Source organism: Streptomyces sp. NPDC097640 (genome assembly GCF_040302705.1).
Taxonomy (GTDB): Bacteria; Actinomycetota; Actinomycetes; order Streptomycetales; family Streptomycetaceae; genus Streptomyces.
The window spans coordinates 1-57,031 of the sequence record NZ_JBEOSB010000011.1 but is presented as its reverse complement, the minus strand read 5'-3'; the positions used below and the strand labels follow the sequence as shown (position 1 = coordinate 57,031).

Here is a 57,031-nt window from a genome sequence, read left to right as displayed (position 1 = left end):
CACGGCCCGCTCCTTCCACGACGAGACGCTCCCGGCGGAACCGGCGAAGACGGCGCACTTCTGCTCGATGTGCGGGCCGAAGTTCTGCTCCATGAAGATCAGCCAGGACATCCGGCGCGAGCACGGCGGCGCGCTGGAGGCAGCCGAGGTGGAGGCCGGGATGGCGGAGAAGTCGAAGGAGTTCGCGGCGGCGGGAAACCGCGTGTATCTGCCTCTCGCGGAATGATCCACCGGTAACGTACGGGAGGGCCCGAAGCCGCAACTTCGATTTGCGACTTCGGGCCCTCTGGCCGTGTCGGGCGGACTACTTCAGGACGTATACCGGGGCGCCGTCCGGGGTCACCCCGGTCTGCCGGACGCAGCCACGCTTCTGCAACATGCGCAGCGCGTCATGCACACGGTGCTCGGTGAGCCCGGTGACGGACGCGATGGCGTCCAGCGGGTACAGGCATTCGCCGTGCTCGATGATCGCGGGCAGGATGTACGCGGCCACGGCCCAGATGTCGGCGGTGACCACGAGATTGCGCTCGCGCCACTCGGCGATCAGCGAGGCCGGGGTCACCCGGGGCGGCGCGGCGGTCTTGTTCACTCGACGCGTCAGCGCCTGCGCTACGGTCGGCCCGGCGGTGAACGACTCCCGCTGGACGGCGGTGGACTCGCGGATCGCCTCGGCGATCTCGCGCTGCGCCGCCACGGACTTCCGCATCATCTCGACGCTTTCGCGGCGCAGTTCCTGGGCCTCGCGCTGCATGGCGAGCATCTGCGCGTCCATGCTCAGGTTGTGCTCCTCGAGCCGGACGATGGCGTCGGCGACCTCCTTCGGCATCGCGTAGGCGGTCGGGGCCTCGGGGTCCGTCGGCTGCACCGCGGCCTTCTCGAGTGAGTACGAGCCATGCCGCTGAACGGCGACCACGACTTCGGTCACCCAGTTCTTGAACGGCTCGGACTCCAGCTTGGTGCAGCCGTTGACCAGTCGGATGAGGCCTTGCAGATTCACCATCTGCATAGACTTCTTGAGCCCGTGACCTGCAATGTTGCGCGAAGCGTCTAGTCCATAGACGCTTCGCGCAAGATCTCCGAGGCTTGCGTGGCAACCTTCGGGGACGTGCCAGATGAGTGCCTGACGGGTGTTCGTGTAGCCCAGGTCTTTGGTCACATCCACCGCCGGGAACCAGTGGGTCCCGTCCGGCATCGTGAGTCGCCGTACACGGGCTCCGGTCGCCGCGTAGACGAAGTCGTTGATGTCGATCGCGTCCTGCGTGCCCGCCGGGTTCGGCGGGGTGTTCTGTGTGCTCATGGGATGCATCACCTCCATGACGGACGTTATGCATCCCGATGCGTGAAACTCCCATGATTAAGGGCGAGTTCGCTCAAAAGGTGGGGAGTGAATCATTCCGCTGGCGCGAGATCGTTGCCCTCTGAAACGGGCCGGCCGACCGCCTAATCCGGCTGGTGTTCCGGGCCGCCGTAGTCGGGGCTGGTGAAGTCGGGGCTGCTGTAGCGCGGGCGGGTTTTGGGGGCGTCGTCGTCCGTGCTGAAGCCGGGGCGGCTGTAGCCGAGGTGGGGGGTGCGGCTGGGGGCGTAGGCGGACGAGGGGGACGACGGGCGCGTCGGGGAGGAGGCGGGGGAAGGGGCCGGGGAGGTGTGGGAGCCGTCGGCCGCCGTCGGGTCCGCGAGCGCGTCGCGCAGGAAGGGCACCACGCCCCGCTCGAGCAGCGCCAGCCCCCACGCTTCTCTGGCGCGGTCCACCTCTTCGCGCTGGGCGCTGCGCGCGCTGCCCCGCATCGCTCTCGGGCCGTTGCGCAGCGCGGTGAGCAGGAGGCCGACGGTGGCGATCAGCAGGCCCGCGGCGGTGAGCACGGCGAACAGCCACCCCGCGGTGACCATGGGCTGGGCTATCGCCGGCGCGGGGTCGAGCAGGCGCAGGAGGTAGCCCGCGAGCAGGAAGATGATCGCCGCGGTGCCGGCCAGGACCGGGGCCAGGACGGAGAGCACGGCGACGAGTCCCGCCCCGGAAGCCGCGTCTCCCACGGTGGCGACGAACCCGCCCGCCGCGCCGTCTCCCTCGCTGTCCGCCGCCGCGAACTCGTCGTCGTCGACCGTGTCGGGCCAGGATTCGGGCGCCGCGGGCTGGCGCAGCTTTTCGCGGGCGTCCACATAGTGCTGGTATTCGTCGGCCGCGCATGCCGCGATGGTGGCCGCGGCGTTCATGGCCATGGTGCGCAGCTGCTCGGTGGTGAGCCGCTGTCCGACGCCGCTGAGGTCCGCGCGACGGTCCGCGGTACGCAGCGCCTCGTCGAGAACCCGCTCGAACTCCGGGCGGTCCTCGATCAGCAGGTGCGGAGCGCTGTTCATGTGCATCCCCCGATGCTCCGTAGGGCCTCGTTGCCGGCTGTCACCGGGCAGTGGGGCGGAAACGGAGGAGAGCCTGCTACGGATAAGCCGATGGTAGAGCCGATCCGGCGTGGGGTGACAGTAGGTTTCCCGAATTCACTCCGCGTCGGTGAAACTGTCTATCTTCCCCGTGCGGCGTGATATGAACCCTCAGTCGCTCAGAGGCAATTGGACAACCAACAGTTTTCCGGCCATGGTGACGCCGCCGTCCATGGCGATCGCGAGGTTGTCGGCGTAGACGTGCGGGCCTTCGACGATCGGTTCGCCGTCGTCCTCGCCGTCCTCGGAGCCGACCTCGCCGAGCAGATACGGGATCGGGCTGTGGCCGTGGACGATGCGCTGCCCGCCGTAGGTGTCGAGCAGTTCGCGGGCGGCCAGCGGGCCGGCGTCCTCGTCGCGGAAGGCGAAGCGCTTGGTGAACTTGCGGAACAGATCCCAGCACTCGTCGGCGTCGCTGCGTTGCAGCGCCTCGGTCACGGCGTCGTTGACTGCCTCGATGGAGTCGCCGTAGTCGAGGTAGGCGGTGGTGTCGGAGTGCACGAGCAGGTGGCCGTCCTGCTCGGTCATCGCGTCGAGCCGGGACATCCACTGGAGGTGGTGGTCCTCGAGCCGCTCCATGTCGGTGCGCTGGCCGCCGTTGAGCAGCCAGGCGGCCTGGAAGGAGGCGGTGCCGGCGCCGGAGTTGACGGGCGTGTCGCCGAAGCGTTTGGCGCCGATGAGCAGCAGCTCGTGATTGCCCATCAGGGCCTTGCAGTAGCCGCCGGCGGCCGCGGCCTCGGCGGACAGCTGCATGACGAGGTCGATGACGCCGATCCCGTCCGGGCCGCGGTCGGTGAAGTCGCCGAGGAACCAGAGCCGGGCGTTGCCCGCGGCCCAGTTGCCCTCGGGGTTGATCAGCCCTTGGGCGAGCAGCGCCTCGCGCAGCTCGTCGAGGTAGCCGTGGACATCGCCCACGACGTAGAGCGGGCCGGGCCCCTCGGACTCGGGCTCCTGGGAGCGCTCGGGGTCGGGGACCGGGGTGAGCTCGACGGTCGGGCGGTCCTGCGGGGGCACCAGGGGGGTGTCCGGGAGCGTGTGCCCGGGGCCCATGACCGGCAGGGAGCGCTCGGTGGGGGTGTACTCCACCGGCGGGACGGGGGGCGCCGGTGGTGAGGGCGGCGTGGGCGGGGTGGGCTCCGCGGGGCGCGCCGTGGGCGCCGCGGGCGGGGCGGGCTGGGCCGGGTCGCGGGGGACCCGGCCGTGCGGGACCGCGCCGTAGGGCATCCCGCCGTACGGGTTCGGGGCGGTGGGGATCGTGCCGCCCGGAAGAGGGCCGGGCACGGCGGACGATCCGTACGCGGACACGGGCGGAACCGCCGCCGTCGTCCGTGCCGAGGCTCCCAGACCGGCCCCCTGAGTCATCGACCCCTCCACCCTCGCGCCGCCGTGCCACCGTGTGGACCATGCCTGGTCGAGGGCGGTCCGCGGTGTCGTCCGCCCATCATAGGAATGACCGTACGGGCTTGTGACGCACCCGGGGGCTGTCAATCGGGGAGCCGTCCCGCTTGGACGGTCTTTTATCCCGGATTGGCCCGGTAGGAGCAGCGGATCGGGCTCCGGTGCGTGTCGCGTCATCCTCAAGTCTTCCTCAGGTTACGGCCGCACCCCGGGCCGTCAGCCTCCGGCACGGCTGCGCGGCGCGCTGACCGTGGTGCGTGGCGGGCGCCGTTGGGAGGACGTCCGCACGATCAGTTCGGTGGGTATCACCCGCTCGACGGGGTGGTCGGCGCAGGGCCCCTCGATGGCGTCGATCAGCAGCTGTACGGCGGCGGTGCCGATCCGGCGGGGCTTGAGGGAGAGGGTGGTGACGGGGGGTTCGGTGGTGCGGTAGATCGCGGACTCGCTACAGCACACCAGCAGCAGATCCTCGGGGACGCGCAGGCCGTGGCGGCGGGCGGCGGCCAGAAGGTCGGTGCCGTTGGGGTCGAACAGGCCGTAGACGGCGTCGGGGCGGTCGGGGCGGGCCAGGAGGCGGTCGGCGGCGACGGCCCCGGCGCATGGGTCGTGGGCCGGGTACTCCTCGTATACCGGCTCCTGTCCGACCCGCTCGCACCAGTGCAGATACGCGGTGGTGGACAGCCGGGTGTAGGTGTCGGTGGTGGTGCCGGTGAGCAGTCCGACGCGGCGGGCGCCGGAGTCGGTGAGGTGGTCGAGCAGGCCGAGGACGGCGGCCTCGTGGTCGTTGTCCACCCAGGCGGTGACGGGGAGGGTGCCGGCCGGGCGGCCGTCGCTGACCACGGGGATGCCCTGGCGCAGCAGCTCGGTGACGACCGGGTCGTGGTCGGAGGGGTCGATGACGACGGTGCCGTCGAGGGCGACGTTGGACCACACGTCGTGGCGGGAGGTGGCGGGGAGGATGACCAGGGCGTAGCCCCGTGCTAACGCGGCGGAGGTGGCGGCGCGCGCCATCTCCGCGAAGTACGCGAATTCGGTGAAGGTGAAAGGTTCATCCCCGTATGTGGTCACGGTCAGGCCGATGAGGCCCGACTTGCCGGTACGGAGCGTGCGGGCCGCGGCGGAGGGGCGGTAGCCCAGCCGGTCGGCGACCTCGCGGACATGGCGGCGGGTGGCGTCCGGGAGCCGGCCCTTGCCGTTGAGCGCGTCGGAGACGGTCGTGATCGAGACCCCGGCTGCGGCGGCCACGTCCCGGATGCCCGCTCGTGTCAGCCGGCGGCCGGTCGACCGGCTCACCTGGTGCTTCCCTGCTGCTGTCATGGCGAGCCGATAGTAGGGCGAGGGTGGCCCCTCCGCGCGGGGGTGCGTTCGGCTTGGCGAAGGCACGTTTCTGCATGAGCGCTTCGCCCAATTCCCTTGGAAATCAAGATAGTTGGGGGTTCTCGCGGGTCAGTAGTCGCCTCTGGCATATCCACGCCTGCCGATTGGTCGTTGTCTCGAAGAGGTCTCAACTCACCTTCATGGGCGATGCGCGCCAGGGCGCTCGCCACCGGCGCACGGCGGAAGCGGAATCGCTCCCCCTCATCTGTGTGCCATCCCCGCGCCGGGCCCCAGCCGCCTCCGCGCCGGCCCCGGCCGCCCCCGCGCCCGGTTCCCGCCGCCCGTGCCCCGGGGCTCGCTCGCCGGTACGCCGGGGCCAGGATGCCTCATAAGGTGAGAGGTATCGACGTGTGCGGGCGGTCGCGCACGGACGGGACGGTCGAGGAGGAGCCGCGGTGACTGAGAAGAGCCCCAAGCTGCGTGGAGCGCTGGACGGCATTCCGACGTACAAGCCCGGCAAGCCGGCCGCGGCGAGCGGCCCCGCCGCCTTCAAGCTGTCCTCGAACGAGAACCCCTATCCGCCGCTCGCCGGGGTGCTGGAGACCGCGATATCGGCCGCCGCCTCCTTCAACCGCTACCCCGACCTGGCCTGCACCGCCCTGACGGCCGAGCTGGCCCGCCGCTTCGACGTACCACCGGAGCACCTGGCCACCGGCACCGGCTCGGTCGGCGTGGCGCAGCAGCTGGTGCAGTCCACGGCCGGGCCGGGCGACGAGGTCATCTACGCCTGGCGGTCCTTCGAGGCCTATCCGATCATCACCCAGATCTCCGGGGCGACGCCGGTACAGGTGCCGCTGACCGGCGGCGAGGTGCACGACCTGGACGCGATGGCGGACGCGATCACCGAGCGCACCCGGCTGATTTTCGTCTGCAACCCGAACAATCCGACGGGCACGGTGGTGGGCCGGGAGGCGCTGACCCGCTTCCTGGACCGGGTGCCCGCCGAGGTGCTGGTGGTGCTGGACGAGGCGTACATCGAGTTCATCCGGGACGAGCGGGTGCCGAACGGCATCGAGCTGTACCGGGAGCGGCCCAATGTGTGCGTGCTGCGCACCTTCTCCAAGGCGTACGGCCTGGCCGGGCTGCGCATCGGCTTCGCGATCGCGCATGAGCCGGTGGCGGCGGCGCTGCGCAAGACGGCGGTGCCCTTCGGGGTCAGCCAGTTGGCGCAGGACGCGGCGGTGGCCTCGCTGCGCAGCGAGGACGCGCTGCGCGAGCGGGTGGAGGCGCTGGTCGCGGAGCGGGCGCGGGTGAGCGGGGCGCTGGCCGGGCAGGGGTGGACGGTGCCCGAGTCGCAGGCGAACTTCGTGTGGCTGCGGCTGGGGGAGCGCACGCTGGACTTCGCGGCGGCATGCGAGGCGGCCGGTGTGGTGGTGCGCCCGTTCCCGGGCGAGGGGGTGCGGGTGACGGTCGGCGAGCGGGAGGCGAACGACATCTTCCTGCGGGTCACCGAAGAGTTCCGCAAGGCGCTGTGACGCGCGGCGGCCCCGCTCGATCCGGCGTCCACGCTCGAACCGGCGTCCACGCTCGAACCGGCGTCCACGCTCGAACCGGCGTCCACGCCGACCGGTCGTAAAGGCAGAAGCATACCGATACGTTGCGCTTACGCCCCTTCCACCCCCCGGTGAGAAGGGGCGTAAATGTGTGTGCGTATGATGTGCTTGTGAATGTGAATACTTTCACAAGCTCCCTTGGGGCGCAGGCGAACCCTGCACGCAAGACCGGGCACAACCGGGCAAGACCGTAAGGAGAGATTCCCGTGGATCTGGCTCTGGCGCCGGAGACGCTGGCGCGATGGCAGTTCGGCATCACCACCGTCTACCACTACCTCTTCGTCCCGCTCACGATCTCTCTCGCGGCCATGACCGCCGGTCTGGAGACGGCCTGGGTCCGCACCGGTAAGGAGAAGTACTTCCACGCGACCAAGTTCTGGGGAAAGCTCTTCCTGATCAACATCGCGATGGGCGTGGTCACCGGCCTCGTCCAGGAGTTCCAGTTCGGCATGAACTGGTCGGACTACTCCCGCTTCGTCGGCGATGTCTTCGGCGCCCCGCTCGCCATGGAGGCGCTGCTCGCCTTCTTCTTCGAGTCCACCTTCATCGGACTGTGGATCTTCGGCTGGGACAAGCTGCCGAAGAAGATCCACTGCGCCTGCATCTGGATCGTGGCGCTGGGCACCATCCTGTCCTCGTACTTCATCCTCGCCGCGAACTCGTGGATGCAGCACCCGGTCGGCTACGCCATCGACAAGGCCACCGGCAAGGCGCGGCTCACCGACATCTGGGCGGTGCTGACCCAGAACACCACCCTGGTCGTGGTCTTCCACACCCTCACCGCCGCCTTCCTCACCGGCGCCGCCTTCATGGTGGGCATCGCCTCCTTCCACCTCTGGCGGGCCAAGCGCCGCCAGGACCGCGGCGAGGAGCTCGGCGAGAAGCAGAAGAAGCAGATCCCGGCGATGCGCGCGTCGCTGCGCGTCGGGCTGGTGGTCGCCGTGATCGCGGGCCTGGGGTCCGCGGTCAGCGGCGACCAGCTCGGCAAGGTGATGTTCGAGCAGCAGCCGATGAAGATGGCCTCGGCCGAGGCGCTCTGGGACACCCAGGCGCCCGCGCCCTTCTCGATCTTCGCCGTCGGCGATGTCGGCAAGGGGCACAACAGCGTCGAGCTGGAGATCCCCGGGATGCTGTCGTTCCTCTCGCACAGCAACTTCACCGACTCCGTCCCCGGCATCAACGACGTGGCCGCGCGGGAGGCCGCCGCCTACGGCGGGCAGCCCGAGGACTACATCCCCAGCATCTTCATGACCTACTGGGGCTTCCGGCTGATGATCGGCTTCGGGATGACCTCGTTCGTCGCCGCGCTCATCGGGCTGTGGACGACCCGGCGCAAGAAGTGGCTCTCCCCCGCGTTCCGCACCGGGGAGGACGAGGTGCCGCGGCTCATGCTCACCAAGAACCGCGAGATGAGCCCCCTGCTGACCAAGTGGTCCTGGCGGATCGGGATCCTGACCATGGGCTTCCCGCTGATCGCCAACTCCTTCGGCTGGATCTTCACCGAGATGGGGCGTCAGCCGTGGGTGGTCTACGGGCTGATGAAGACCGCCGACGCGGTCTCCCCCGGCGTCAGCCGGACCGAGGTCCTCATATCCCTGGGCGTCTTCACGCTGCTGTACGGCGCGCTCGCGGTGGTCGAGGTGAAGCTGCTGACCAAGTACGCCAAGGCCGGGCCGGACACCGACGAGAAGCCGCCGGCCAAGGACCCCCGGCTGCGGCTGCCCTCCGGCGGACCCGGCGGACCGGGCGCCGGGTCGGCCACCGGGGGCGACGCCACCGGCACCGACGACGCCGACAAGCCGCTGACCTTCGCGTACTGAGCCGGAGAGAGCCATGTCACTGCACCTTCACGACGTCTGGTTCGTGCTGATCGCCGTCCTGTGGACCGGCTACTTCTTCCTCGAGGGCTTCGACTTCGGGATCGGCGTGCTGACCAAGCCGCTGGCCCGGGACCGTACGGAGCGCCGGGTGCTGATCAACACCATCGGCCCGGTCTGGGACGGCAACGAGGTCTGGCTGATCACGGCGGCCGGCGCGACCTTCGCGGCCTTCCCCGACTGGTACGCGACGCTCTTCAGCGGCTTCTATCTCCCGCTGCTGGTCATCCTGGTCTGTCTGATCCTGCGCGGTGTCGCCTTCGAGTACCGGCACAAGCGCCCCGAGGAGCGCTGGCAGCGCAACTGGGAGAACGTGATCTTCTGGTGCTCGCTGCTGCCCGCGTTCCTGTGGGGAGCGATCTTCGCCAACATGGTGCGCGGGGTGCCGATCGGACCGGACAAGAACTACGCCGGCGACCTCCTCGACCTGGCCAACCCGTACGCCCTGCTCGGCGGGGTGCTCACCCTGGTGCTGTTCACCTTCCACGGCGCCGTGTTCGCCTCGCTCAAGACGGTGGGGGACATCCGGACCCGGGCGCGGCGGTACGCGGCGGTACTGGGCCCGGTCGCCGCCCTGCTCGCGGTGGCCTTCCTCGGCTGGACGCAGCACGACAGCGGCAACGGGCGGTCGCTGGCCGCGCTGCTGGTCTCGGTGGTCGCGCTGCTCGCGGCGCTGGTGATGAACCGGCGCGGCCGGGAGGGCTGGGCGTTCGCCCTGTCCGGGGTGACCATCGCCGCGGCGGTCGCGATGCTCTTCCTCGCGCTCTTCCCGGACGTCATGCCCTCCACGCTGGACCCGCGGTGGAGCCTGACCGTGGCGGACTCGGCGTCCAGCCCGTACACCCTGAAGATCATGACCTGGGTCGCGGCCGTGATGACCCCGCTGGTGATGGCCTATCAGGCCTGGACGTACTGGGTCTTCCGCAAGCGGATCGGCACCCAGCACATTCCCGAGCCGACCGGTCACTGACCCCACGGGTGGTGTGTTTCACGTGAAACCAGTCGACCCCCGGCTGCTGCGTCACGCCCGGGCGACCCGTCTGTTCCTCGCCGCGTCCGTGGCGTTGGGGCTGGTCGCGGCGGGGCTTGTGGTGGCGCAGGCCATGCTGATCGCCGAGGTGGTGGTCGCCGCCTTCGTCCATGGGACGGCGCCCGGAGACCTGGTGCGCCCGCTGGCGCTGCTGGCGGCCGTCGCCGCCGGCCGCGCCGCGGTCGCCTGGCTGACCGAGCTGGCCGCCCACCGGGCCGGTGCGGCCGTCAAGTCCGAGCTGCGGCTGCGGCTGCTCGCGCATGCGGCCCGGCTGGGACCCGAGCGGATGGGCGCGCGGAAGACTGACGGGCGGGAGGCGAGGGGCACGGGCGAGCTCACCACCCTCGCCACCCGGGGCATCGACGCCCTGGACGACTACTTCGCCCGCTATCTGCCGCAGCTGGGCCTGGCGGTGGTGGTGCCGGTGGTGGTGCTGGCCCGCATCGTCACCGCCGACTGGGTCTCGGCGCTGATCATCGCCGTCACCCTGCCGCTGATCCCGCTCTTCATGATTCTCATCGGCTGGGCCACCCAGTCGCGGATGGACCGTCAGTGGCGGCTGCTGTCCCGGCTGTCCGGGCACTTCCTGGACGTCGTCGCCGGACTTCCGACCCTCAAGGTCTTCGGCCGCGCCAAGGCCCAGGCCGCGTCCATCCGCGCCATCACCGCCGACTACCGGCGGGCGACGCTGCGCACCCTGCGGCTGGCCTTTCTCTCCTCCTTCGCGCTCGAACTCCTCTCCACCGTGTCGGTCGCCCTCGTCGCGGTCGGCATCGGGATGCGGCTGGTCCACGGCGAGCTGGACCTGTACACGGGGCTGGTGGTGCTCGTCCTGGCCCCCGAGGCGTATCTGCCGCTGCGGCAGGTGGGCACGCACTACCACGCGGCGGCGGAAGGACTGGCGGCCGCGGACGAGGTCTTCGCGGTCCTCGAACGCGAGCCCAGGGCGCCGGGTGGCGATCCCGCTCCCGACGCGCGGGGCGCGGCGCTGAGCGTGGAGGGGCTGGTGGTCCGCCACCCGGGCCGCGCCGAACCCTCCCTGGCCGCCACCTCGTTCGAGATCCTCCCGGGGGAGACGGTGGCCGTGGTCGGCCCCAGCGGGGCGGGCAAGAGCACGCTGCTGAACGTCCTGCTGGGGTTCGCCGAGCCGGCCGAGGGCCGGGTGCTGATCGGCGGGCGGGACCTGGCGTCGCTCGACCTCGACGGCTGGCGCGCCCAGGTCGCCTGGGTGCCGCAGCGCCCGTATCTGTTCGCCGGGACGATCGCCGAGAACGTACGGCTGGCCCGCCCGGACGCGGATGACGCCGCGGTGCGGGCCGCGCTGCGGGACGCGGGTGCGCTCGGCTTCGTCGACGCGCTGCCGCTCGGGGCCGACACGCCCCTCGGCGAGATGGGCGCGGGGCTGTCCGCCGGGCAGCGGCAGCGGCTCGCGCTGGCCCGTGCGTTCCTGGCCGACCGGCCGGTGCTGCTGCTGGACGAGCCGACCGCCAATCTGGACGGGGAGACGGAGGCGGCGGTCGTCGAGGCGGTACGGCGGCTGGCCGAGGGCCGTACGGTCCTGCTGGTCGTCCACCGCCCGGCCCTGCTGTCCGTCGCCGACCGCGTGGTGCGGCTGCCCGGCCCCACCGCAGCCCCCCGCGTCCCGGCCCCTCGGGCCGTCCCCATGAACGGCACCAACGGCACACAGGACGCACACGTCGCACACGACGCACGCGACGCGTCGGCGGACCGCGAGGCGGCGGGGCCCGACGCCCCGCAGGCGCCGGAAGCGCACCGGGAGCGCCGCTCCGCGCTCGCGTGGGTGCGGGCATCGGCGCGGGCCTGGCGGGGCCGGTTCGCGCTCGCGCTGCTGCTCGGCACCCTCGCGCTGGGCAGCGCCGTCGGGCTGATGGCCGTCTCCGGATGGCTGATCTCGCGCGCGTCGCAGCAGCCCCCCGTGCTCTATCTGATGGTGGCGGTCACCGCGACCCGGGCGTTCGGGATCGGCCGGGCCGTCTTCCGCTACGCCGAGCGCCTGGTCTCGCACGACGCCGTGCTCCGGGTGCTCGCCGAGCTGCGGGTCGCCGTGTACCGCAGGCTGGAGCGGCTGGCGCCGGTGGGGCTGAAGGACACCCGGCGCGGCGATCTGCTCTCCCGGCTGGTCGCCGATGTGGACGCCCTCCAGGACTACTTCCTGCGCTGGCTGCTGCCCGTCGGCGCCGCGCTGGCCGTGGGGGCGGCCTCGGCCGGCTTCACCTGGTGGCTGCTGCCGGAGGCGGGCGCCGTGCTGGCGGCCGGACTTCTGGTGGCGGGGGTCGTGGCGCCGCTCGTCTCCGGGGCGCTGGCCCGCCACGCGGAGCGCCGGCTGGCCCCGGCCCGCGGCGCGCTGTCGGCACAGGTCGTCGATCTGCTCACGGGCACCGCCGAGTTGACCGTCGCCGGTGCGCTGCCGCGCCGGCTGGACGAGGTGCGCCGCGCCGACGGTGTGCTCACCCGGATCGCCCGGCGGGCGGCCGCCGCCACCGGCGTGGGCGCCGGACTGTCCGCACTGGCCTGCGGGCTGACCGTGGCCGCCTCGGCCTGGGTCGGTGTGCGGGCGGTGGCCGACGGCCGGCTCGACGGGGTGTGGCTGGCCGTGGTGGTGCTCATGCCGCTCGCCGCGTTCGAGGCGGTCGTGGGGCTGCCGCTCGCGGTGCAGCACCGGCAGCGGGTGCGGCGGGCCGCCCTGCGGGTGTACGACGTCGTGGACGGCGCGCCCGAGGGGCCGGGCCCCGCCCCGGCGGCCACGGAGACCCCACAAGGGACGTATCCACTGGTCCTGAGCGGGATATCCGCCCGGTACCCGGGGCGGCGCGAGCGCGCCCTGGACGAGTTCGACCTGGAGCTGCGCCCGGGCCGCCGGGTCGCGGTGGTCGGCCCGTCCGGCTCGGGCAAGACGACCCTCGCCCATGTGCTGCTCCGCTTCCTGGACCCGCGGGCGGGCACGTACACCCTCGCGGGCCGCGACACCGCGGCCATGGACCCCGACGCGGTACGGCGGTTGGTGGGGCTGTGCGCCCAGGACGCGCACATCTTCGACAGCTCGCTGCGCGAGAACCTCCGCCTGGCCCGCACCGGCGCGAGCGACGGCGAGCTGCGCGAGGCGCTGGCCGCGGCCCGGCTGCTGGAGTGGGTGGACGGGCTGCCGGACGGCCTGGACACGCTGGTCGGCGAGTCGGGAGCGCGGCTGTCCGGCGGGCAGCGGCAGCGGCTCGCGCTGGCCCGCGCGCTGCTCGCCGACTTCCCGGTGCTGGTGCTCGACGAGCCCGCCGAGCACCTGGACCTGCCGACGGCCGACGCGCTGACGGCCGATCTGCTGTCGGCCACACGAGGGCGCACGACCGTGCTGATCACCCATCGGCTGGCGGGACTGGAGGCGGTCGACGAGGTGATCGTGCTCGACGGCGGCCGGGCCGTGCAGCGCGGGACGTACGGCCAACTCGCGGCGGCGGAGGGTCCGTTCCGGCGGATGCTGGAGCGGGAGGCCCAGGAGGGCTCCACCCTGGCGCCATCTCCCCTGGCGGGGGCCGCGGCCCTGCCCAGGTGACTTTTCACGGCGGACGGTTTACGCGGCGGCCCCGGCAACCCGGATGAGGCCGCCGCCGGCCGGGAGTTAGCCCGGTCAGGGCAACTCCTCACCTGGGCGGGCCAACTATTGCGGCGTCAGCATGCGCACCCCCAGGGCGGGCAGTGGGATGAGCTTCGCGGGCCACTTGGTCAGCTTTGCCCCTTATCGCCCTATCGCCCTATCGCACTCCGCGACAGTCGTTGGCCCGACGCGGGGAAGGAAGTCGTCACGTGAACAGCCAGAGCGCAACCTCCAAACGATTCCGGACGCGCCATCGGGCCGTGCTGGCCGCCGCCGCGGCGGTGGTGGCCCTGAGCAGCCAGCTGCTGACCGCGGCCCCCGCCGCCATCGCCGACGAGGGCCCTCTGGGCGGCGGTGACCCCGGTTTCGGGCCGCCGGACTACCCCGCCGTGCTGCACGGGGTGCGGGAGTTCAACGCGAGCGGGATCTTCACGCCTCCCCCGGGTGTGACCACGGTGCATGTCCAGGCATGGGGCGGCGGTGGCGGCGGTGGCGGCGGTGGCGGTGGCTCCGCGGCCTCGACCGCCACCGGCACCGGCGGCAACGGCGGTGGCGGTGGCGCCGGCGGCTTCACCTGGTGCGTCATCCCGGTCCAGGCCCTCCAGAGCTACACGGTGACCCTGGGCGACGGCGGTGGCGTCGGTGGCGCCGGGCTCGTCGCCAGCAACGGTGGCCCCGGTGGAGCCGGAGGCACCACCAACGTGACCGACCCCAACAGCACCGTCTTCCTCAACGCCACCGGCGGTGGCGGTGGCGGCGGAGGCCAGGCCGGGCCCATCACCGGCACCGGAGCAGCCGGTGCGGGCGGCGCGGGCTCGTGCATCACGGGAGGTGTCAACCAGACCGGACAGGGTGGGGGGACCGGAGACGGGGGCGGCGACGCGGTCGACGGCATCGTCGAGCCGCCCTCGGGCGACAGCGACGGCGGCGACGGGGGGCCCGGCGGCGGCCCCAATACGACCGGCACCGCGGGCAAGCCCGGCGGTCACGGATACGTCGTCTTCTTCTGGTGATACCGATCCCGGGCTCACGGAACCGCCCTCCGGTCGCCGGGCCGGAGGGCGGTTCCGCGGTATGCCCCGGGCCTCAGTCCTCCCGGCCGTCCCCCAGGATCCGCTCGATGACGGCCGCGACGCCGTCCTCCTCATTGCTCGCGGTGAGGCCGGTGGTCGATGCCAGCACCTCCGGGTGGGCGTTGGCCATCGCGTACGAGGTGCCCGCCCAGGCCAGCATCTCCAGGTCGTTGGGCATGTCGCCGAACGCCACGACCTCCTCGGGGGCGATGCCCCGCTGAGCGCAGCACCGGGCCAGGGTGCTCGCCTTGCTCACCCCCCGCCCGCTGATCTCCAGCAGGGCGGTCGGGCTGGAGCGGGTGAAGTCGCCATGCGCGCCCGCCACCGTGCGGCCCAGCTCCAGGAAGGCGTCGGGCGCCAGAGTGGGGTGGTGGGCGAGCAGCTTGAGGATCGGCATGCCGTCGCACTCCCCGCCGTCGGCGAGCAGCTTCTCGGCGGGGGCGATCACGGCGCTCGGGTCGCGGTTGAAGGGCGGGTACTCCGGCTCGTAGGCGATCCCGCCGGTGCGCTCGACCGCGAAGGAGGTGCCGGGGGCCGCGCCGCGCAGCGCCTCCACGACGGCCACCGCCCGCTCGCCGGGCAGCGGGCGCGCGTCGAGCAGCCGGCCGCCGTCGTGCAGATCGACGACGGCCGCGCCGTTGGCGCAGATGGCCAGGCCGTGGCCGTGCACATGGGCGCTGACCACGTCCATCCAGCGGGCCGGCCGGCCGGTGACGAAGAACACCTCGATACCCGCCCGCTCCGCCGCGGCGAGCGCGGCGACGGTGCGGTCCGAGACGGATTTGTCGTTGCGCAACAGGGTGCCGTCGAGGTCGGTGGCGATCAGCCGGGGCCGGGGGGTGGCGGGAACGGGTCTGGGCGCGGCCGGGGGCTCGGACTGCTCGGTTGCTGGGGTCACGGCAACCATCCTCCCGCATATGCCGGACACGAGTGCCGTCAGGCTCGACGGCATATGCCCTTAGGCTCGACGGTATGCGTTTGAGCACCGTGATCCTGCCCGTGCACCGCTGGTCCGGCGGCGGCCGAGAGTTGTGGCAGCGCGCCGAGGACCTGGGTTTCCACACCGCGTACACCTATGATCACCTGTCGTGGCGGAGCTTCCGCGACGGCCCCTGGTTCGGGGCGATACCGACGCTCACGGCGGCGGCCGCGGCGACGTCCCGGCTGCGCCTCGGCACCCTGGTCACCTCCCCGAACTTCCGCCACCCGGTCACGCTCGCCAAGGAGCTGATCTCCCTGGACGACATCTCCGGCGGCCGGATCACCCTGGGCATCGGGGCGGGCGGCTCCGGCTTTGACGCGACGGCGCTGCTGGGCGGCGCCGAGCAGGCGTGGACGCCGCGTGAGCGGGCGGATCGCTTCGGTGAGTTCGTGGCGCTGCTGGACCGGCTGCTGACCGAGGACGCGGTGACGTACGAGGGCCGGCACTACAGCGCCCGGGAGGTGCGCAACATCCCCGGCTGCGTCCAGCGGCCCCGGCTGCCCTTCGCCGTCGCCGCGACCGGCCCGCGCGGGCTGCGGCTCGCGGCCCGCTACGGGCAGGCGTGGGTGACCACGGGCGACCCGAAGATCTACGAGACGGGCACTCCGGCCGAGTCGGTGGCCGCCATCGGCCGCCAGATCGACCGGCTGGGCGAGGCGTGCGCCGAGGCCGGGCGGGACGCGGCCGAACTGGGCAAGGTCCTGCTCACCGGCTTCACCCCGGACCCGGGGCGGCCGCTGTCCTCCCTCGACGCCTTCGTCGACTTCGCCGGGGAGCACGCGCGGCTGGGCATCGACGAGATCGTGCTGCACTGGCCGATCCCCGACTCGGTCTTCGCCGCGGACCTCGCCGTCTTCGAGAAGATCGCCGCGGAGGGTCTGGCACAGCTCGACGGGTAGCCGACGGGTAGCCGACAGGTAGCCGGGTGTATACGGGATTCACCCGGCAAGGCGCCTTTACTCCGGCAAGACGGGCAGAAGGCGCAGAATCGGGTGTAGAGACTCCGGCCGTGACCGTCGCTGGGGAGGCACCCATGCCACGTACCCGCTATGCCCCCGATCGAGGGCTGACCACCCGCATGGTGACCACGATGTTCTTCATCGGTCTGCTGTATGTGGTCTTCGTCGGCGTGCTGCTGGCCCTGCTGCGCGGGGCCTGGCCGCTGATCGTGCTGCTCGCGGGCGGGCTGTTCGTGGCGCAGTTCTGGTTCAGCGACCGGATCGCGGCGTACTCCATGGGCGCCCGGGAGGTCACCCCCGAGCAGGCGCCCGAGCTGCACGGCGCGGTCGACCGGCTGTGCGCGCTCGCCGACATGCCCAAGCCGAAGGTGGCCATCGCCGACAGCGATGTGCCGAACGCCTTCGCGACCGGCCGCAACCAGCGCAACGCCATGGTGTGCGCGACCACGGGGCTGCTGCGCAGGCTGGAGCCGGAGGAGCTGGAGGGCGTGCTCGCGCACGAGCTGTCCCACGTCGCCCACCGCGATGTGGCGGTCATGACCATCGCCTCGTTCCTGGGCGTGCTGGCCGGCATGATGACCCGCATCGCCCTGTGGGGCGGGCTGACCAGCCGCAGCAGCCGGGACAGCAACACCGCCATCGCGATGCTGATCATCCCGCTGGTGAGCGCCGTGGTCTACACGATCAGCTTCCTGCTCACCCGGCTGCTGTCCCGCTACCGGGAGCTGAGCGCCGACCGCGCCGGAGCGCTGCTGACCGGCCGGCCCTCGGCGCTGGCCGCCGCGCTGACCAAGGTGACCGGGCAGATGGCCCGCATCCCGACGAGCGATCTGCGCCGGGCGGAGCCGTTCAACGCCTTCTTCTTCGCCCCGGCGCTGAGCGGGGAGAGCCTGACCCGGCTGTTCGCCTCGCACCCCACGCTGGAGCAGCGCCTCGACCAGCTGGCCCGCGTCTCCGCGCAGCTCGGCCAGGCGGAGAGGGGCTGAGCGGCCATGGGTTTCTGGGACGCGGTCCTCGGCCGCAGCAAGCCCGCGCGCCCCGACCTCGACCAGCTCTTCGCGCTGCCGTCGGCAGCGGTGACGCTGGAGGCGGGGGCGGGGTTCACCCCCACCGGGCTGGGCTCGGTGTGCTTCGCGAGCGTCGAGGGCGGCGCCTTCGACCGGCTCCAGGCGGACGTGCGGGACCTGCTGGACGCGGACACCGAGCGCGGCGGGGTGCCCGTCGAGTTCAGCCGGGACGAGTACGGCTACACCTGGCTGCTGGCCCGCCAGCCGCGGGACGACCTGGCGGCCCTGGTGAGCGATCTGCACGCGGTCAACACCCTGCTCCAGGAGGCCGGTTTCGGCCCCCAGCTGCTGTGCTCGCTGGTCGGCTTCCGGGACGCGGAGGGTCGGCCGCTCGCGCTGGTTTATCTGTACAAGCGCGGCACGTTCTACCCCTTCGCGCCGCTGCGCGGCCGCGCCGAGAAGCGCGACAACGCGCTCGAGATTCAGGTGCGGGGGCTGCTCGGCGACGACCTGCGGGTCGAAGAGGACCTGGGCCGCTGGTTCCCGGTGTGGGGCGCCCCCGGAATGGCCGGCTGAGCGCGCGCTTGCCTCTACGAGGGTCAGACGTCGCGCGTCTTGGCGAAGGCGACGAACGACGACCAGGCGGCGGCCTCGAATATGAGCGCCGGGCCGTCGGGGGCCTTGGAGTCCCGGACAGGAACCATGCCGGAGGCGGAAGCAACGTCAGGGGCCCACTCAACGCACTGCGCCCCTCCGTTGCCGGAGAACGAGGACTTGATCCACCGAGCACCGGTGAGGTCAGGGCTTGTGCTCATCAGGAAGTGCCTCCAAAGCGGAGCGGATGAAGTCAGCCGACTTCTCAGGGGACAGCGCCGAGGCGCTCAGCAGATCGTAGGCCTGGATGCGGGCCCGGACCTCCTTCTTTTCTTCGACGAGTGTCCCAGTGGTAGTGGCCTCTTCATAGGCGACGGGGGAGTCATCATCGAGCGTCAGCAGGGACAGCGCTCCGCCAGCAAGGGCATGGCCTCCGTGTTCAAAGGGAAGCACCTGGACGAACGAGGCAGCGGTGAGCGCCAAATCAGCTAACCGGGCGAACTGTTCCCTCATCACGGCCCAACTGCCGTACCGACGCAGTAGAACCCCCTCATCCAAGATCGCCGCGTAGTGGGGCTGGGGCTCCTTCGAGAGCAGCTCCTGACGGCTGAGGCGGGCCGTGAGCAGTTTTTCAACCTCATCGTCGGAGGCGTCCGGCAGGTGTACGCGGAACTGAGCCTCGGCGTACGACGGAGTCTGTAGCAAGCCAGGAACGATCTGAGGTGAGTACTCCCTGATCCGGATGGCTCGGGCCTCCAGCTCCATGCGCCGTCGGAACTTGTCCGGATGGATCTCGTGACGAGCAAGCGCGTAAAGCTTGTCGAAGATGCCATCCGTTCCAAACGCCACGTCGAGCATGGGCGGCAGTTCCGGCGGGATCATGGATTCTGCCGTCTCGAACCGCGCCAGCGAACTCTTGCTGAACTTGGTGATCTCGGCCAGGGCCTCAAGGGACATCCCTGCCGCTTCACGTAACCGCCGCATCTCCGAACCGAACAGGTGGCGGGCGGATCGATCTGGCGTCAGCGCGCGTGGCCGAGCTGGCATCGAGCAACCTCATTTCCCGATGGGCCGGTTGGGACATCAATGACTTCAGATCGTACGCGTGAGGCGACAGGCTGTTACCGCGCAAGGTGGTCATTGGCCACGAGCAGGAGCGCCAGATGAGAGAAGGCTTCCTGATGATGGTTTCCCCCGAACAGATCAGCGAATCTGTGTCTGTCCGTAGAGCTTCCCGGCCACAGCACGCACTTTGGTCGCTCGAAGCGCTGCGAGCGGGGTGGAGGTCGGTGAAGTGCCGCACGGCGAGTGCGACCCGGGGGCTGCTGCGGCGAGTCATCGCGACCGGCCGGGGTCGGCATAGCGCGGCGTATCTGGCGGCTTGCCCCGTCCGCACTCCCGTAACGCCTTCGATGCCCGTTGCCGTCGAGGCCTCCGCCCCTTCCGCTGTCTGCTACGAGGACCCGCCGACGCTCGTCCTCCCGCGCATTCCCGCTGCTGAGCGCTTCCCGATTCTCTGGGACTTCGACCCTGTGGGGCCGTACGTCCTCCGGTACGAGCAGGAGCGAGCGTTGGGAGTGGCGAGGTGAGCGCGGGAGTGCCTCCACCAGAGACGCCAGAGGGTTCCGGCCCGCGCCCCACTCTCAAGGAGTTGGAGAAGCGCGCGGAGGCTCTGGGCAAGGCGATCCGCAAGCACTTGGGGCGGGGGAGGCGGCGGTGAGGTCGGTGTGGGGCGTGACCACTGGAACCGGAGTCTGCGCGAAGTGCAAGGAGTACACAGCGTTGCGCGAGAAGGCCAAGCAGGACGGGGATTACGACAAGGCGGCCACGTACGAGACCTTGCGCCGCCGTCACCCGTCCCACGAGATGCCGAGCCGTACGGCCCGTTGGGGGCTGCCCGCATGAGCCGGCCGCCGCGGAACAGGGGCCCGGAGGTGGGCGAGGAAGCGTACGACGCTGCTTCGGGGCGCGTCGGTGTCCTCCAAGCCGTCTGTCACGTTGACGATCTCATCTTCGACCACAGGATGCCGGGGCCCCGCGTCGCGTTCCTGCGCCCGGCCGAAGGTGGACGGGAATGGATGACTGACTCCGGAAACGTCAAGTTCCCGGAGGAGGCGAAGAAGCACCCCGACGTCTATGACGGGCTAAGGCGGGAGTGACGTCGGCATATGGACCGTTGTCTGCGGAGGCCGCGTAAAGCTCCGCTCGCTGAGCATCTGATCTCCGTCCGGCGGGCGGGCGGGCGGCGAGGCGCTGGTGTAGTCAATGTCAGCTGACCATCGCCCCGTCACACCGGAAAGCCCCATCCATCTCTCCGTCGTGGAGATGCGTGTGCCCTCGGACGCGCGGTCTTGCTCCGTGTCCGTCACGCCGCTGTCGGCGAGCGCGCGCAGCGGCAAGTGCGAGAAGGATGGATCGATTTCATACGGCACGAGTGCGTTTAATTCCCGCGACTCTGAGGCGATGACGCGGGCCCGATGCAGGGCGTCACGTGCCGAACTCGGCATGCTCCGGCGCCGTGCACGCGTTGCGATCACCGGGAGAGCAGGAGTCGCCGACCTCGGGGTGTTAGAGGTTGTCAGTCTCCGGAGATCCAGAGATATCCACGCTTTCTGATTGCCTCATGGATCAGTTCCTCCAGGCTATCTACAGTCGGCGCCATCCTGGGTACCGAAGCTGAGATTGTCTCGATTTCGCCGAGAAGTCGACGCATCTGGAGAATATTGAACATGGTGTCCCCGTACTCAGAAATGCAGGACAACAGTCCGCCTTTTGCCGCGAAAGGTAGAAGGCTGGTCAGCCACCTACCTGGTTCTGGCCCTGCATAGGAGCGATCATGTACCTGGTTTTCGACATAAACGGCAAGTCCCATCTGGTATCCCTTGACTCTACCCCGAAGGGCTAGCTAATCGGGCAATAGGTGTGCGATCTAGCCCGCTCGGCATATCTTAACTTACTGGCTTTGGTATCGGGTGCATGGTTATCACGCCACCATATTTGTCTTGCACCACTCGATACCAAGTTGTCGGGAGACCGCCTGCATCTTGTGAAACATTTCCGATATCACGTCCTGCGTCGACATCGCGCTCGTAGAACCCGCTTTCGTTCGGGCCGCGTGCCTTTACGCTACTGGATGCCTCGACCAGCTCATCTAGGTCAATATCCTCCTTGAACACGCTCTTGTCACTCTTCGCAAGATTCCCGCCGGGCATGTGCTTACTGCGAATGTATTTTTCGGATTCGTCGTCAAGCCCAGGGCGCTCAGGGCACGCGTTAAGGCCTAGGGGATCGAGCCAACCGAGAGGGTTGGGTACGTAGGCAGTGGGATTGGGTGCCGGATCCAGGCCCAACGGGTCGGGTGAGGTGTAGCGGGCGGTTTCGGGGTCGTAGTGGCGGAAGTAGTTGTAGTGGAGGCCGGTTTCGGGGTCGGCGTATTGGCCGGGGAAGCGGAGGGGGCAGTCGGCTGTGCCGGGTGGGGTGGGGAGGGGGGTTCCCCAGAGGGTGGTGCGGTGTTGCCAGGCGAGGGTGCCGTCGGGGGTGACCAGTTCGGTGGGGGTGCCGACGAGGTCGGTGATGATGGCGTGGAAGCGGGCGTCGTACCCCTGCTGGAGGATGGATGACGTTCCGTCCATCGGCTCCGGCGGAGTGTGGCGCTCGGTTTGGGATATGGGGCGGTGGGTTCCTGGGGCGTAGTCCCAGGTTGTGGCCACGCCGTCTGACGTGGTTTGTTCGGCCAGGCGGGTGCCGTCCCAGGTGAAGCGGATTCGGTCGGCGGCTGTGCCGTCCTCCGCCAAGCGTTGTTTGGTGATGCGGCGGCCGAGCGGGTCGTACGTGTAGGTCCACTCCTCGCCATTGGGGGTGGTGGCCTTGGTGAGGCGGTCTTCCGCGTTCCAGGTGTAGGTCCAGGTGCGGGTCTGGCCGTTGAGGAGTTTGCGGGTGCGGCGGGCGAGGCGGCCTTGGGCGTCGTGTTCGTAGGTGGTGCGGCCGGCGCGGTGGATGATCGTGCCGGTGAACTCGCGCTCGCCGGAGGCATCGTGGTCGGGGGCGGTGGCGTGGGTGAGGTTGCCCGCGCTGTCGTAGGCGTACGTCTCGGTCCAGCCGTGGGCGTGGACCGCCCTGACGCGGCCGACCTGGTCGAGGTCGAAGCGGCGGGTGCCGGAGGTCAGTTCGCGGATTTCGGTGAGGTGGTCGTCCGGGCGGTAGGCGTATGCCCGGTGCTGGAGCAGCGTGGACGTGTTGCCGTGGGTGAGGGCCTGGGTCGTCAGGCGGTCCAGGCTGTCCCAGGTCTGGGTCAGGCTTACGTCGTCGCCGAAGGTGCGTGACGTCTCGCGGCCTGCCGCGTCGTAGCCGAAGTGCAGGGAGTTGTCCGCCGTGCTGAGGGTTGTGGGGCGGCCCGTCGCGTCGTATGTCCATTCCGAGCGCAGGCCGCTCGGGGTGGTTCGCTCGGTGCGGTTGCCCGCCTGGTCGTATGCGTATGTCGTCGTGCGGTTGTTGATTGTTTCGGTGAGGACTCTGCTCCGTGCGTCATACGTGCGGCGCAGTTCCGTGTCCGGGTTCGTCGCCTGTGCCAGGCGGCTTGCCGCGTCGTACGCGAACGTCGTCTCCGTGCCGTCCGCCGTGCGCGTCGTGATCGTGCGGCCCAACGCGTCGCGCGTGTAAGCCAGAGTTTCGCCTGCGCCGTTCTCCCGGGATATCAGGCGGCCCGCCACGTCGTGCTCGTACCTGAGCGTGCGGCCGTTGAAGTCCGTCTCCGCCGTGACCTGCCCCGCCCCGTTGTAGGTGTAGGTCCACGTCCGGCCCTGGGGGTTCGTGACCGTCGTCAGGCGAAGCTCGGTGTCGTACGCAAAGGCGTAGCTCGCGCCGTCCGGGTCCGTACGCGTCGCGGGGAGGTCGAAGTAGGTGTGGGTGTGGCGGGTGGTGTTGCCGACCGGGTCGGTGTGTTCGGCGAGGTTGCCCTCGGCGTCCCAGGTCCAGGTTTCGCGGGTGCCGTCGGGGCGGGTGCGCCAGGAGGGTTTGCCCTCGATGGTCCAGCCCTGGCGGGTGACGTGGCCCAGGGGGTCGGTGATGCGCGTGATGCGGCCATGGGTGCCCCGGCGGACGGTGGTCGTGTTGCCCAGGGCGTCGGTGACCTCGACCGGCAGGCCTGCCTCGTCGCACATGACGTGGGTGGTGTGGCCGAGCGGGTCGGTGACGGAGGTCAGGTTGCCTGCCTCGTCGTACGTGTAGTGGGTCTCCGCGCCCGTGGGGTCCGCCGTCCGGACCCGGTTGCCCCGGTCGTCGTATGTGTGGAGCCAGGCCGCGCCGTCGGGTTCGCGGACCTCCAGTGGCTGGCCGTGCGCGTTGTAGGTGGCAGTGGCCGTCGTGCCGTCCGGGCGGTCGACCCGTATGAGGTTGTGGTTGTTGTCGTACGCGTAGCGCGTGGTGTGGCCCAGTGGGTCGGTCACCGACAGCGGGAGGCGGTTGTTCTGCGGATCCCACTGGGTCTGGGTGGTGTGGCCCAGCGGATCGGTCTCGGTGACCACCTTGTACGCCTCGTTGTAGACGTAGGTGGACCGGTTGCCCCGTGAGTCGGTGTAGACGGTGGTGCGGGACGCTTCGTCGTAGTGGAAGCGGCCGGTCATCATGTTGTCCGAGCCGATGGTGCGCAGCACGCGGCCCCGGTGGTCGTAGACGTATCCGAAGCTGGTGCCGTTGCGGTCGGTCCAGGACGTGATGCGGTGCTCGTCGTCGTAGGTGAACCGCAGCGGTTCATCGGCGGAGTTGAAGACCTCGGTGAGGTCGCCCGCGCCGTTGTAGCCGTAGGAGACCAGCGTGGTGCCCGTCTCGGCGTCTCCGACGCCGAGTAGGCGCAGGGCGGTGATGCGCAGCAGCTCCGGGTCGGTGTCGACCGCGATGCGGTAGCCGCCGGAGTGCACCACCTCGAGCGGGGTGCCTTCGGCGTCGTAGGCGAAGGTGATGGACCGGCCGTTGCGGTCCTCGATCATCTGGAGCGGAAGTTCGTTGACGTCGGCGCCCAGGGGGGTGAAGTGCAGGGTGCGGGCCTGCTCGGGGATCTCGATCCGCATCGTGCCGCCCGCCGTGCCGTCCCAGCGCAGCGGCCAGCGCGGTCCCCGCACCGGGTACGTGTCCTCCTCAGGATGAGGCACCCCGTAGCGCAGCACCATGCCGTCGGCCGCGACGAACACGATCCCGTCCGCGTCAAGCTCCAGACGCTGGTCCAGGGTGCCGGACCAGGTGCGGCCGAACCAGCCGCCGCAGGTGTGGCCGGAGACGAAGTTGCGCTCAAGAACCAGCGGCAGTGCGCCGGGCAGGGATACATCCGTGGCCGACATGACCATCTCGCCGGTCGCCACGTCGATCGGCTCGCCTGCGCACTTTTTCTCGGGTCCGCACCGGTCGTGGGTGCCCTCACTGTCGGCCCGGTCGTGCGCCTCTCCGTCCCGGCCGAGCGCCTTCTTGCGCAGCGCCAGCCGCTCGGCGGCGTTCTTGCCCGCGTTCAGCTCCTTGCGCAGCGCGCTCGCTCCGCCCGTGGTCAGGGCCAGCAGCAGTGACGGGGTGATCTCGCCAGCCGCGCGGATCGGATCCTTCGACCACATCTCCCAGTTGGTGGCCGCCTTGATGAACTCCTTCGGGTGGTCCACCGCGTACGCCGCGCCGTCCACCATGCCGGCCAGCAGCATCGAGAACCCTGCGCCGTCGCCTTCGAGGAGCGCGGCGGGGATGCTGCCAAGGTCGAGGATGGCGTAGTGGGCCTTCCACAGCCCGTCCTTGAGGCTTTCCCCGGCCTTCTGCCAGTTGCTCGGCTTGTTCGGCGCCTTCTCCGCCGCTTTGTCGATCTTCTTCTTCGACGCCTCGGCGACTAACCGCAGCTCCTCGATCAGCTTGTCCAGCCGGCCGACACAGTCCTCCATCGCCGCGATGCCCGGATCGGTCTCCGCAGGCTTCTCCGGCAGCTGCTCATCGCCCCGCGTCACCGCGTCGTTGTAGGCGACGACCTTCTTGTTGTGCGCCTTGGAGGCAGACCGTGCCGCGTCCGCGTCCTCGATGATCGGCTCACACCGCTTCTGCACCGACCGCAGCTTCGTCGCGTACGCCGCCAGCGCGCTGGCCGCGTGCGTGAACTGGTCGTGGCCCGAGGTCAGTTCCTTCGGAAGCCGGTCGACGGCCCTCCGGAACTCGCCCGCGCCCCTGCCCTGCCAGTCCTCCAGGTCCAGCGGCCGCAGCTTGTCCTTGCCGTCCTGGAAGGCGCCCGCATACGCGCGCAGCTCCAGCACCAGGTCGTCGACATCGCCCGGGTTTCCGGGGATCAGGTCCTTGGGCTTGGCGCCCGCCGGTATCCGTATCTGCGGCGGCCGCACCGCATCCGGGTCAGCCATCAGGACTCATCCGCGTACTCGGTCAGCGCCTTGCGCGTGAGCTTCGCCAACGCCGTGTCCTCCGGCCGCTTCTCCATCTCCGGCGCCCCCACGTGCTCCCAGGACCACTTACCGGCCGCGCCCGACGGGAGCTTGGCCATGTTCGCGTCCGAGGGCCAGAAGTCCTTCACCCGCATCAGATCCGCCAGCATGTACCCGGCCACCGCCTCGTACAGCCGCTCCACCACCGCATCCGCATGGTCCGCGAGCTCACCCATGCCGAAGCCCCACTCCTTGACGAACGCCTTTCCCGACTCCAGGAGTTCGGGCGAGCCGCAGTGCTGGAGATAGGCCGTCAGCTTCTCCTGGCCGTTCTTGACCGCCTTGGCCGCGACCACCGACTCCTCCAGCGGGACGATCTGCGCCTTCACCGCAGCGATCTCAAGCTTGTAGCCGTCGGCGCCTTCGTTGCCGCCGTACTTGCCGTCCGGGCCACCCTCGCTGGGGGCCTGGTTCGCATTCCTGGCGTCAGGATCCGCCATCGTCAGCCCCCTCCTTCTGGTCGTCCGCCTCGCGCAGTGTCTGTGCGTCCAGCAGGAACGGGCGCTTGCCCAGCGGGTCCACCAACGCCCTCACGCCCTCGGGCAGCAGACCCACCAGGTCCTCAGCCGTCGTCGACGCCCACCCGCACGCCCCCGCGAAACGCGCAAGGCCCTCCAACGAGGTGAACACCGGCACGAGCGGGCCCGCCTCCGCCGTCTCCGAGACGAGGAAGCCGGGGTTCTCGGGGCGCTGGAAGTACAGCCGCGCCTGGCGCAGCGCCGCCCACTTCTCCTGCTCCGTCATCTGCGCGGCGGTCTCCTGGCGTACCAGGTCGGCCAGGCTTGTTTTGCCGCCTTGACCAGGCGGTCTGGTGTTCCCTCCCCCAAACATGAGGGCTATCTTCACACAGGTGACCGACACCATGGGTGACTGACACGCCGCTCTTCGCAACCGCCACTCCGACACGGTCCCGAGGGCCGGTCCTGCCGAAAGTGCCGGCCCCCTACGGGACTGTCAGACCCGAGAACTAGGGAAATCCAGCCGTCTGGACTGACGTCCGGTGTGTCCCACACCACTACGGTCGAAGACGTGACTGTGATCGCCACCGAAAGCCTGAGCAAGCGGTTCCCCCGGGTTACCGCGCTTGACCGGCTCTCCGTTGACATCACGCCGGGCGTCACCGGCCTGGTAGGTGCCAACGGGGCCGGTAAGTCCACCCTGATCAAGATCCTGCTGGGGCTGTCCCCCGCCAGTGAGGGCCGCGCCTCCGTCCTCGGCCTCGATGTGGCCAAGGACGGCAGCGCCATCCGCGAGCGGGTGGGCTATATGCCCGAGCACGACTGCCTGCCGCCCGATGTCTCGGCGACCGAGTTCGTCGTCCATATGGCGCGCATGTCGGGGCTGCCGCCCACCGCCGCCCGCGAGCGGACCGCCGACACCCTGCGCCATGTGGGGCTCTACGAGGAGCGGTACCGCCCCATGGGCGGCTACTCCACCGGCATGAAGCAGCGCGTCAAGCTCGCCCAGGCGCTGGTCCACGACCCGCGGCTGGTCCTTCTCGACGAGCCCACCAACGGCCTCGACCCGGCGGGCCGCGACGAGATGCTCGGCCTGATCCGCCGGGTGCACACCGACTTCGGCATCTCGGTCCTGGTCACCTCGCATCTGCTGGGCGAGCTGGAGCGCACCTGCGACCACGTCGTCGTCATCGACGGCGGCCGGCTGCTGCGCTCCAGCTCCACCCGCGAGTTCACCCAGGCCACAGCCTCGCTCGCGGTCGAGGTGACCGACACCGCCGCGCACCCGGACGGCACGGCCGCGCTGCGCGCCGCCCTCGCCGAGGCCGGGCTCACGGTCCGGACCGCGGGCCGTTCCGGCGACGGGGCCGCGTCCGCCTCCGAGCATCTGCTGCTCGTGGACGTCGACGGAGACGAGACCTACGACGCGGTCCGGGACGCCATCGCCCAGCTGGGCCTCGGCCTGATCCGCATGGAGCAGCGCCGCCACCGCATGGCGGAGATCTTCCGCGACGACGACGAGCACGACGACGCACCTGACGGAACGTCCGGCGGAAAGACCACGAACGGAGGTGCCGCCGATGCCGCCTGAGACCAACACCCAGCAGCGGGCCGAAATCCACAACATCGGCTACCGCCACTACGACGGCGCTCGCCTCGGCCGCGCCTACGCCCGCCGCTCGCTGTTCTCCCAGAGCCTGCGCGGCGCCTATGGCCTCGGCCGCTCCGCCAAGTCCAAGGTCGCGCCGATGCTGCTGGCCGCCGTGATGTGCGTGCCCGCCCTGATCCTCGTCGCGGTCACCGTGGTGACCAAGCAGAACAGCCTCCCCGTCGAGTACACGCGCTACGCGGTCATCATGCAGGCCGTCATCGGCCTCTTCACCGCGGCCCAGGCGCCCCAGTCCGTCTCCCGGGACCTGCGCTTCAAGACCATCCCGCTCTACTTCTCCCGCCCCATAGAGGCGGCGGACTATGTGACGGCCAAGTTCGGCGCCATGGCGTCCGCCCTGTTCGCCCTCACCGGCGTTCCCCTGGTGATCCTTTACGTGGGTGCCCTGCTCGCCAAGCTGGACTTCGCCGACCAGACGAAGGCCTTCGCGCAAGGACTGGTCTCCGTGGCTCTGCTCTCCCTCCTCTTTGCCGGCATCAGCCTGGTCGTCGCCGCGCTCACCCCCCGCCGGGGCTTCGGCGTGGCGGGCGTCATCGCCCTGCTGACCATCTCCTACGGCGCGGTGTCCACCCTTCAGGCCATCGCGTGGGACCAGGGCAACACCGGCGCGGTCAGCTGGATCGGGCTGTTCTCGCCGATCACGATCATCGACGGCGTCCAGACGGCCTTCCTCGGCGCCACCTCCGCCTACCCCGGCGGATTCGGGCCCGATGCCAAGGCGGGACTCCTCTTCCTCCTCGTCCTCCTCGGCCTGATCGCCGGCTCCTACGGCCTGCTCCTGCGCCGCTACCGAAAGGTCGGGCTGTGACCACGATCGCCATCGACAATGTCTCCCGCTGGTTCGGGAACGTGGTCGCCGTCAACGACGTGACCATGGCCATCGGCCCCGGTGTCACCGGCCTCCTCGGCCCCAACGGCGCGGGCAAGTCCACCCTCATCAGCATGATGGGCGGCTTTCTGGCGCCCTCCACCGGCTCCGTCACCCTGGACGGGGCCACCATCTGGCGCAATGAGCAGGCGTACCGCCGGATCGGCATCGTGCCCGAGCGCGAGGGGATGTACGACTTCCTCACCGGCCGCGAGTTCGTCATCGCCAACGCCGAGCTGCACGGGCTGCCCGACCCGCGCGCCGCCGCCCGCAAGGCGCTGGAGACCGTCGAGATGGACTTCGCGGGCTCCCGCCGCATCGCCACGTACAGCAAGGGCATGCGCCAGCGGGTGAAGATGGCCTCCGCGCTGGTCCACGAGCCGTCGGTGCTGCTGCTCGACGAGCCGTTCAACGGCATGGACCCGCGCCAGCGGATGCAACTCATGGATCTGCTGCGGCGCATGGGGGACGAGGGCCGCACCGTCCTGTTCTCCTCGCACATCCTGGAGGAGGTCGAGCAGCTCGCCGCGCACATCGAGGTGATCGTCGCGGGCCGGCACGCGGCCTCCGGGGACTTCCGCAAGATCCGCCGCCTGATGACCGACCGTCCGCACCGCTATCTGGTGTGCTCCAGCGACGACCGCGCGCTCGCCGCCGCCCTCATCGCCGACCACTCCACCACCGGCATCGAGGTGGACACGAGCGGCGGACCCGAAGCCGGCCTGCACATCCAGGCGGTCGACTTCGCCCGGTTCACCGAACTGCTGCCCCGCGTCGCCCGCGATCTGGGCATCCGGCTCCTCACGGTCTCGCCTTCCGACGAGTCCCTGGAGAGCGTGTTCTCCTACCTCGTCGCGGCCTGAGCGGCCGGAAAGGAGCCCAGAAGCGATGTCCTCGCTCTACCACCCCACCGTCGCCCGGCTCACCTACCGGGCCCTGCTCGGCCGCCGCCGTGCGCTGATCCTGTTCATCCTGCCCGCGCTGCTGCTGGCCATCTCGGTGGCCGTGCGGGCGCTGGCCGGTGTCGACGACGGCACCGCCGACTCCGTCCTCGGCGGCTTCGCCCTGGCCACGATGGTCCCGCTGATCGGGGTGATCGCCGGTACGGGGGCGATCGGCCCGGAGATCGACGACGGCTCGGTCCTCTATCTGCTGGCCAAGCCCGTCAAGCGGCCCACGATCATCTTCACCAAGTTCGTCGTCGCGACCGGCGTCACGATTCTCTTCTCGGCGGTGCCCACCCTGCTGGCGGGCTTCATCCTCAACGGCAACGGCCAGCAGCTGGCGGTCGCCTACGCCCTCGCCGCGACCGTCGCCTCGGTCGCCTACAGCGCGATGTTCCTGCTGCTGGGCACCGTCACCCGGCACGCGGTGATCGTGGGCCTGGTCTACGCCCTGGTGTGGGAGTCGCTGTTCGGCAGCCTGGTCCCCGGGGCCCGCACGCTCAGTGTCCAGCAGTGGTCGCTCGCGCTGGCCCAGAAGGTCTCCGACAGCGGGCCGGTCACCTCGGTCGTCAGCCTGTCCACCGGCGTGGTGCTGCTGCTCGTCGTGACCGTGGCCGCCATCTGGTTCGCGGGCCGGAAGCTGCGGACCCTGACCCTCGCGGGCGAGGAGTGACCGCGCGCGAGGGGTGACCGCGGGCGAGGGGTGACCCCTTCGACGACAGGCCCTACGGGCGCCAGCGAGCCGGGACGGCGGTGAAGCGGCCGCCGGTCTCGGCGGTGGCCGCCGCGCTCGGCGCGGCCACCGCCGCCGTCCGGTGCCCGGGGGCGGCGTTGGCCCGGTCCAGGGCCGAGGCCACCGTGGCGGACGAGCCGAGCAGCACGGTCGCCGCCACACAGGCCACCGTCCACGGTGCCCGCAGCATCCGCACCCACCCCGACGTACGCCCCACAACCGCCGTGCCGCTCATGCCGTCCTCCGATCCTCGTCGGTGCCGATGAGGCGATCCTGACGGGCGGAGTTGTCGATCAGCCCTACGTCACCTACGAGGCAGCTGTGGACCGGGCCCGGCTCAGGTGCGGGCCGGTTCGGCCTCGGGCGCGGTCTTCTCGGGGGCGCCGGACCCCGCCGCCGCGCCCGGGCCGCCGCGGACGACGGCCAGCACCAGCAGGCCCGCCACCAGCGCGGTGACCCCGGAGATCACACAGATCCGGTCCAGACCCGCCACAAAGGACTCGTGCACCAGCGCCTTCGCCGCCTGCGCCCGCCCCGCCGGGGCGGCGGCGATCACCGCGTCCGCGTGCCCGCCGCTGATCGCCTCGGCCGCCTGCCCGGCGGCGCGCGCCGGGACGGATCCGCTGTCCTCGACGACATCGCGCACCCGCGCCGCGAACACCGTGCCCAGGACCGCGATCCCGAGCGCGTACCCCAGCTGCCGGAAGGTGTTCACCGCGCCGCTGGCCATCCCGGCGCGCTCCGGCGGCGCCGCGCCGAGCGCCGCCGACACCAGGACGGGCATGGCCAGACCGATGCCGAGCCCGCCGAGCATCAGCCCGGGGACAAAGGCCGTCCAGTCCGAGTCGGCCGTCAGCCGCACGGCGGTGACCAGGGCCGCGGCGCCCACCAGCAGCAGCCCGCCGCCGAGCGCGCGCCCCGGGGCGACCCGCCCCAGCAGCCGTCCGCCCGCCGCGCCGACGACCAGCGCCACCCCCGCCATCGGGGTCACCGCCAGGCCGGCCTCCACCGGGCTGAGCCCGAGCACCGACTGGAGCCACATCCCCGCGTAGGTGAGGTACGGGAAGGCCGCCGCCTGGAGCAGCAGGGCCGCGACCATCAGCACCGCGAAGGACGGACGGCGCATCAGTCCCAGATCCAGCAGCGGCTGTCGCTTCCCGCGCTCCACCAGGACGAACACGCCCAGCGCGAGGGCGGAGACCACCAGCGAGGCGACCGTGCCGCCCTCGGACCAGCCCTCCTCGCCGCCCCGTATCAGCCCGTACGTCAGCGCCCCGGCGCACAGCGTGAAGAGGGCGGCGCCCGGCCAGTCGATCCGCGCGCCGGGCGCGCCGCGCGACTCGCCGACCGTACGGATCGTGATCCACACCGCGAGCGCCGTCAGCGGCAGATTGACCAGGAAGATCGCCCGCCAGTCGGCGTACTCGGTGAGCAGCCCGCCCAGCACCGGGCCGACCGCCGCGGCCGCCCCGCTGGTCCCGCCCCATACGCCGAAGGCGATGCCGCGGTCCCGCCCGGTGTAGGTGGCCATCAGCAGCGGGGTGTTGGTGGCGAACATCGCCGCCGCCCCGATGCCCTGCACCCCGCGGGCGGCGATCAGCAGCCCGCTGTCCGGGGCAAGACCGCAGGCCAGCGAGGAGAGCGCGAAGACGGCGAGGCCGAGCAGATACAGCCGCCGCCGGCCGAAGACGTCGGCCGCCGAACCGGCGGCCATCAGCAGGGCGGCGAGCGCCAGCGCGTAGATGTCCATCACCCACTGGAGCGAGGTGAAGGAGGCGTCCAGCCCCTGCGCCACCTGCGGCAGCGCCGTGTTCACGATGGTGACGTCGATCAGCAGCATGAAATTGCCGAGGGTGATGGCCACGAGCGGCCACCATTTGCTCCGCATGACGAACTCCGAGTCCACAGAGAGTGGGGCCCGGCCCGACGCCGTACCCCCCGTGATCCCCAAGTTCCGTCAGCGGACCCCGTGCCTTCCAGCCGGTCCGGCCTCCGCGGCGCCATCCGACAACGGCTAGCCTTCTGCGGTGGATTCCGACACGTACGACGATGTGGACCGCCGGCTCGTCCAGGCCCTTCAGCTCGACGGCCGAGCCCCGTTCAGCCGCATCGCCGATGTGCTCGGCGTCTCCGACCAGACCGTGGCGCGCCGCTACACCCGGATGCGCACGGCGGGGACCGCCCGGGTGGTGGGGCTCACCGACCCTGCCGCGCTGGGCGAAGCCGTCTGGCTGGTGCGGGTGCAGTGCACCCCGGACGCCGCCGTGCCGGTGGCCGAGGCGCTGGCCCGCCGCCCCGACACCTCATGGGTGTGCGTGATATCCGGCGGCACAGAGGTCTCCGCCATCACGCGGGCGGCGTCCCGCGAGGACAGCGACGCGCTGCTGCTGCGCACGCTGCCGCGCACCCCGCGGGTGGTGGGGGTGGCCGCGCAGTGCGTGCTGCATGAGTACTTCGGCGGTGCGCAGGGCCTGGTCAACAAGTCGGGCATGCTGACGCCACGGCAGATCGAGCGGCTGACCTATCCGGTGACCGACAGACCGCAGGGCTACCGCGCCGCGCTGGAGGAGGGCGACCGGAAGCTGCTGGACGTGCTGGCGCGCGACGGGCGTGCGGGGCTGGCCGAGCTGGTGGCCGCCACGGGCTGGTCGCAGTCGACGGTGCGCCGCCGACTGGCGGAGCTGCGCTCCGACGGCACGCTCTATTTCGATGTCGACTACGACCACCGGCTGTTCAGGCAGGGCGCCACGGCCGCGGTGTGGCTGTCCGTGCTGCCGAGCGAGCTCGCCGCCACCGGGCGGGCGGTGGCAGAACACCCGGAGGTGGCCTTCGCCTGCGCGACCACCGGGCCGCACAATCTGCTGGCGGTCGTGGTGTGCCGGGATGTCCGGCATCTGTACGACTATCTGACCACGCGTGTGGCCGCGCTACCGGATGTACGGAGCATGGAGAGCTCCCCGATGATCCGCCGGGTCAAGGGCCCGGGGCCGCTGCTGCTGTCGCCGCGTGGTGGGGCGCGGCGCGCCCCCTGACGTACCGCCGCACCTGCCGCCGTACCGCGGTCAAATCCCCTGGCCAGGGCGGCACTTGGAGGAAGCTCCCAACTCCCGGTGGTTGAACTCTGTTCAAGCAGACGACCCAATAAATCTTGACGATTGTCAGGGACCTGTCGAACCCTTGGCGTGCGCCAACGCACTGCCCTCGTAGTCGTTCCAGTTCCCTTCCCTACGGCCTTTTATGAAGGACCGTCAGAGACATCGGAGGAACCGATGCGTCGTCTTGCCACGAGTCTCGCCGCCACCGCGGTCGCCGCGGCCACCGCCGTGGCCCTCGCCGGGCCCGCCCAAGCCGCCCCCGCGGACAAGCCGCAGGTGCTTTCCAGCTGGACCCAGACGAGCGCGAGCAGCTACAACGCGTGGCTCGCGGCGCGCAACAACCAGGGCGCCTGGTCGGCGTACCAGTTCGACTGGTCGACCGACTATTGCAGCAAGTCCCCCGACAACCCCTTCGGTTTCCCCTTCAAGACCGCCTGCGCCCGCCATGACTTCGGCTATCGCAACTACAAGGCCATAGGTGCCTTCAGCGCGAACAAGGCCCGCCTGGACAGCGCCTTCTACGAGGACCTCAAGCGGGTGTGCAACGGCTACAGCGGGGTGTCGAAGACCGCCTGTAACAGCACCGCCTGGACGTACTACCAGGCGGTCAAGGCCCTGGGCTGAAAAGCCGCTCCAGGACGAGGGCGATGCCCTCCTCCTCGTTGGACGCGGTGATCTCGTCGGCGACGGCCTTGAGCTCCTCGTGGGCATTGGCCATCGCCACGCCGTGGGCCGCCCACCGGAGCATCGCCGTGTCGTTGGGCATGTCTCCAAAGGCGATGGTGTCCTCCGCGGTCATCCCGAGGCGCCGGGCGGCCAGCGAGAGGCCCGTCGCCTTGGTCAGCCCCAGCGGCAACAGCTCCACCAGGCCCTCGCCCGCCACGGTCACCCCGACCAGCCCCCCGGCGGCCGTGCGCGCCGCCTCGGCCAGCGCGTCGTCCCCCAGCCGGGCGTGCTGGATGTAGAGCTTGCTGACGGGGGCGGACCACAGGTCGGCCCGGTCGTCCAGCGACCGGGCCGCCCGCTCCGCGGGGTGCACCCGATAGCCCTCCCCGTACAGCACCTGGCCGTCCAGACCGTCACGGGCCACGGCCAGGAACAGCGGGCCGACCTCCGACTCGATCTTCTCCAGCGCCAGCGCGCCCAGCTGCCGGTCCAGCGTCACGGAGGTCAGCAGCCGGTGCTCGCCCGCGTGGTAGAGCTGCGCGCCCTGCCCGCACACCGCGAGCCCGTGGTAGTCGAGGTCGTCGAGTATGTGCCGGGCCACCGGAACCGTCCGCCCGGTGACCACGATGTGCGCCGCGCCCGCCGCGGTGGCCGCGGCGAGCGCCGCCCGGGTGCGCTCGGAGACCCGGTGGTCGCCGCGCAGCAGGGTGCCGTCGAGGTCGGTGGCGATGAGGCGGTAGGGCAGCGAGGGGCCGTCGCTCATCGGGCGACCGGCTCCAGGACCTCGCGTCCGCCCAGATACGGACGCAGGACCTCGGGCACCCGCACCGATCCATCGGCCTGCTGGTGGTTCTCCAGCAGCGCGACGATGGTGCGCGTGACCGCGCACAGCGTGCCGTTCAGCGTCGCCAGCGGCCGTACCCGCTTGTCCTCGCGCATCCGGATCGACAGCCGGCGCGACTGGAACTCGGTCGTGTTGGAGGTCGAGGTCAGCTCGCGGTACTTGCCCTGGGTCGGGATCCACGCCTCACAGTCGAACTTCCGCGTCGCCGAGGAGCCCAGGTCGCCCGAGGCCAGGTCGATCACCCGGAACGGCAGCTCGAGCGAGGTCAGCCACTGCTTCTCCCACTCCAGCAGCCGCTGGTGCTCGGCCTCCGCCTCCTCCGGCGTCGTGTAGACGAACATCTCGACCTTGTCGAACTGGTGCACCCGGAAGATGCCACGGGTGTCCTTGCCGTACGAGCCGGCCTCACGGCGGAAGCAGGAGGAGAACCCGGCGTAGCGGCGCGGCAGCTGGCCCGCGTCCAGGATCTCGTCCATGTGGTACGCGGCCAGCGGCACCTCGGAGGTGCCGACCAGGAAGAGGTCGTCCTTGTCGAGGTGGTAGACGTCGTCCGCGGCCTGGCCGAGGAAGCCGGTGCCCTCCATGGCCCGGGGCTTGACCAGGGCCGGGGTGAGGACGGGGGTGAAGCCCGCGGCGGTGGCCTGCGCCATCGCGGCGTTCACCAGCGCGAGCTCGAGCAGCGCGCCGACGCCCGTCAGGTAGTAGAAGCGCGAGCCGGAGACCTTGGCGCCGCGCTCGGTGTCGATCGCGCCGAGCAGCTCGCCGAGGGCCAGGTGGTCCTTGGGGGTGATGCCCTCGGCCGCGAAGTCGCGCGGGGTGCCGACCGTCTCCAGGATGGCGAAATCGTCCTCGCCGCCGATCGGCACGTCGGGGTGGACCAGATTGCCGAGCCGGAGCAGCAGCCGCTGGGTCTCCTCCGCGGCCTCGTCCTGCTCGGCGTCGGCGGCCTTCACCGCGGCGGACAGCTCGCCCGCCTTCTTCAGCAGCTCCGCCTTCTCGTCGCCGGAGGCCTTGGGGATGAGCTTGCCGAGCGCCTTCTGCTCGGAGCGCAGCTCGTCGAAGCGGACGCTGGACGACCTGCGCCGCTCGTCGGCGGAGAGCAGCGCGTCGACGACGTCGACGTCCTCTCCACGGGCGCGCTGGGAGGCGCGCACACGGTCGGGGTCCTCACGGAGCAGACGAAGGTCAATCACGTCACCAGGTTACCGGTGTGCCCACATCCGGTGCTCGACCCGATATTCCCTTGCGGTGCGCTTTGTCCATGTTTGAGATGGTATGGATTCTTGAGAATTCGCCCGTCTGTGCATCCGCGTGCCTTGGCGATGAAAGCGCCCATTCCCTGAAATGGAGTGAAGGGGCGGCTATGGGTGATCGGGTTCCCTTGTGCGAACGGGGAGTTGGCCCTCGCGTTGTCCACAGGGTGGGGTGGTGGCGTCCAAAGTTATCCACAGGCTGTGTGTGAGTTCTGTGGATGTCGGGCTGATCATCTGGTACGCGAAGTGCTCGGCGATGGATTCCCCGATCAAACCTCGCTCACACACTCTTTCGGGTGGGATTTGCTCACTCCGGAGAGTTGGTCAAGAGAAATGGGGTGACGTGAGTGATAGGTGTGGCGATAGGTGGGTTGGTGCGAGCTGGGTGATGTGTCGATTACGTCGGGTTGATGTGTCGACTTGTCCCCAGCCCGCGCCCCCTGCCTGTGGATAACTCCGTCAGGCCCGGCCGTCCTGGCAGCGGGCCAGCCACTCGTCCGCCGCCGAGAAGTCCTCGTCCTCGGTCCCGTACCGCAGCGGGGACATGTCCGACGGCTCGAAGCCCGCCCGCGGGTAGGAGCCCAGGAACCGCACATTCGGGCAGATCCGCTTCAGCCCCATCAGGGCCGAGGCGACCCGCCGGTCCGTGATGTGCCCCTCGAGGTCCACCGAGAAGAAGTAGCGGCCGATGCCCTGGCCCGTCGGGCGCGACTCGATGCGCACCAGGTTGACCCCGCGCGCCGCGAACTCCTGGAGCAGCTCCAGCAGCGCACCCGGGTGGTCGTCGCCGAGCCAGATCGCCACGGTCGTCTTGTCCGCGCCCGTCCGGGCGGCGGGCCGCGCCGGGCGGCCGACCAGCACAAAGCGGGTCACCGCGTTCTGCGCGTCATGGATGCCGCTCACCAGGGGCGTGAGCCCGTACGTCGCCGCCGCGAACTCACCGGCGAACGCCGCGTCGTAGCGCCCCTCCTGCACCAGCCGCGCCCCGTCCCCGTTGGAGGCGGCCGACTCCCACACCGCGTCCGGCAGATTGGCCGCCAGCCACTTCCTGACCTGTGGCTGGGACACCGGATGGCCGGTCACCGTCTTCACATCGGAGAGCTGGGTGCCCGGCCGTACCAACAGCGCGAAGGCGATCGGCAGCAGCACCTCGCGGTAGATCATCAGCGGTTCGCCGGTGGCGAGCTCGTCGAGCGTGATGGTCACGCCGCCCTCCACCGAGTTCTCGATGGGGACCAGCGCGGCCGCCGCCGCGCCCGACCGCACGGCGTCCAGCGTCGTCGGCACCGAGACCATGGGGGTCAGCTCGCGCGTGGCGGCCTCGGGCAGCGACCGCAGGGCGGCCTCCGTGAACGTGCCTTCGGGACCGAGGTAGGTATAAACACTGGCCGACATCACGCTGACTCCCTGGAACGGACGAGAACCGCAACGATACCCAGCGTCCGGCCCCTGACGCCGTGGTTCACCCTTCCAAGAGTGCCTGACCGACGTACTCGCCCGGGGCGCAGCCGCCCGGCACCGCGAAAAGCGCGCTCGCCTCGTGCCGCAGAAAGCGCGACAGCCCGTCGCCCCGGTCCAGCTTCCGCTGCACCGGTACGAAGCCCTTCATCGGATCCGCCTGCCAGGCGATGAACAGCAGCCCCGCGTCCGGCGCGCCGTCCGCGCGGAAGCCGTCGTGGTACGAGAACGGGCGGCGCAGCATCGCAGCGCCCTGGTTCGAGACGGGCGCGGCGACCCGTACGTGCGCGTCGCCGGCGATGGCCAGCGACCCGTCCGCGTTCACCTTGTCCAGCTGGACCGGTGTGGTCTCGGTGCCGCCGGACAGCGGGGCCCCGTCCGACTTGCGGCGGCCTATCACCCGCTCCTGCCGCTCCGGGGAGAGGTGGTCCCAGGAGTCGAGGAGCATCCGGATCCGCCGCACCACCGCGTACGAGCCGCCCGCCATCCAGTCCGGCTTCCCCTGCGCGGAGACGAAGATCCGCTGGTCGAAGTCGTCGTCCGTGGGCTTGGGGTTGTTGGTGCCGTCGACCTGCCCCATGAGGTTGCGGGCGGTCATGGGGCGGGAGGTCGCGCCGGGCGTCCGGTTGAAGCCGTTCATCTGCCAGCGCACCCGGGCCGTCTCCCCGGCCTCGCGCTGGAGCGCGCGCAGCGCGTGGAAGGCGACCAGCCCGTCGTTCGCGCCGATCTGGAGCCACAGATCGCCGTTGCTGCGCTTCGGGTCGAGCACGTCTGCGGAGAAGTCGGGGAGCGGGGCCAGCGCCTCCGGCAGCCGGTCGCCCAGCCCCACCTTGCCGAAGAAGGTACGGCCGAAGCCGAAGGTGACGGTGAGCGACGCCGGGCCCGCGTCCAGCGCGATGCCCGTGTCGTTCGCCGGGGCCTTGCCCGCGGTCAGCTCCTCGGCCGTCTTCGACCAGCGGCGCAGCAGCGCGGCGGCCGCCTTGCGGTTCGCGCCGGGCGCCAGGTCGAGGGCGACCACATGGCCGTGCGCCTGGAGGGGGGTGGTGATGCCGGCCTGGCGCTCGCCGTGGAAGGGCACGGTGGTCGAGCCGACGGAGCTGAGCGGGTCGGGGTCGGTGCGTACCGACTCGCCGGCGTACGCCCCGGCCGCGCCGCCCGCGACGAGCCCGGCCGCGCCGACGGCGCCGGCCGTGCCCAGCAGGCGGCGCCGGGAGATCGGGGACGAGGGTTCCGGCTGGGTGCCGGGGGTGTGCTGGGTTTTCGGGGTCGTGCTCATTGGCCGATCTTCAGGGTCCTGGTCTCCGTCACCTGGTCGATGTCGGAGGTCCGTACGGTCAGGGCGAGCCGCCAGGTGCCGCCCATGGGCAGCTGGAAGCTCTTCGCGCTCCAGTGGCCGGTGGCGACGTGCTCCAGCGGCACGGTCAGCGGGCCGATGTTCTCCTTCGGGAGCGTCAGGGTCACCTTCGCCTCCTCCGCGTCCACAGGCCGGTCGGCCAGGTCGAAGGTGAAGACATGGATCAGGTTGTCGCCGGGGAGGGCCGGGTCCAGCATGAAGATCGCCTTGCCGCGGCCGCTCTTGGGCCCCGTGTTGTACGGGATCTCGACGCTGATCGGGTCGACGGCCGGGGTGGTGTCCACGGCCGCGCCGCCGGACTTCGCGCTCGCGACGGCGCTCGCGGCCCGGCCGGGCTGGGTCGTGCTGAGCACCGTGGCGACGGCGAGCAGCACGACGGCCACGACCGTCTCCGCGAGTACGGAGCGGTAGAGCGAGCCGCGTGTGAGGTCGCCGTGGCGCTTGCGGAGGGTGGCGGCTTTGGAGACCGCCGCCTTCTGGCGGGCGAGCTGGGCGGTGCGCACGGGGTCGGCGGCGGCAGCCTCTTCCGTGTCCTTGGCCTCTTCCTCTTCTTTCTCTTCCTCGGCCTCGGCTTCGTCACCGCTCGCCGTCGCCTCCTCGTCCGTGAGGCGGCCCGTCCAGCGGCGCGAGACGGAGGCGATGGCGACGAGCACCGCCACGAGGCCGACCTTGACGAGCAGCCAGCGCCCGTACTCGGTGCCGGTCAGCGCGTCCCAGGAGCCGACCTGCCGCCACGACTGGTAGAGGCCGGTGAGGGTCAGTACGACGACCGAGCCGAAGGCCAGCCGCGAGAAGCGGCGCACGGCCGTCCGCCCGATCGGCTCCCCCGCGCGCAGCGTGGCCACGAGCGCCGCCAGGCCGCCCAGCCACACGCCCACGGCGAGCAGGTGGACCACGTCGACCGGCATCGCGACGGTGGACTGGATGCCGACCGAGGCGTGCTCGGCCATCGCCCAGGTCGCGGCGATGCCCACCGAGACGACGGTGCCGCCGAAGGCGAGCCCGAAGGCCAGGTCCTGGCGCCGCCCCTGGTCCTCGTCCGCCGCGCGGCGCGCGTACGAGCCGAAGAGCACGGCCAGGAAGAGCGCCGCCGCCCCGAGCAGCATCAGCCGCGACAGCAGCGCCGCGCCCGCCTTGGTGGACAGCACATCGCTCAGGCCGCCGAGGTCGAAGACCCCGCCGATGCCCTTGCCGTCGGTGTACGGGCCGCGCAGCAGCAACAGCAGCAGGGTCGCGGAGAAGAGGGCCACCCAGCCGCCGACGGTGAGCTTCTGGACCGGCCGCGAGGAGCGGCACAGCCCGGCGAAGACACAGCCGCCGACCAGCACCGTGAAGCCGCCGTAGGCGACGTACCGCCCGATGTCGTACAGCGTCTCGACCGTCTCGTCGGGGCCCGCCGCCGAGGGCACCTTGGCCTTCGTCTTGGACGGCGCGCCGATGGAGAAGGTGAACGCCCCGGCCACCGGGTGGCTGTCCTCCGAGACCACCTTCCAGGCCACCGTGAACGTGCCGTCGGGCAGCCCGGCGTGCAGCGCGACGCCGGCCGTGGACGACTTGCCGCCCACATGGGCGGGTTTGCCGGTGTCCACCCGATTGCCCTTCGGGTCCAGGACGCGCACGGAGTCGCCGGACAGCAGCACCCCCTCCGAGAAGGTGAGCCGCACCACCGACGGCGCGGCCTTGACCACCGCGCCGTCCGCGGGGTCGGTCTCCGTGAGCGCGGCGTGCGCCGACGCGGAGGACGCGCCGAAGCTGAGCGCGCACAGCAGCGCGGCGAGCAGGGCGCCGAAGACCGACAGCAGTCGCCTGGCGGTCGGCCTGGACGGCCCGGTCAGCCTGGTCGTCCTGATCAGGGAGGGGGGCAGCGAGGGCATCGGGCGTCAGTCCTTGGGGCGGTACGTCGTCGGCTCGACCGGGACCTTGATCTCGATGGGGTCGGAAGAGGCGAAATGCAGGGTGAAACCGACCTTGTCACCGACGTTCGGCTTGCGGGTCAGATTTGTCAGCATCAGATGATCTCCGCCGGTGGCCAGCCGCAGCTCGCCATTGGCCGGGATCTTCAGCGACCGCACCTGCTTCATCCGGGTGCCGGTGGTGGTGTGCATGGTGACTTCGCCGGCGAGCGAAGTGGTGACGGAGGTCAGCTCGTCGGCGCCGCCGCCCTTGTTGGTCACCGTCACATAGCCCGCGGCCATGTCCCGGGTCGGGGGCTGGGGCACGTACGCGCCGCTGACCGACAGCTTCGGCCGGTCGCCGCCGCCACCACCGTCCTTGCCGCCGCAGGCCGCGAGGGCGGCGGACAGGGTGAGGACCAGCGCGGCGGCGGCCGTCCGCCGCGCGCCGGTCGCCGTCCCGGTCACGGGTTCTGCCCCTTGATGATCTTCGGCAGGTCCTTGACGTACTGGTCGGCCGTGGTCTCGGTGGTGTAGAGCCAGTGGTTCTTGTCGTCCTTGGGGGAGAAGGCGATCACCTCGGCGCCGTGGTTGACGGTGATGCTGCCGTCCTTCTCCTTCTTCGGCTTCTCGACGAGGATGCCCAGCGGCCGCGCGGCGGCCTGGATGGTGTCGAAGTCGCCGGTCAGCGCGGTGAAGTCCTGACCGCCCTGGCCGTCCAGCCAGGAGCGCATGCGCTTGGGGGTGTCCCGCTCGGGGTCGGTGGTGACGAAGACGACCTGGAGCTTGTCGCGCTCGGCCTTGGGGAGCTTCTGCTCCGCGAGGCCGATGTTGCTCATGACCAGCGAGCAGACGTCCGGGCAGTAGGTGTAGCCGAAGTAGATCAGGGTGGGCTTGCCCTTGGTCTCCTTCAGCAGGTCGTACTTCTTGCCGTCCGTGTCGGTCAGGACGAGATCGGGCTTGGCCTTGGGCTCGTCGAGGACGATCGCCTGGCCGGGCTTGCTGCCGCCGGAGACATCGGCGGCCTTCTCGGTCTGGTCGCCGTCGCCGCCGGAGCCGCCGCAGGCGGTCAGGGTGAGAGCGGTGGCGGTGACGAGGGCCGCGCCCAGGTATGTGGTGCTGCGCATGGAGTCGTTCTCCAAAAGATGCGGGTGGATCGGTGGTGCGGGGGTGGCGGGCATGCGCGCCCACCACCCCCTCGGGCCCCTCGGTGCGGGGTCGGGATCAGGCGTTGCGACGGCGGCCGGCGAGCACGCCGAAAGCCACGCCGGCGACGCCGACGACGATGCCCACGATGCCCAGCACACGGGCGGTGGTGTCGCTGTTGTCGCCGCCGTCATCGCTCGACGCGGAGGCGGTCTTCTCGGTGGCGCCGTCGGCCTCGGCCTTCGCGTTCTGGGTGCCGCCGCCATGGCCGTCGGAGCCCTCGGCCGGCTTGACGAGCTTGAGGACGGGCGCCGGGTTCTCGGGCTCCGGCGCACCCTCCTTGGGCGCCTCGATCCAGCGCACGACCTCCTTGTCGTCGTACGTCTGGAGGGCCTTGAAGACCAGTTGGTCGGCGTCGTCGGGCAGTGCGCCGACCGACAGCGGGAACTGCTGGAAGGTGCCCGGCTCGATCTTGCCGCCGCTCCAGGTGACCTTGGTGACCGCCTCGGTGACCTTCTCGCCGTGCACCTCGACCGGCTTGGCGAGCTTGGTCTTGGTGAGCTTCACGTCCCAGCCGGGCACCGGCTGCGCCATCACCGAGGCCAGCGGGTGGTCGGCGGGCAGGGTGACCTCGAGCTTGACGGTCGAGGCGTCGTCCTTCTCGTTGGGCACCTTGAAGGCGATCGTGCTGTAGCCGCCCTGCTCGGCCTGGCCCGGCTGCACGCTGACGTGCGCGAAGGCGGGGGTGGCGGCGAACAGCACCAGTGCTCCGGCGGCGATGCCGCAGGCCATCGGAAGACGGCGGAGACGGCGAAGACGCATGGCGTTCATGACAAAACACTCCATGGCAGGAATGAATCGGGATTTGGGGGTGGCGCGCGTGCGGCGACAGCGCGAACGCCCCCGGTCCCGCCGGAGTGCGCCGCGTCGGTCAGGCCGCGAGGTCGAAGCGCGGCGGGCCCCGCCTGATCACACTGTGCTGGAGTACGAGGGTCTCGGCCGCGCACTCGTCCCGTTCGGGTGTGCGCGGCCGGCGCACGGAGGCGCCGAGCGGCTCGTCCTGGCCGGCGCGCAGCGCCCGGATCAGCCGCAGCGCGGCGCGCAGCGCCCGTACGAGCGCGGCTTCCGCGACCCCGCGCGCCCCGTCCGCCGACAGCCGCACCGCCCGCCACACGGCCACCTCGCCGCGGCGCAGCAGCCAGCCGACGGCGAGGGCGGCGAGCAGATGCCCCAGCGCCATCGGCAGCGACGGCAGCAGGGTGTCCAGGTGCATGGCCCCGGGGCCCGGCCGGGACGGCGCGGAGCCCACCGTGGCGGGGTCGATCCCGGCGTGGGTGACGATCCGGTGCGCCGTGGCGGCGTCCAGCCGGACGGGGCCCGAGCCGCACAGCAGCCGGCCGGCCATGGCGGTCACCCCGCCCTCGGAGCCGCCCGTTGCCGGGGTCTGCTGGGTGGTGCGCTGCCCGAGCGCGAAGACGGCGTGGAGCGCGAGCTGGCCCACGCCCAGGACCACGGCGATCCCGGGCAGCGACCGCTCCCGCCCGGCCAGCGGCGCCACCGTCGCGAACAGCACCGCGCAGCCCGCGCCGAGCGTCCACAGCGGCACGGTCGTGCAGGAGCCGAGCATGTGTCCGCCCGCGGACAGCACGACGCAGACCGCGGTGAACACCGCGGCCCGCAGTATCCGCAGATCGGCTCCGGCGCGTCCGTGGGGGGCAGACATGGCCGCGCCATCATCCCACTGGGCCCCGAATTCCCCCACGGCGGGTGGGGCGTACCGCCGCACACCTGGACAGCTCCATGCGCCGCTCCATACACCGCGATATGGAATATGCGCTTCCGCCGAATGAGGGGAGTCACGTCAATCGGACGCTTACGGACCATGGACGCAGGCAATACGTAACGGTATGTCGAGCCGTGGCCGGGAGGCTGGAGTATGAGCATTTGGTGGTCACTCCATCTGCCGCGTGAGGCGGCGAGCGTTCCGCTCGCCCGGCGCCTGCTCCTCGGCACCATGGAGACGGCCGGGGTCGATCCCGAGATCTCCTACGACCTGTCGGTCGCCCTCTCCGAGGCCTGCGCCAACGCGGTCGAGCACGGCGGCGCGGACGGCGCCGACGGGGACTACAGAGTCACGACCTTCATCGACGGCGACACCTGCCGCATCGAGGTCACCGACTCCGGGCCGGGCTTCCACCGCCGCCCCGTCCCCGCCGGTCCGGGGGACTGGGCCAAGGCCCCGCAGCCCCACCCCGCCGCGAGACAGCCGGCCCCCGCCCAGGCAGAGCACGGGCGAGGGCTCTTTTTGATCGAGGCGCTGACCGACCACGTCCGCTACCGCGACCGCCCGGGGCGCGGCGGCGTGGTGGTCAGCTTCGACAAGATCCTCAAGTGGCGCGAGGACTCCCTGACGGGGGTGTGACAGCCCCCTCCAGGTTGGCCGAGAGGTCGGGCGGCAGCCCGCGGCACAGCGCGTCCAGCGCGCCCGCGAAGGCGTGGTCGGGCGGGGTGGCGTAGCCGACGACCAGGCCGTCGCGGGGCGGTCCCGCCGCGTCCGGATGGCGGTAGCCGGCCAGGCCCTCCAGGGCGAGCCCCTGCCAGGCGGCGGCCTGGACGGCGGACCGCTCGGTGCCCTCCGGCAGCTCCAGCACCGCGTGCAGTCCCGCCGCGACGCCGCTGACGCGGATGTGCGGGGCGCGTTCGGCGAGGGCGGCGACCAGCTGGTCCCGGCGGCGCCGGTAGCGCTGGCGCATGGTGCGGATGTGCCGGTCGTATCCGCCCGACTCGATGAAGTCGGCGAGGGTGAGCTGGTCGAGCGCGCTCACCCACGCCTCCCGCTCCCCCTTGGCGGCCAGGACCTCGTCCACGAGGTGGTCGGGCAGCACCATCCAGCCCAGCCGCAGGGCCGGGGTCAGGCTCTTGCTGACCGACCCCACGTAGAGGACATGCCCGGGGTCCAGGCCCTGGACGGCGCCCACGGGCTTGCGGTCGTAGCGGAACTCGCCGTCGTAGTCGTCCTCCAGGACCAGCCCGCCGCGGGCGCGCGCCCAGTCGACGGCGGCCGCCCGCCGCAGGGGGTGCAGGGGCCCGCCGGTGGGGAACTGGTGGGCGGGCGTGAGCAGGACGGTCCGTACGCCCTGGAGCGAGGCCAGCTCCTCGGTGCGGGCGCCGTCCGCGTCCAGCGACAGCGGCACGGTACGGATCCCGGCGGCGGCGAGCAGCGAGCGGTGGAAGCCGAGGCCGTACGCCTCCACGGCCGCCGTGCCGCGCACCGCCGCCGTCCCGGCCAGCAGCCGCAGCGCGTGGGCGTACCCGGAGCAGATGACGATCCGGTCCGCGTCGGTGCGCACGCCCCGGGCGCGGGCCAGATAGCCGGCCAGCGCGCGGCGCAGCTCCGGGCGGCCGTGCGGATCGCCGGGGCCGAAGGCCTCGTTGGGCGCGGCGGTCAGGGCGCGGCGGGCGGAGGCCAGCCAGGCGGAACGGGGGAAGGACGCGGCGTCGGGCTGGCCTTGCAGCAGATTGTGGACGGGCTCGGGAGGACGCGCGGGCGCGCTCCGGGCGCGCCGCACGGGCGCCGAGCCGAAGCCCACGGCCGCGCGGCCCCCGCCCCGCCCCCGGGCGCCGCCCTCTTTTTGAGGCTTGGTCCGCCTGGGCGGGGGCGGTGCGGCCCGGGGCGCGACGCGGGTGCCGGAGCCCTGGCGGGCGGTGAGCCAGCCCTCGGCGACCAGCTCGGCGTAGGCGCCGGCCACGGTGTTGCGCGCCAGGCCGAGGTCGGCGGCGAGGGACCGGTACGGCGGCAGCCGGGTGCCGGGGGCGAGCCGGCCGTCGCGGATGGCCTCGCGCAGCGCCCCCGCCAACGCCGCCCGGCGGCTGCCCGCCTTGGCCGGCTCCAGATGGAGATCACTGCCGAGGGCCGCCGCCGGATTGACCCAGGATTCCGCCACGGCGACCGACGATACCCCGGGTCTCTTCTCCCAAGCTCGGCTCTTCAGGGCCTGAAGAAGGGCCTGAAGAAGCGCCTGAAGAACGGCCTAAAGAAGCGCCGCCATCCACGCCTCGACGTCGTCGGAGGTGCGGGGAAGCGCGGCCGAGAGGTTCCGGTTGCCGTCCTCCGTGACGAGGATGTCGTCCTCGATGCGGACCCCGATGCCCCGGTACTCCTCGGGGACCGTCAGGTCGTCGGCCTGGAAGTACAGGCCGGGCTCGACCGTGAGGCACATGCCGGGCTCCAGGGTGCCCTCCGCGTACGCCTCCCGGCGGGCCACGGCGCAGTCGTGGACGTCCATGCCGAGCATGTGGCCGGTGCCGTGCAGCGTCCAGCGGCGCTGGAGGCCGAGCTCCAGGACGCGCTCGACCGGGCCCTCGATCAGGCCCCACTCGACCAGCCTCGCGGTGAGGACCCGCTGGGCGGCGTCATGGAAGTCGAGGTATTTCGCGCCCGGCTTGACCGCCGCGATGCCCGCCTCCTGCGCCTCGTACACCGCGTCGTAGATCTTGCGCTGAAGCGGCGTGAAGCGGCCGCTGACCGGCATCGTGCGGGTCACGTCGGCGGTGTAGAGGGTGGGGGTCTCCACACCCGCGTCAAGGAGCAGCAGCTCCCCGGAGCGGACGGGGCCGTCGTTGCGCACCCAGTGGAGCGTGGTGGCGTGCGGGCCGGCGGCGCAGATGGAGGCGTAGCCGACGTGGTTGCCCTCGACGCGGGCGCGCAGGAAGAACGTGCCCTCGATGTAGCGCTCGGAGGTGGCCTCGGCCTTGTCGAGGACCTTGACCACGTCCTCGAAGCCGCGCACGGTCGAGTCGACGGCCGCCTGGAGCTGGCCGATCTCGAACTCGTCCTTGACCAGCCGCTGCTCGCTGAGGAACGTGCGCAGCTCCGCGTCGCGCTCGGCGGTGACCTTGTCCGTCAGGGCCGCCTCGAGACCGGCGTCGTGGCCGCGCACGATGCGCACCGGGCCGGTCGCGGCCCGCAGCTCGTCGGCGAGCTTGCGCACGTCCTTGGCGGGCAGGCCCAGCAGCTGCTCGGCCTCGGCGAGGCTGTGGCGGCGGCCGACCCACAGCTCGCCCTGGCCGTCCAGCCAGAACTCGCCGTTCTCCCGGTTGGAGCGGGGCAGCAGATAGATGGTCGCGGTGTGGCCCCCGGGGCCGTCCGGCTCCAGGACCAGGACGCCGTCATGCGTCTGGTCGCCGGTGAGGTACGCGTACTCCGTGGCGGCCCGGAAGTCGTACTCGGTGTCGTTGGAGCGGGTGCGGAGGTTGCCCGCGGGAATGACCAGCCGCTCGCCGGGGAACCGCGCGGAGAGCGCGGCGCGGCGGCGGGCGGTGTGGGGCGCCTGCTCGATGGGCTCCAGGCCGTGCAGCTCGGTGTCGGCCCAGCCCGACTGCATGTTCTCGGCCAGCTCGTCGGAAACGCCTGAGTAAAGGCCGTTCTTCCGCTGCTTGATGGGCTGCTCCGCGGCCTCTGGGGTCTCCAGGGCCTCGGAGGTGGGCTCCTCGGTCACGTCATCCTCCTCGCGTTGGACCGTGTCCATGGTAGGCGCGGGGTATGACGGCCGGGACGTGCCTGATCTACCGTCGATTGCCGGTCAAAGAGGATTTCAGTCTTTTTGTCACTCGATGACCGGTCGGAGTTCTCGGGATTCATCGCCGTTCATCGCCGTTCACGCGCGGTCAGTCGAAGTGGGCGACGAGCAGGACGACGTCCTCCGCGCAGTCGTCGGCGGCGCTCGCGCCCCCGCCCGCCCCGCTTCCGGCTCCGGCCCCGCTTCCGGCTCTGGCTCCGGCTCCAGCTCCGGGGAGGACCGTGCGCAGCACGTGGTCCGCGAAGCCGTCCGGATCGTGCCGTACGGCCCTGGGGGCGCTCGCGGCGGCCGTGTGCAGCCGCGCGAAGGCCCGGTCCATGGGCTCTCCCGTGCGGTGGAGCAGCCCGTCGCTGTAGAAGAGGAGCGTTTCTCCATGGGCGGGTTCGAGCTCCACGCTGGGCGCCTCCCAGCAGGAGAGCATGCCCAGCGGCGCGGACAGGGCGGTCTCCACGAACTCGGTGCGCCGCTCGCCGGTGATCAGCGGCGGGCAGTGGCCGGCCCCGGCCATGACGACCTTGCGCGGCAGGGGCTCGTAGTAGGCGAAGAGGGCGGTCGCGGAGCGGGCGGGCTCGGTCAGCCGCAGCAGCAGTTCGAGGTCGGAGAGCACGGCCACCGGATCCTCGCCCTCCATCACGGCGTACGCGCGCAGGGAGGCCCGCAGCCGCCCCATGGCGGCGATCGCGCTGGGTCCGGAACCGGTCACCCCGCCGACGGAGAGGCCGAGCGCGCCGTCGGGCAGCGGCAGCGCGTCGTACCAGTCTCCGCCCCCGAGGGGAGCCGCGCGGTGGCGCACGGCGAGGCGGACCCCGGGGATCCGGGGCAGCCGCGTGGGCAGCAGCTCCTCCTGAACGGTGGCGACGGTGGCGCGGGCGCGGGTGAGCTCGACCAGCCGGGCGATGTGCGCGGCGGCGTAGCGGCAGTACAGGCCCACCAGGTGGCGCTGGCGCTCGGCGGGCTCGGCCGGTTCGTCGTACAGCCAGGCCGCCGCGCCGAGCCGTCCGGTGGGTCCCCCGGCGCCCGTGGGGCTCTTCGAGGCGGTGCCGGGGCCGGCGAGCGGGTCGAGCGCCACGGCGTAGCTCGCGGAGTAGCCGAGGCGGGCGGCGACTTCGCGGTGGCGCGGGTCGAGTTCGGCCTCGCCCGGGATGTCGGGGTGCGCGACGCCGGGCCGCGGCTCGCCGTCCGGCTCGGGCAGCCCGTCCAGGAGGTGGCCGGCCGACGCGGAACCGCGCGGGAGTGTCTCGATATGGCCGAGGTCGGCGCGCCCGAGGCCGAGGCCGACGGTGGTGACCGGGCCGAGCCCGTCGGCCGGTTCCAGTGCGACCAGCCCGCGCCGGGCGCCCACGAGCGCGGCTCCGGCGCGCAGGAGTTCGTGCAGCGCGTCGTCCAGCGTGCCCGTGAGGGCGAGCCGCTCGGTGAGTTCGTGGAGGGTGGTCAGGTCCGAGACCCACCGGGCGAGATGGTCCTGAAGGGCGGGACCGGAGACGGCGGCGGTGGCGGATTCGGAGGCGGTGGGCGGCGTGACGGGGTCGGAAGTGTGTGTGGGGGCGGGTAGTGAAGGATCGATTCCGGCCACTTTCGGCAGGTGGGGCGAGCTCATGGCCCGCCGCCTTCGCACGCGGCCTCCGGCTTGCTCGATCGCATCGCAAACCCCCTGTCGTGCTGCGCCGCTAAGGTGCCGCTACTGTCTCCACATGTACACGCACCGGAGAGGCGATGTCCAGCATTGTCCCGGTGGTCTTGTTGGTGTCTGTGCGGAATTGAACTTGGCTGAAAAGAGGTAGTTGCGTTGCCGATTTAGGGTCGACTGGCGTCATTCGACAGCGCGTCGTCTCCATCGCGGCGGGTACACATTCGGAGAAGGGCAGGGGCAGTTGGGACCGCCCCGGAACCCCGTGGCCGGTCCAGGCGTCATAGACGGCAACGGCCGGCGCCCATCCCCGAGTGGCGAGGAAGCGCACTAAAGAAGGCGGCAAGCGCCATGTGCGCGCCACCCCTCGCCACGTTCCACGCTCGGCCTGCGGCGTGATGCGCTGCCTTGTACGCGCAGTGACTTGTGATCCACGTGGTGTGACGGGCCGAACAATGCCGGACAGCGCCACGTAGTGCCATGCGAAGTGCCATGTCCATGTAGTGCGACGGAACAGCCCTCGGCGTTAACGGAAAGGAACGAGCGCTCATGCGCGAGATCCTCGGAAGGCGACGCAAGTTCTCGCTGCGGCGCGGTGCGCGGTCGCCGCTGCTCCGTGCGGCGCTCACCTGCGCCACCGAGTGGCAGTGGCCCGTACTCCCCGGCGTGGGCCTGACGCCCGGCGGCGGACGGCCGCGTGCGTGCGGATGCCCGCAGCCGGACTGCGCGGTGCCCGGCGGCCACCCCTTCGACCCGGTCCTCCTCGCGGCGACCACCGACCCGCGCATGGTGCGCTGGTGGTGGGCGAACCGCCCGACCGCGCCCGTCCTGCTCGCCACCGGAGGGCGCGGCCCGTGTGCGGTGAGCCTGCCCGCGGTCGCCGGCATGCGGGCGCTGGCCGCCTGTGAGCGGTCCGGCGTGCGGCTCGGCCCAGTGATCGCCACGTCCACCCGCTGGGCGCTGCTGGTGGCTCCGTACTCCCTCGAAGAACTCGGCGACCTGCTCTACCACCAGGACTGGGTGCCCAGCTCGCTGCGGTTCCACGGCGAGGGCGGCTATCTGGCGCTGCCCCCCTCGCAGCTCGGCTCGGGCGGGGTGCGCTGGGAGCGGGCCCCGCTGCGCCGCGGCGGGCGGCCGTGGCTGCCCGAGGTCTCCACAGTGGTGGACGCGCTGGTCGAGGCGAGCACCAGCGCGCCCGACGGAGGCAGCAGGCTGGCCTACTGACCTCGCGGAGGCGTGTGTGCGGGGCCCCGGCGCGTGACGTGCGCCGCGGGCCCCGACGCGTTGGGGGCGGGTGTCGGCGTGTTGGGTCCGGTGCCCCCGGCTCCGCGGCTGCCCTCAGATCGCGGGAGAGGGCCGTGGGGCGCCGTGCACGCCCGCCCTGGGGTCCCGGTGGCCTGGAGGCCGCCCACGGCGCGGAGACGGCCGTGTGTGCCTTCGTGGCGGTTGCGGTTGCGACGGGGACGGTCTGCGGCGGCCCCGCGCAGGGGACTCAACTTCGTAGACCGCGGGGTGCGTTGGCCGCCCTCGGCGGAACCCTCACCCTCGCCCTGCCCGTACGCCGCCCGGCCCGTACGGGACGCGGGTGCGGGGCGGATGCGGGGCGGACATGGAAGCGCCCGGTCGCTGGCGACGGGGGATGCACCAGCGACCGGGCTTTTAAAACCGTAACAAGAGATCGGCGGTTCGCAAATTCGATCGCGGATTTCCGGACGCGTAATTGCAGGGCGTAGCGGTGAGTTGTGAGCAGTGTCACGCGTACGGTTCCCCGCATTTGAGCCCGGTATGACCGTCAGCTGAGCGTCACCTGACGGTTGGTGAGCCCGCCGCGCGCCCGCCGCTGCTCGGCGGTCAGCGGAGCGTCCGAGGCCAGCGCCTCGGCGAGCCGCTCCGCGAACGCCTCGGCGGGCTTCTCCACGTCCTCCGCGCCCATCTCGCCGGGCAGGTCCCACACCGGGACCGTGAGGCCGTGCGCCCGGAAGGAGCCGACCAGCCGGGTGCCTTCACCGAGGGAGGAGGCGCCCGCGGCGTGCAGCCGCGCCAGGGCGTCGAGCAGCTGCTCCTCCGGGTGGGACATCACCCAGCGCAGGTGGTTCTTCTCCGGCGTCCGGCACCAGTAGGCGGCCTCGACGCCGGCGAGCCGGGCGGTCGGGATGGCGGCGGCGTTGGCCCGTTCGAGGGATGCGGCGACCTCACCGGTGGCGCTCGCGGCGTCCTCGAGCCAGAACTCGAACCCCTCGTGCAGGGTCGGCGAAAAACCGCCCTTCGGATCGAGTAGATCCTGGAGCCGCGGACCCTCGCCGGAGACCCGTTCGGCGGCCACCGGCGTCCCCGGCTCGGCGGTCAGGGCGCGCTGGAGGGTGTCGGCCAGGTCGCGGCTGATGTCGCCGGAGGCCGTGTCGTTCTGGAGGCCGAGCATGACGGCGCCGTTGTCGCGGCGCAGCGCCGGCCAGGCCATGGGCAGCACGGTCGCGAGGGTCACGGACGGGACGTCCTCGGGCAGCCCTTCGGCGAGCTTGAGCTCGATGGTCGCGGCGGGGACGAGCTCGCGCAGCGCGACCCAGTCGCACTCGCCGGGCAGCCCCTCGAAGGGGCGGTGCACCAGCTCGGTGACGGCGTGCGCCGCCTCCCGGCCGTGGCAGGCCTTGTAGCGGCGGCCGGAGCCGCACGGGCAGGGCTCGCGCGCCCCCACCACGGGGATCTCCGCGCTCGTGACCCGCGGTCCGGCCTTCGTCGTCTGGGGGCGGCGCTTCTTGCCCATGGCGTGGCAGTCTCCCGATCGTGCGGCGCGTCGCTTCGTGGTCACGGCCGCGGTGCTTCTCGCAGGGCCGCGGTCGCTCCGCACGGCCCGTACGACTGGTACGGGCGGGAGCCTAGCCCTTTGGCCGAACCCAGTCGGCGAACCCCGTCGGCGAGGCCGGTCGCGCGCCCTAGGCGCGCTCGTCCAGATCGGCGAAGCCGAGGTCGGAACCGAGGCCGCGGTCGAGGTCGGGATCGAGGTTCGGATCGAGGTCGGGATCAAGCTCGGGGTCGGGGTCGAGCCCCGAGAGGAGGGTGACGCGCCTGCGGAGATCCTCATGGGCGGGCAGCGACGCCCATACGGTCACTTCCCCGGTGCCGTCCCGCACCCCCCAGTCCTCGGCGAGCGACGTGATGATGTTGAGCCCGCGACCGCCGCGCGCGGTGATGGAGGGATTGGCCGGAACTGGCCTTGTCGGGCCACCGCCGTCGGTCACTTCGACGGTCAGCCGGGCGTACTCGTCGATATGCCAGGCCACCCGGACGGTCTCATGGCCATGGTCGGAGCGCAGCGGCCGGCCATGCCGCCACGCGTTGCTGAGCAATTCCGAGAGAATCAGCACCGCGTCGTCTGTGACCGAATCCGGTACCCCAGTCCTGCTCAACTCGTCACGCATCCGGTGCCGTGCCGCACCTACGCCCGCAGGACCATGGGGTACGGCCATGGTCGAAGACGTCGGCACCTGCCGTGCCACCACCAACGCCACCCCCGAGACCTCCTTAGCCCCACGCCACGGGATGGATGCCCCGCGGGGCTGGAGCAGAAACAGGCCATGTGGCATCTGGTGACGCACTCGTCACGATCGAATACGTACCGAACGCGCCGGTGCACGCCTTGTAATGCCCATTATGAGCGTCCGAGTTGCGACAGTACCTGTTTGGGGCGGTTCGTAATCACGGCGTCGACCCCCAGGCGGGCGCACAGCTCGACGTCCGCCGGATCGTCCACGGTCCATACGTGCACTCGGTGCCCCGCGCGGTGCAGCCGTGCCACATAGTCGGGGTGATTGCGTACGATCCGGATGCTCGGTCCCGCGATGCGCACTCCGCGCGGCAGCGCGCCGTCCCGGTGGCGCGGCAGCAGGAACTGCATCAGATAGACGGTGGGGACCGCGGGCGCCGCGGCGCGCACCCGGTGCAGCGAGCGCGCCGAGAAGCTCATGACGCGCACGGACGGGGGCTCGCCGGGCGGCGGGGCGTCCAGGCCGTAGCGGCGGAGCAGGGTGAGCAGCCGCTCCTCGATCTGCCCGGCCCACCGGGTCGGGTGCTTGGTCTCGATGGCCAGCTCGACGCGGCGCCCGGCGTCGGCGACGAGTTCCAGGAGCCGTTCGAGGGTGAGGACCGCGGTGCTGTCGCGGCTGTCGCGGTCCGGCGCCTCCTTGTCGCCCGCCTGCCCTTTCCAGGAGCCGAAGTCCAGGGCGGCGAGATCGGCCAGCTCGAGCGCGGAGACGGCGCCCCGGCCGTTGGAGGTGCGGTTGACGCGGCGGTCGTGGACGCAGACCAGGTGCCCGTCCGCGGTCATCCGGACATCGCATTCGAGCGCGTCGGCGCCGTCCTCGATGGCCCGGCGGTATGCCGCCAGGGTGTGCTCGGGGGCGTCCTGGGAGGCGCCGCGGTGGGCCACGACGGCGGGGGTGTGCGGACCGGGGCGGATGTCCCGGTCCGGGCGCTCATAGGTCACCGCGTTATGGTGCCACCGCCTGGCTTCGGGCGTCGCGGGAGGTCCCGTCCGCCGCCGTGCGGATTGGCGGCGGTTCGTTTTGTCCGGGATAAAGGGTGGTAGCCCACGGGGTCTCCGCTCCTTACAGCGGTCTGACGCGCGGTGGGAAAAGCTTACGTCGCACATCCGCAAGCGTGGGCCGTCGAAGAAAACTGTCGTGCACATGAGGAGAGAGCTGTGAGCACCGAGAACGAGGGCGCTGCCATTCCGCCTGAGGCCGGGCCGCGTCCGGCCCCTCCGGCGCCGCACCCCGACCCCGCCGTGCCCCCGGCGCCCGACTTCAAGCCGGCGGTGGGCGCCGCCCCGGCCGCCCCGGACGCGCCCATAGGCCCGCCGGGGGAGCCGGCGGCCGGGGCCAACCTGCCCGCGACGCCGACCGTCGCGCCACCGCCCGCCACGCCTCCGGCCGTCGCCGACGCCTCCGGGGCCGACCGGCCCCTCCCCGACGCGGCCTGGTGGCCCGAAGACGCCGGCAAGGCGCAGGACGGCGCCCCCGGCGGGCCGGGCGCCCCCGGCGCCCCCGGCGCTCCCTGGGGGGACACTCCCGCCCTGCCGTCCGACCCCCCGTCCAGCAAGCGCTCCGGCGGGCTCGTGGCCGCCCTCCTGGCCGCCGTGCTGGTCGCCGGAGGCATCGGCGGCGGCATCGGCTACTGGGCCGCCGACCGGCAGGACAGCGGCGACTCCACCACCATCTCGGCCCTCGGCAACCCGAAGGCGGACAGCCGCGCCCCCGGCTCGGTGTCCGACATCGCGGGCAAGGCCCTGCCGAGCGTGGTCACCATCGAAGCCGAGAGCAGCAACGGCGAGGGCGGCACCGGCACCGGCTTCGTCTACGACAAGCAGGGCCACATCCTCACCAACAACCACGTCGTCGCCTCCGCCGCCGACAACGGCAAGCTCACCGCCACCTTCTCCAACGGCAAGCGGTACACCGCCGAGGTCGTCGGCCGGGCCCAGGGCTACGACGTCGCCGTCATCAAGCTGAAGAACGCCTCCGGCGCCAAGCTCACCCCCCTCCCGCTCGGCGACTCCGACAAGGTCGTCGTCGGCGATGCCACCGTCGCCATCGGCGCGCCCTTCGGCCTCTCCGGCACCGTCACCACCGGCATCGTCAGCGCCAAGAACCGCCCGGTCGCCTCCAGCGACGGCGGCGGGGGCAACGCCTCCTACATGAGCGCACTACAGACCGACGCCTCCATCAACCCCGGCAACTCCGGCGGCCCGCTGCTGAACGCGGACGGCGGCGTCATCGGCATCAACTCCGCCATCCAGTCCGCGGGCAACGGCGGCGGCCTCGGCGGCGAGACCCAGCAGTCCGGCAGCATCGGCCTCGGCTTCGCCATCCCCATCAACCAGGCCAGGAACGTCGCCCAGCAGCTGATAAGGACCGGCGAGCCCGTCTACCCCGTCATCGAGGCCACGGTCAACATGAAGGACACCGGCAACGGCGCCACCATCGCAGGCAACGGCGCCGGCGGCAGCCAGGCGGTCGTCCCCGGCGGCCCGGCCGCCAAGGCGGGCCTGAAGGCCGGCGACGTCATCGTCAAGCTGAACGACACCGTGATCGACAGCGGCCCCACCCTGATCAGCGAGATCTGGACCCACAAGCCGGGCGACAAGGTCACCATCACCTACAAGCGAGACGGCAAACAGTCCACCACCCAGGTCACCCTCGGACAGCGCAAGGGTGACAGCTGACGCGCTAGGCTGATCCCCGCGCCACCCCAGGCGGGCCGGCGCGAGGAGGCTTGCCCGAGCGGCCTAAGGGAACGGTCTTGAAAACCGTCGTGGCAGCGATGTCACCGAGGGTTCAAATCCCTCAGCCTCCGCCCAGGTGAGAGAACGACCAGGTCAGAAGGGGCGCCCCTCGTGGAGAGGGCGCCCCTTCTGCGTTGGCGGTGTCTCGCTCCGGCCGCCCGAATCCCACCGTTGACCAGCGCGTGTGGACCAGCTGTGGACCAGATTCGCGTGGTCGCTGCACTGATATGCCCAGGGCTGAGGCGCAGACACGTGGCCGTCGCGCAGGACCGAAGCCTCCACGCCGTAGCCGCGTGGTCGGGCTAACACCGGGGAAACACGTGCCGCCCTAGAACTGTGGCTCGACATCAGGTTCTTCGGACTTCCGCAGAGGGAGACTTCATGTTTTCACGTCGATCGGCCGTGGTCGGCATCGCCTCGGTGGCGTGCGCCGCGCTGGCTCTGAGCGTGGCCGCGCCTGCCAGCGCCTCGGCGCCCGCCGACCACGTCACTGTCGGGAGCGTGCAGAAGGCGATGGAAGACTTGCTGAAGTCGGGCCACGTGGTGGGCGCCATCGGCGAGGTGTACCTGGACGGCAAGCTGATCGGGAAGGGATCGGCCGGGTCGCGCCTGCTCGACGGTAAGGGCGGCGCGATCCCGTCGAACGCCCGCTATCGGATCGGCTCGCAGACGAAGATCATGACCGCTGCCGTGGTGCTGCAACTCGTCAATGAGGGCAAGTTGAGCCTGGACGACAAGCTCAGCGCGGTCCTGCCGGAGGTGGCGGAAAAGGATCTGGTGGAGCGGGCCGACGAGATCACGGTGCTCAACCTGATCCAGATGACCTCGGGCATCCCGGAGTTCCTCGGCCCGGACCCCATGGACCCCGATCGCAACTACAGCCCGACCGACCTGCTGGCGGCCTCGCGCAAGAACCCTCGGCCGGTGGAGGTCGGGACCCCCAACCACTCCAACACCGACTACATCCTGCTCGGCATGATCATCGAGAAACTGTCCGGAAGGCCACTGGCGGCCGAATTCAACAGGAGGCTCTTCGCCCCGCTCGGAATGCGCGCTACCTACCTGCCCACAAAGCCGTGGGAGGGCATCAAGGGCCCGCACGGGCATGGCTACGCCATGGACGAGACGGGCACGCTGCACGATGCCGACAAGATCAACGCCACCATCATGCTCGGCGCCGGCGGCGTGGTCTCCACCGCGCGCGACGTCAGCGCCTTCAGTCGCGCTCTCCGCCAGGGCAGGCTCCTGCCGGAGTCGCTGAGCAAGCTGCTCACCGGCCCGCCGCCCGGCATGCCGCCGCGGACCGACGGCGGCCCGTGCGCCGGCGACCCCGAGTTCGCTCCAGGATCCCTGGGCACCGCCCCCGGCTTCGTCGCCTCGACCGCCAGTTCTTCCGACGGCCGCCTCCAGTTCGCCGTGTCCATGACGCTATCGGGGGACGATGCCGAGCGCATGAACACGCCGTCACACATCACCGACGCCCTCAAATCGGTGTTCTGCCCGTCGGCATAAAGCGTGTCGATGTCGAGGGTGGCCTAGCGGGTGGCCGCGGCGCGATGCCGGAGGCCGGGCGATCGGACGACTGTCGGCGGCCGGCCTCAATACCCGCGGTTCACCTGCGCGTTGTCAGCCGCCGTTGGTAGAACCGCTGCACGCGTCGCCCCCTGACGCGTCGCACGATAGGAGCAGCCCGGATGAGGTTCTATGACCACCTTGAGGAGCTGTAGAGGCTGTCGCACGACTCCCGGCCCCCGAAGGTCAAGAGCGATTCGCTGTTCGGTTCCGAAGTCCTTGGGGGCAACGGAATCTTGCCTAGTGGGG

General features: G+C 71.3%; 48 protein-coding genes and 1 tRNA gene (1 of these 49 cut by a window edge). 22 read left to right on the top strand and 27 right to left on the bottom strand.

Translation table 11 applies throughout. From position 1 onward, the window contains the following. A protein-coding gene (gene thiC, locus ABTY62_RS19025) for a phosphomethylpyrimidine synthase ThiC (RefSeq protein WP_352130583.1) crosses the window boundary here: on the top strand, positions 1-226 show its end. It extends 1,535 nt beyond the left edge of the window; only the last 226 of its 1,761 coding nucleotides appear in the window; its start codon lies beyond the left edge, outside the window; its stop codon occupies positions 224-226. A gap of 78 nt (positions 227-304) precedes the next feature. On the opposite strand, the gene ABTY62_RS19020 is transcribed toward thiC, so the two are convergent. The 4 genes from ABTY62_RS19020 to ABTY62_RS19005 form a co-directional block, all read right to left on the bottom strand. Beyond that, positions 305-1,315: a BRO-N domain-containing protein gene (locus ABTY62_RS19020; protein ID WP_352130582.1), complete on the bottom strand. Its 1,011-nt coding sequence runs from the start codon at positions 1,313-1,315 to the stop codon at positions 305-307. A 125-nt stretch (positions 1,316-1,440) separates the two neighbouring features. Continuing rightward, entirely contained in the window at positions 1,441-2,361 is a 921-nt protein-coding gene (locus ABTY62_RS19015; protein ID WP_352130581.1) for a hypothetical protein, read from the bottom strand. A 183-nt stretch (positions 2,362-2,544) separates the two neighbouring features. After that, positions 2,545-3,795 carry a metallophosphoesterase gene (locus tag ABTY62_RS19010; RefSeq protein ID WP_352130580.1) on the bottom strand — a complete coding sequence of 417 codons (1,251 nt, stop codon included), beginning with the start codon at positions 3,793-3,795 and terminating at the stop codon, positions 2,545-2,547. A gap of 252 nt (positions 3,796-4,047) precedes the next feature. Beyond that, positions 4,048-5,148 (bottom strand): LacI family DNA-binding transcriptional regulator, encoded by a 1,101-nt coding sequence (locus ABTY62_RS19005; protein ID WP_352130579.1) that lies wholly within the window; start codon positions 5,146-5,148, stop codon positions 4,048-4,050. A gap of 455 nt (positions 5,149-5,603) precedes the next feature. Between ABTY62_RS19005 and hisC the strand changes: the two genes are divergently transcribed. From hisC to ABTY62_RS18980, 5 genes are all read left to right on the top strand, one after another. Next, entirely contained in the window at positions 5,604-6,683 is a 1,080-nt protein-coding gene (hisC, locus tag ABTY62_RS19000; protein WP_352130578.1) for a histidinol-phosphate transaminase, read from the top strand. A 284-nt stretch (positions 6,684-6,967) separates the two neighbouring features. Continuing rightward, positions 6,968-8,581: a cytochrome ubiquinol oxidase subunit I gene (locus ABTY62_RS18995; RefSeq protein WP_352130577.1), complete on the top strand. Its 1,614-nt coding sequence runs from the start codon at positions 6,968-6,970 to the stop codon at positions 8,579-8,581. Positions 8,582-8,600: 19 nt separating this feature from the next. Beyond that, positions 8,601-9,608 (top strand): cytochrome d ubiquinol oxidase subunit II, encoded by a 1,008-nt coding sequence (cydB, locus tag ABTY62_RS18990; protein ID WP_352130749.1) that lies wholly within the window; start codon positions 8,601-8,603, stop codon positions 9,606-9,608. Between the two features lie 22 nt (positions 9,609-9,630). After that, positions 9,631-13,233 (top strand): thiol reductant ABC exporter subunit CydD, encoded by a 3,603-nt coding sequence (gene cydD / locus ABTY62_RS18985; protein WP_352130576.1) that lies wholly within the window; start codon positions 9,631-9,633, stop codon positions 13,231-13,233. Between the two features lie 251 nt (positions 13,234-13,484). Then, entirely contained in the window at positions 13,485-14,288 is an 804-nt protein-coding gene (locus ABTY62_RS18980) for a hypothetical protein (RefSeq protein ID WP_352130575.1), read from the top strand. Positions 14,289-14,361: 73 nt separating this feature from the next. On the opposite strand, the gene ABTY62_RS18975 is transcribed toward ABTY62_RS18980, so the two are convergent. Beyond that, the gene (locus tag ABTY62_RS18975) at positions 14,362-15,255 is read right to left on the bottom strand and encodes a Cof-type HAD-IIB family hydrolase (RefSeq protein ID WP_352130574.1); all 894 of its coding nucleotides are present in this window, start codon (positions 15,253-15,255) and stop codon (positions 14,362-14,364) included. 65 nt (positions 15,256-15,320) lie between these two features. Between ABTY62_RS18975 and ABTY62_RS18970 the strand changes: the two genes are divergently transcribed. From ABTY62_RS18970 to pspAB, 3 genes are all read left to right on the top strand, one after another. After that, positions 15,321-16,229 (top strand): LLM class flavin-dependent oxidoreductase, encoded by a 909-nt coding sequence (locus ABTY62_RS18970; protein WP_352130573.1) that lies wholly within the window; start codon positions 15,321-15,323, stop codon positions 16,227-16,229. A 134-nt stretch (positions 16,230-16,363) separates the two neighbouring features. Then, positions 16,364-17,275, top strand: coding sequence for a zinc metalloprotease HtpX (gene htpX / locus ABTY62_RS18965; RefSeq protein WP_311726043.1), 912 nt, complete (start codon positions 16,364-16,366; stop codon positions 17,273-17,275). Between the two features lie 6 nt (positions 17,276-17,281). Next, positions 17,282-17,872, top strand: coding sequence for a PspA-associated protein PspAB (gene pspAB / locus ABTY62_RS18960; protein ID WP_352130572.1), 591 nt, complete (start codon positions 17,282-17,284; stop codon positions 17,870-17,872). Positions 17,873-17,895: 23 nt separating this feature from the next. Here the strand turns inward: pspAB and ABTY62_RS18955 are convergent, their stop codons facing one another. Then, positions 17,896-18,111, bottom strand: a complete 216-nt coding sequence (locus ABTY62_RS18955; RefSeq protein ID WP_352130571.1) for a DUF397 domain-containing protein — start codon at positions 18,109-18,111, stop codon at positions 17,896-17,898. After that, positions 18,095-18,937 (bottom strand): helix-turn-helix domain-containing protein, encoded by an 843-nt coding sequence (locus tag ABTY62_RS18950; protein ID WP_352130570.1) that lies wholly within the window; start codon positions 18,935-18,937, stop codon positions 18,095-18,097. The genes ABTY62_RS18955 and ABTY62_RS18950 overlap by 17 nt, the downstream gene beginning before the upstream one ends. Positions 18,938-19,624: 687 nt before the next feature. Between ABTY62_RS18950 and ABTY62_RS18945 the strand changes: the two genes are divergently transcribed. Further along, a complete protein-coding gene (locus ABTY62_RS18945) occupies positions 19,625-19,795 on the top strand; it encodes a hypothetical protein (protein WP_352130569.1) in 171 nt (56 codons plus the stop codon). 29 nt (positions 19,796-19,824) lie between these two features. Next, complete coding sequence (locus ABTY62_RS18940) at positions 19,825-20,049, top strand: hypothetical protein (RefSeq protein ID WP_352130568.1); 225 nt, start codon at positions 19,825-19,827, stop codon at positions 20,047-20,049. Positions 20,050-20,838: 789 nt separating this feature from the next. On the opposite strand, the gene ABTY62_RS18935 is transcribed toward ABTY62_RS18940, so the two are convergent. Genes ABTY62_RS18935 through ABTY62_RS18925 form a run of 3 tightly spaced genes read right to left on the bottom strand, consistent with a single transcriptional unit; the run spans position 20,839 to position 26,091 of the window. Continuing rightward, positions 20,839-25,266 carry a putative T7SS-secreted protein gene (locus ABTY62_RS18935; RefSeq protein WP_352130567.1) on the bottom strand — a complete coding sequence of 1,476 codons (4,428 nt, stop codon included), beginning with the start codon at positions 25,264-25,266 and terminating at the stop codon, positions 20,839-20,841. Then, complete coding sequence (locus ABTY62_RS18930; protein WP_352130566.1) at positions 25,266-25,787, bottom strand: hypothetical protein; 522 nt, start codon at positions 25,785-25,787, stop codon at positions 25,266-25,268. The genes ABTY62_RS18935 and ABTY62_RS18930 overlap by 1 nt, the downstream gene beginning before the upstream one ends. Further along, the gene (locus ABTY62_RS18925; protein WP_352130565.1) at positions 25,774-26,091 is read right to left on the bottom strand and encodes an SseB family protein; all 318 of its coding nucleotides are present in this window, start codon (positions 26,089-26,091) and stop codon (positions 25,774-25,776) included. The genes ABTY62_RS18930 and ABTY62_RS18925 overlap by 14 nt, the downstream gene beginning before the upstream one ends. Positions 26,092-26,376: 285 nt before the next feature. On the opposite strand from ABTY62_RS18925, the gene ABTY62_RS18920 reads away from it, so the two are divergent. From ABTY62_RS18920 to ABTY62_RS18905, 4 genes are read left to right on the top strand one after another with little or no spacing between them, the layout of a single operon-like run. Next, positions 26,377-27,396, top strand: coding sequence for an ABC transporter ATP-binding protein (locus ABTY62_RS18920; protein WP_352130564.1), 1,020 nt, complete (start codon positions 26,377-26,379; stop codon positions 27,394-27,396). Next, positions 27,386-28,282, top strand: coding sequence for an ABC transporter permease (locus ABTY62_RS18915; RefSeq protein ID WP_352130563.1), 897 nt, complete (start codon positions 27,386-27,388; stop codon positions 28,280-28,282). Before ABTY62_RS18920 ends, ABTY62_RS18915 begins: the two co-directional genes overlap by 11 nt. Then, positions 28,279-29,205, top strand: a complete 927-nt coding sequence (locus tag ABTY62_RS18910) for an ABC transporter ATP-binding protein (protein ID WP_352130562.1) — start codon at positions 28,279-28,281, stop codon at positions 29,203-29,205. The genes ABTY62_RS18915 and ABTY62_RS18910 overlap by 4 nt, the downstream gene beginning before the upstream one ends. A 25-nt stretch (positions 29,206-29,230) precedes the next feature. Further along, complete coding sequence (locus ABTY62_RS18905; RefSeq protein ID WP_352130561.1) at positions 29,231-29,959, top strand: ABC transporter permease; 729 nt, start codon at positions 29,231-29,233, stop codon at positions 29,957-29,959. 52 nt (positions 29,960-30,011) lie between these two features. On the opposite strand, the gene ABTY62_RS18900 is transcribed toward ABTY62_RS18905, so the two are convergent. Further along, complete coding sequence (locus tag ABTY62_RS18900) at positions 30,012-30,254, bottom strand: hypothetical protein (RefSeq protein ID WP_352130560.1); 243 nt, start codon at positions 30,252-30,254, stop codon at positions 30,012-30,014. Between the two features lie 102 nt (positions 30,255-30,356). Then, positions 30,357-31,907 (bottom strand): MFS transporter, encoded by a 1,551-nt coding sequence (locus tag ABTY62_RS18895; protein WP_352130559.1) that lies wholly within the window; start codon positions 31,905-31,907, stop codon positions 30,357-30,359. A 139-nt stretch (positions 31,908-32,046) separates the two neighbouring features. Between ABTY62_RS18895 and ABTY62_RS18890 the strand changes: the two genes are divergently transcribed. Next, a complete protein-coding gene (locus tag ABTY62_RS18890) occupies positions 32,047-33,051 on the top strand; it encodes an Lrp/AsnC family transcriptional regulator (RefSeq protein WP_352130558.1) in 1,005 nt (334 codons plus the stop codon). A gap of 237 nt (positions 33,052-33,288) precedes the next feature. Then, the gene (locus ABTY62_RS18885; RefSeq protein WP_352130557.1) at positions 33,289-33,738 is read left to right on the top strand and encodes a phospholipase; all 450 of its coding nucleotides are present in this window, start codon (positions 33,289-33,291) and stop codon (positions 33,736-33,738) included. Here ABTY62_RS18885 and ABTY62_RS18880 read toward each other — a convergent pair. From ABTY62_RS18880 to ABTY62_RS18840, 9 genes are all read right to left on the bottom strand, one after another. Next, positions 33,722-34,543, bottom strand: a complete 822-nt coding sequence (locus tag ABTY62_RS18880; RefSeq protein WP_352130556.1) for an HAD family hydrolase — start codon at positions 34,541-34,543, stop codon at positions 33,722-33,724. The genes ABTY62_RS18885 and ABTY62_RS18880 overlap by 17 nt on opposite strands. Then, entirely contained in the window at positions 34,540-35,817 is a 1,278-nt protein-coding gene (gene serS / locus ABTY62_RS18875; RefSeq protein ID WP_352130555.1) for a serine--tRNA ligase, read from the bottom strand. Before serS ends, ABTY62_RS18880 begins: the two co-directional genes overlap by 4 nt. 519 nt (positions 35,818-36,336) lie before the next feature. Beyond that, positions 36,337-37,272, bottom strand: a complete 936-nt coding sequence (pheA, locus tag ABTY62_RS18870; RefSeq protein WP_352130554.1) for a prephenate dehydratase — start codon at positions 37,270-37,272, stop codon at positions 36,337-36,339. A gap of 67 nt (positions 37,273-37,339) precedes the next feature. Further along, the gene (efeB, locus tag ABTY62_RS18865; RefSeq protein WP_352130553.1) at positions 37,340-38,611 is read right to left on the bottom strand and encodes an iron uptake transporter deferrochelatase/peroxidase subunit; all 1,272 of its coding nucleotides are present in this window, start codon (positions 38,609-38,611) and stop codon (positions 37,340-37,342) included. Beyond that, positions 38,608-40,563, bottom strand: a complete 1,956-nt coding sequence (locus ABTY62_RS18860; protein ID WP_352130552.1) for a copper resistance CopC/CopD family protein — start codon at positions 40,561-40,563, stop codon at positions 38,608-38,610. The genes efeB and ABTY62_RS18860 overlap by 4 nt, the downstream gene beginning before the upstream one ends. 6 nt (positions 40,564-40,569) lie before the next feature. Next, positions 40,570-41,049 carry a copper chaperone PCu(A)C gene (locus ABTY62_RS18855; RefSeq protein ID WP_352130551.1) on the bottom strand — a complete coding sequence of 160 codons (480 nt, stop codon included), beginning with the start codon at positions 41,047-41,049 and terminating at the stop codon, positions 40,570-40,572. Further along, the gene (locus tag ABTY62_RS18850; RefSeq protein WP_352130550.1) at positions 41,046-41,708 is read right to left on the bottom strand and encodes an SCO family protein; all 663 of its coding nucleotides are present in this window, start codon (positions 41,706-41,708) and stop codon (positions 41,046-41,048) included. The genes ABTY62_RS18855 and ABTY62_RS18850 overlap by 4 nt, the downstream gene beginning before the upstream one ends. A 97-nt stretch (positions 41,709-41,805) precedes the next feature. Then, positions 41,806-42,558, bottom strand: a complete 753-nt coding sequence (locus ABTY62_RS18845; protein ID WP_352130549.1) for a YcnI family copper-binding membrane protein — start codon at positions 42,556-42,558, stop codon at positions 41,806-41,808. Between the two features lie 100 nt (positions 42,559-42,658). Continuing rightward, positions 42,659-43,450 (bottom strand): hypothetical protein, encoded by a 792-nt coding sequence (locus ABTY62_RS18840; RefSeq protein ID WP_352130548.1) that lies wholly within the window; start codon positions 43,448-43,450, stop codon positions 42,659-42,661. Positions 43,451-43,663: 213 nt separating this feature from the next. Here ABTY62_RS18840 and ABTY62_RS18835 point away from each other — a divergent pair, with 213 nt between their 5' ends. Continuing rightward, positions 43,664-44,149, top strand: coding sequence for an ATP-binding protein (locus ABTY62_RS18835; protein ID WP_311726069.1), 486 nt, complete (start codon positions 43,664-43,666; stop codon positions 44,147-44,149). Here the strand turns inward: ABTY62_RS18835 and pdxR are convergent. From pdxR to ABTY62_RS18820, 3 genes are all read right to left on the bottom strand, one after another. Beyond that, entirely contained in the window at positions 44,115-45,671 is a 1,557-nt protein-coding gene (pdxR, locus tag ABTY62_RS18830; RefSeq protein WP_352130547.1) for a MocR-like pyridoxine biosynthesis transcription factor PdxR, read from the bottom strand. The two genes, ABTY62_RS18835 and pdxR, sit on opposite strands and share 35 nt — an antisense overlap. Positions 45,672-45,758: 87 nt before the next feature. Beyond that, on the bottom strand, positions 45,759-47,255 hold the full coding sequence (locus ABTY62_RS18825) for an aminopeptidase P family protein (RefSeq protein WP_352130546.1): 1,497 nt from the start codon (positions 47,253-47,255) through the stop codon (positions 45,759-45,761). A 139-nt stretch (positions 47,256-47,394) separates the two neighbouring features. Further along, positions 47,395-48,903, bottom strand: a complete 1,509-nt coding sequence (locus tag ABTY62_RS18820; RefSeq protein ID WP_352130545.1) for a PP2C family protein-serine/threonine phosphatase — start codon at positions 48,901-48,903, stop codon at positions 47,395-47,397. Between the two features lie 579 nt (positions 48,904-49,482). On the opposite strand from ABTY62_RS18820, the gene ABTY62_RS18815 reads away from it, so the two are divergent. Beyond that, positions 49,483-50,157 carry a bifunctional DNA primase/polymerase gene (locus ABTY62_RS18815; protein WP_352130544.1) on the top strand — a complete coding sequence of 225 codons (675 nt, stop codon included), beginning with the start codon at positions 49,483-49,485 and terminating at the stop codon, positions 50,155-50,157. A gap of 568 nt (positions 50,158-50,725) precedes the next feature. Here ABTY62_RS18815 and ABTY62_RS18810 read toward each other — a convergent pair. The 3 genes from ABTY62_RS18810 to ABTY62_RS18800 all read right to left on the bottom strand — a co-directional run bounded on the left by ABTY62_RS18810 (position 50,726) and on the right by ABTY62_RS18800 (position 53,413). Next, on the bottom strand, positions 50,726-51,694 hold the full coding sequence (locus tag ABTY62_RS18810) for a DUF5926 family protein (protein ID WP_352130748.1): 969 nt from the start codon (positions 51,692-51,694) through the stop codon (positions 50,726-50,728). Positions 51,695-51,863: 169 nt separating this feature from the next. Next, the gene (locus ABTY62_RS18805; RefSeq protein ID WP_502997479.1) at positions 51,864-52,526 is read right to left on the bottom strand and encodes an ATP-binding protein; all 663 of its coding nucleotides are present in this window, start codon (positions 52,524-52,526) and stop codon (positions 51,864-51,866) included. Positions 52,527-52,579: 53 nt separating this feature from the next. Further along, positions 52,580-53,413 (bottom strand): glycerophosphodiester phosphodiesterase, encoded by an 834-nt coding sequence (locus ABTY62_RS18800; protein ID WP_352130543.1) that lies wholly within the window; start codon positions 53,411-53,413, stop codon positions 52,580-52,582. A 216-nt stretch (positions 53,414-53,629) separates the two neighbouring features. Between ABTY62_RS18800 and ABTY62_RS18795 the strand changes: the two genes are divergently transcribed. The 3 genes from ABTY62_RS18795 (at position 53,630) to ABTY62_RS18785 (ending at position 56,722) form a co-directional block, all read left to right on the top strand. Continuing rightward, complete coding sequence (locus ABTY62_RS18795; protein ID WP_352130542.1) at positions 53,630-55,150, top strand: S1C family serine protease; 1,521 nt, start codon at positions 53,630-53,632, stop codon at positions 55,148-55,150. Positions 55,151-55,194: 44 nt separating this feature from the next. Then, a tRNA-Ser gene (locus ABTY62_RS18790) sits at positions 55,195-55,281 on the top strand. Between the two features lie 310 nt (positions 55,282-55,591). After that, the gene (locus tag ABTY62_RS18785) at positions 55,592-56,722 is read left to right on the top strand and encodes a serine hydrolase domain-containing protein (protein ID WP_352130541.1); all 1,131 of its coding nucleotides are present in this window, start codon (positions 55,592-55,594) and stop codon (positions 56,720-56,722) included. Positions 56,723-57,031 lie beyond the last annotated feature (309 nt).

Excerpts from the sequence above, each read along its gene's own strand:
- ABTY62_RS18810 (WP_352130748.1), bottom strand. The coding sequence starts at position 51,694 with ATGGGCAAGAAGCGCCGCCCCCAGACGACGAAGGCCGGACCGCGGGTC.
- htpX (WP_311726043.1), top strand. The coding sequence starts at position 16,364 with ATGCCACGTACCCGCTATGCCCCCGATCGAGGGCTGACCACCCGCATG.
- ABTY62_RS19020 (WP_352130582.1), bottom strand. The coding sequence starts at position 1,315 with ATGGAGGTGATGCATCCCATGAGCACACAGAACACCCCGCCGAACCCG.
- ABTY62_RS18825 (WP_352130546.1), bottom strand. The coding sequence starts at position 47,255 with ATGGACACGGTCCAACGCGAGGAGGATGACGTGACCGAGGAGCCCACC.
- ABTY62_RS18845 (WP_352130549.1), bottom strand. The coding sequence starts at position 42,558 with ATGAACGCCATGCGTCTTCGCCGTCTCCGCCGTCTTCCGATGGCCTGC.
- ABTY62_RS18785 (WP_352130541.1), top strand. The coding sequence starts at position 55,592 with ATGTTTTCACGTCGATCGGCCGTGGTCGGCATCGCCTCGGTGGCGTGC.
- ABTY62_RS18850 (WP_352130550.1), bottom strand. The coding sequence starts at position 41,708 with ATGCGCAGCACCACATACCTGGGCGCGGCCCTCGTCACCGCCACCGCT.
- ABTY62_RS19010 (WP_352130580.1), bottom strand. The coding sequence starts at position 3,795 with ATGACTCAGGGGGCCGGTCTGGGAGCCTCGGCACGGACGACGGCGGCG.
- ABTY62_RS18905 (WP_352130561.1), top strand. The coding sequence starts at position 29,231 with ATGTCCTCGCTCTACCACCCCACCGTCGCCCGGCTCACCTACCGGGCC.
- ABTY62_RS18930 (WP_352130566.1), bottom strand. The coding sequence starts at position 25,787 with ATGGCGGATCCTGACGCCAGGAATGCGAACCAGGCCCCCAGCGAGGGT.
- ABTY62_RS18925 (WP_352130565.1), bottom strand. The coding sequence starts at position 26,091 with ATGACGGAGCAGGAGAAGTGGGCGGCGCTGCGCCAGGCGCGGCTGTAC.
- ABTY62_RS18915 (WP_352130563.1), top strand. The coding sequence starts at position 27,386 with ATGCCGCCTGAGACCAACACCCAGCAGCGGGCCGAAATCCACAACATC.
- ABTY62_RS18955 (WP_352130571.1), bottom strand. The coding sequence starts at position 18,111 with ATGAGCACAAGCCCTGACCTCACCGGTGCTCGGTGGATCAAGTCCTCG.
- ABTY62_RS18860 (WP_352130552.1), bottom strand. The coding sequence starts at position 40,563 with ATGCCCTCGCTGCCCCCCTCCCTGATCAGGACGACCAGGCTGACCGGG.
- efeB (WP_352130553.1), bottom strand. The coding sequence starts at position 38,611 with ATGAGCACGACCCCGAAAACCCAGCACACCCCCGGCACCCAGCCGGAA.
- ABTY62_RS19005 (WP_352130579.1), bottom strand. The coding sequence starts at position 5,148 with ATGACAGCAGCAGGGAAGCACCAGGTGAGCCGGTCGACCGGCCGCCGG.
- ABTY62_RS18900 (WP_352130560.1), bottom strand. The coding sequence starts at position 30,254 with ATGAGCGGCACGGCGGTTGTGGGGCGTACGTCGGGGTGGGTGCGGATG.
- ABTY62_RS18970 (WP_352130573.1), top strand. The coding sequence starts at position 15,321 with ATGCGTTTGAGCACCGTGATCCTGCCCGTGCACCGCTGGTCCGGCGGC.
- ABTY62_RS18880 (WP_352130556.1), bottom strand. The coding sequence starts at position 34,543 with ATGAGCGACGGCCCCTCGCTGCCCTACCGCCTCATCGCCACCGACCTC.
- ABTY62_RS18975 (WP_352130574.1), bottom strand. The coding sequence starts at position 15,255 with ATGGTTGCCGTGACCCCAGCAACCGAGCAGTCCGAGCCCCCGGCCGCG.
- ABTY62_RS18840 (WP_352130548.1), bottom strand. The coding sequence starts at position 43,450 with ATGTCTGCCCCCCACGGACGCGCCGGAGCCGATCTGCGGATACTGCGG.
- pspAB (WP_352130572.1), top strand. The coding sequence starts at position 17,282 with ATGGGTTTCTGGGACGCGGTCCTCGGCCGCAGCAAGCCCGCGCGCCCC.
- ABTY62_RS18820 (WP_352130545.1), bottom strand. The coding sequence starts at position 48,903 with ATGAGCTCGCCCCACCTGCCGAAAGTGGCCGGAATCGATCCTTCACTA.
- ABTY62_RS18835 (WP_311726069.1), top strand. The coding sequence starts at position 43,664 with ATGAGCATTTGGTGGTCACTCCATCTGCCGCGTGAGGCGGCGAGCGTT.
- ABTY62_RS18895 (WP_352130559.1), bottom strand. The coding sequence starts at position 31,907 with ATGCGGAGCAAATGGTGGCCGCTCGTGGCCATCACCCTCGGCAATTTC.
- ABTY62_RS18885 (WP_352130557.1), top strand. The coding sequence starts at position 33,289 with ATGCGTCGTCTTGCCACGAGTCTCGCCGCCACCGCGGTCGCCGCGGCC.
- ABTY62_RS18815 (WP_352130544.1), top strand. The coding sequence starts at position 49,483 with ATGCGCGAGATCCTCGGAAGGCGACGCAAGTTCTCGCTGCGGCGCGGT.
- ABTY62_RS18935 (WP_352130567.1), bottom strand. The coding sequence starts at position 25,266 with ATGGCTGACCCGGATGCGGTGCGGCCGCCGCAGATACGGATACCGGCG.
- ABTY62_RS18950 (WP_352130570.1), bottom strand. The coding sequence starts at position 18,937 with ATGCCAGCTCGGCCACGCGCGCTGACGCCAGATCGATCCGCCCGCCAC.
- ABTY62_RS19015 (WP_352130581.1), bottom strand. The coding sequence starts at position 2,361 with ATGCACATGAACAGCGCTCCGCACCTGCTGATCGAGGACCGCCCGGAG.
- pheA (WP_352130554.1), bottom strand. The coding sequence starts at position 37,272 with ATGTCGGCCAGTGTTTATACCTACCTCGGTCCCGAAGGCACGTTCACG.